The sequence below is a fragment of the Streptomyces sp. NPDC006335 genome (assembly GCF_040612795.1).
In the GTDB taxonomy this organism is placed as follows: domain Bacteria; phylum Actinomycetota; class Actinomycetes; order Streptomycetales; family Streptomycetaceae; genus Streptomyces.
Genome location: NZ_JBEXQX010000008.1, coordinates 343,236 through 398,365, shown reverse-complemented (window position 1 = coordinate 398,365; position 55,130 = coordinate 343,236). Strand labels below are relative to the sequence as shown.

Below are 55,130 nucleotides of genomic sequence, written 5' to 3'. Positions count from 1 at the left end.
CGGTGATGGAACCACTCCGGATGCTTGTGCACCCACGGATGGTCCGGGGAGCACTGCAGGGCGAAGTCCAGCGCGATCTCCAGACCCAGCCCCTTCGCTTCCCGCACGAACCAGTCGAAGTCCTCGATCGTGCCCAGATCCGGGTGGACCGCGTCATGGCCGCCCTCCGGCGAGCCGATCGCCCACGGCACGCCCACGTCGTCCGGCCCGGCGGACAGCGTGTTGTTGCGGCCCTTGCGGAACGTGGTCCCGATCGGGTGGATCGGCGGCAGGTACACCACGTCGAAACCCATCGCGGCGATCGCCGGCAGCCGGCGCGCCGCCGTGCGGAACGTGCCGTGCGGCTGCTCCGGGGTGCCCTCCGAGCGCGGGAAGAACTCGTACCACGAGCCGAACAGCGCCCGCTCCCGCTCCACCAGCAGCGGCAACGACTCCGACGCCGTGATCAACTCCCGCAGCGGGAACTGCGCCAGCACCGCGTCCACCTCGGGCGTCAGCGCGGCGGCGAGGCGGGAGGCGGCCGGCCGGGTCTCGTCGCGGAGGGCGCGGATGGCCGCCAGGATCACGCCGTTGCGCCCGTCGTCGGGGACTCCGGCCGCGGCCCGTTCGTAGAGCCGGGCGCCCTCCTCCAGGACCAGTTCGGTGTCCATGCCGGCGGGGATCTTGATCTGAGCGTGGTGGCGCCAGGTGGTGATCGGATCACCCCAGGCCTCGACGGTGAAGGTCCACAGGCCGGGGGTGCCGGCGGTGACGGTGGCGCCCCAGCGGTCGGTGCCCGGGGCCAGTTCCCGCAGGGGGGTCCAGGGTCCGGCGCGGCCTTCCGGATCCTTCAGTACGACATTGGCGGCGACCGCGTCATGACCCTCACGGAACACGGTGGCCGAGATCTCGAACGTCTCGCCGGTGACCGCCTTGGCGGGCCGGCGTCCGCGCTGGACGACCGGGCGGACGTCGAGGACGGGTATGCGCCCGACGGCCGGAGCCGGTACCGCTTCCGTGGAGGGTCGCTCCCGGGGCGGTGGTCCGGGGTCGGCGGGGCGCGTGGTGGTTGCTTCGGTGCTGGACGTCAGGGGTGCTGACGAGTGGTGCGTGGCGGGCATGACCGCTCCTGTCCGCGTCAACTTCGGGTGGGCGGATGGATGTGGGGAGGGGGTCCTGCGTGGCGTCCCAGTGAACCTACCTGAGCCGTGTACCGGAGGAGCCTTCCCACCCTATTCGGGTGGGCAATCCGGCACTTTGCTAACTACTCACGCGTATGTCTTTACACAAATCCGGCCCCGTTCTGGCCGAACGGGGCCGGACAGCGGACGCTCACCCCTGGGAACCGGGCACCTGGAGGAGCTTGTCCGGTGAACCGGCCCCCCGACCGGACACCTTCCCGGTGGCCGCCAGTTTCACCAGCGCTTTGCCGACCTGTGCCGGAGTGGCCCTCGGATGGTCGGCCAGGTACAGCGCGGCCGCGCCCGCCGCGTGCGGGGTCGCCATCGACGTGCCCGAGGAGGTAGCCCTGGCGGTGTCGCCGGTGATCCCCGCCGAGGTGACCGAGACTCCCGGCGCGAACAGGTCGACGGCCGAGCCGTAGTTCGAGAAGCCCGCCCGCCTGTCGCTCCTGTCGGTCGCGCCGACCGTGATCGCCTGGGGCACCCCGGCGGGCGAGTAGAGCCCGGCCGGCAGTCCGTCGTTGCCCGCGGCAACCGTGTACGTCACCCCGGAGGCGATGGAGGTGCGCACGGCGGCGTCCAGCGGGGCACTGTGGGCGCCGCCCAGGCTGAGGTTGGCGACGGCCGGCTTCCGCGCGTGCCTCGTCACCCAGTCGACACCGGCGATGACCTGGGCGGTCGTGCCCGCTCCGGCGTTGTCGAGGACGCGTACGGCAACCACCTCGGCCTTCTTGGCGACGCCGTAACCGGTGCCTGCGACAGTGGCCGCCACGTGGGTGCCGTGGCCGTTGCCGTCCCCCGCCGACCGGTCGTCCCCGACGAAGTCCCAGCCGTAACGCGCCCGGCCCCCGAAGTCCTTGTGGGAGATGCGGATGCCGGTGTCGATCACGTACACCGTCGTCCCGGCGCCCGCGGACCGCGGCCAGGAGTAGGTCCTGTCCAGCGCCGGCTTCGGCTGGTCCACGCGGTCGAGACCCCACGACGGCGGGTTCTTCTGGGTGCCCTCCAGGGTCACCCGGAAATCCTGGACGACCGAGGCGACCCGGGTGTCCGCCGCGAGCCGCCGGGCCTGTCTCTCGTCGGCCCGGATCGCGTACCCGTTGAGTACCGTGCCGTAGGTATGGCTGATTCTCGCCCCGTACTTCTCGGCGAGGTCTTTTCCGGCCGCCGACCGGGCCGTCGTTCCCCCCTTGAGTGTCACCAGGTAACTCCCGCTGACGGAACCGGCCTCTCCGGCGCCGAGTATCCGCCCCTCCGGTGCGGCGTGCGCGGGTGGGGAAATGGCCGAAAGCGCGGCGGCACAGCTCACCGCGGTCAGGCCCCCCACCCAGCGCAGACGCCGATCTCGCGTCCGTGCCATGACTTGGAATCCCCTCCTCGACGCGGCGTACGCCGGCCGGGACCCGCCGGGATGCACCCGGCGTCGGCGGGTACGCCATGGGGAAGCCTCTCGTGTGGTGTGAAGTACCACAAGGACGCCTACGGGGGTGTAATCGGCCATATCGGCCAGGGGAGACGTAGGGAGGTTGCGGCGATTTCCGGACTGTTCGATGCGGAACGGCTTGGCGGCGACACGGCCTTCTGCCGTGAACTGCGCCGTGGTGACGAGCCCTCCGCCCGGATACCTTCGAGGCTGAAACCGGGACGCACACCGCCGTGCGTCCCACTCCGCACGCTCGCCGAGGTGGAATGTGAAGGCGATTCGTCGATTCACCGTCCGACCCGTACTCCCCGATGCCCTGCGGCCCCTGAGCGATCTGGCGCGCAATCTGCGCTGGTCCTGGCACGCGGAGACCCGTGATCTGTTCCAGTCCGTCGACCCCGAGCACTGGGCCGCCTCGGGCGGTGATCCCGTACGGCTGCTCGGCAGCGTGCGCCCCGCCCGGCTCGCCGAACTCGCCGAGGACCAACCCTTCCTGCGCCGGCTCACCGCGGTCGCCGACGATCTCCACGACTACGTCACCGGTGAGCGCTGGTACCAGGCCCACACCGGTGAACTCCCCGCCGCCGTCGCCTACTTCTCGCCCGAGTTCGGCGTCACGGCCGCCCTGCCGCAGTACTCCGGCGGGCTGGGCATCCTGGCGGGCGACCATCTGAAAGCCGCCAGCGACCTGGGCGTCCCGCTGATCGGTGTGGGCCTGCTGTACCGCCACGGCTACTTCCGCCAGTCCCTGTCCCGGGACGGCTGGCAGCAGGAGCACTATCCGGTCCTGGACCCCAACGAGCTGCCGGTGGCGCTGCTGAGGGAGGCCGACGGCACCCCGGCCCAGGTGTCGCTGGCCCTGCCCGGCGGCAGGCAGCTGCACGCCCGGATCTGGCTCGCCCAGGTCGGCCGGGTGCCCCTGCTGATGCTGGACTCCGACGTCGAGGAGAACGACCTCGGCGAACGCGGGGTGACCGACCGGTTGTACGGCGGCGGCAGCGAGCACCGGCTCCTCCAGGAGATGCTCCTCGGCATAGGGGGCGTCCGGGCCGTACGGACGTACTGCCGGCTCAGCGGCCACGCCGAGCCCGAGGTCTTCCACACCAACGAGGGGCACGCCGGGTTCCTCGGTCTGGAGCGCATCGCCGAACTCTGCGACCAGGGGCTGGACTTCGACTCGGGCCTGGAGGCGGTCCGCGCCGGGACCGTGTTCACCACCCACACCCCCGTCCCGGCCGGCATCGACCGCTTCGACCGCGAACTGGTCGCCCGGCACTTCGGCCCCGACGCCGAGCTCCCGCGCATGGACGTGGGCCGCATCCTCGCCCTCGGCATGGAGACCTACCCGGGGGGCGAGCCCAACCTCTTCAACATGGCCGTGATGGGCCTGCGCCTGGCCCAACGCGCCAACGGGGTCTCGCTGTTGCACGGGCAGGTCAGCCGGGAGATGTTCTCCGGACTCTGGCCGGGATTCGACCCGGAGGAGGTGCCGATCACCTCCGTGACCAACGGGGTGCACGCCCCGACCTGGGTGGCGCCCGAGGTGTTCCGGCTAGGCGCCCGGCAGATCGGCGCCCAGCGCACCGAGGACGCATTGACCGTCGGCGGCTCGGACCGCTGGGACGCCGTGGGGGACATCCCCGACCAGGACATCTGGGACCTGCGCCGCTCCCTGCGCGAGCAGCTGGTGGAGGAGGTGCGGGACCGGCTGCGCGCCTCCTGGCGGCAACGCGGGGCCGGTACGGCGGAGTTGGGCTGGATCGACGGCGTCCTCGACCCCGACGTCCTCACGATCGGATTCGCGCGCCGCGTCCCGTCGTACAAGCGCCTCACCCTCATGCTGCGGGACCGCGACCGTCTGATGGACCTGCTCCTGCACCCCGAGCGTCCGATCCAGATCGTGGTGGCGGGCAAGGCGCACCCGGCGGACGACGGCGGCAAGCGGCTGGTCCAGGAGCTGGTGCGGTTCGCGGACGACCCGCGGGTCCGGCACCGGATCGTCTTCCTGCCCGACTACGGCATGGCGATGGCGCAGAAGCTGTACCCGGGCTGCGACATCTGGCTCAACAACCCGCTGCGGCCGCTGGAGGCGTGCGGGACGAGCGGGATGAAGGCGGCCCTGAACGGCTGCCTCAACCTCTCCGTCCTGGACGGCTGGTGGGACGAGTGGTTCCAGCCGGACTTCGGCTGGGCGATCCCGACGGCCGACGGCGTGGGGACCGACCCCGACCGCCGTGACGACATAGAGGCCGACGCCCTCTACGACCTCCTCGAACAGCGGGTGACCCCCCGCTTCTACGAGCGCGGCCAGGGCGGCCTGCCCGACCGCTGGATCGAGATGGTCCGCCAGACCCTGACCCTCCTCGGTCCGAAGGTCCTGGCCGGCCGGATGGTCCGCGAGTACGTCGAGCGCCTGTACGCCCCCGCGGCCCATGCCCACCGCACGATGGCCCCGGACGCGGCACGTGAACTGGCGGAGTGGAAGGCCAGGGTGCGGGACGAGTGGCACGGTGTGACGGTCGACCACGTGGAGACCACGGCCGCGACGACCACGGCCGAACTCGGCACCACGCTCGGTCTCCGGGTCCATGTCGGCCTCGGCGCCCTCGGCCCCGACGACGTGGAGGTCCAGGCGGTCTCCGGCCGCGTGGACGAGGAGGACCGCATCGCGGACGCGTCGACGGTCCCGCTGAAGCCGGTCGGCGGCCCGGACCCGGAGGGCCGCTGGGTCTACGAGGGCCCGCTGTCCCTGGACCGCACAGGGCCCTTCGGCTACACGGTCCGCATCCTGCCGTCCCATCGACTGCTGGCTTCGGGCGCGGAGTTGGGGGTGGTGGCGGTGCCTTCGGAGGACGTGGCGGAGGGGGCGGGGGTGTTGATGCGGTGAACGACGGGGGCGCGGGCCGAGGCCTCGTGGCTCAGCCCGCGTCCTCTTCGCCGGTCAGTTTGCGCAGGACGGCCCCGCATCGGCGTGCGTACGCGTGCTGGAGTCCCCGGGTCGCCGGGCCCCCCGCCCGGGAGTACCACTTGGCGCCGCGGCTGAAGGCCGACACCGTCAGCCATACCGTGCCGTCGCCGGTGCGGTCGACGACGAAGGACTCCTCGCCGCATTCGGGGTGGCCGGTCAGGGTGCCGTAGGCCCAGCCGGCGCGGCGGTGTTCCTCGACCGTCCAGACCACCCGGCAGGGGGCCTTGATGACTCCGGCGAGAGTGACGGTGACATCCACGTCGGGGGCCGCGCGGTCCGCGGTGGCGTCTATGCCCACGCCGAGCGCGCGGTGCATCTCCCAGGTCAGGACCGCCTCGGAGGCCTTCCTGAAGACGTCGTGGCCCTCGCCGATGCGCGTGCGGACGTGCAGGGGGTGGAAGCCGGGCGGGCAGAATCCGCTCCGCCGGGTGGCGCCGACGTCGTCGTACGTGAAGGACATGGGACCCAAGAGTAGGGCGGCACCCGGAAATGCCTTCGTTCCGGGTACCGCCCGTCAGACCCTGGGGACCGCTAGCTGACGTTGACCGCCGACCAGGCCGCCGCCACCGCCTTGTACTCGGCGCTGGTGGAGCCGTACAGGGCCGACGCCGCCGAGAGCGTGCCGGTGCGGGCCGCCTTGTAGTTGGTCGTCGACGTGAAGTACGTCGTCAGCGCCTTGTACCAGATCTGGAGCGCCTTGGCGCGGCCGATGCCGGTGACCGTGGAGCCGTTGGACGTGGGCGAGTTGTAGGACACGCCGTTGATCGTCTTCGCGCCGCTGCCCTCCGCGAGGAGGTAGAAGAAGTGGTTCGCGACGCCGGACGAGTAGTGGACGTCCTTGCTGCCGACGGAGGAGGACCAGGAGTCCGCCGAGCCGCCGTCCTTGCTGGGCTTGTCCATGTAGCGCAGCGGGGTGCCGTCGCCGTTGATGTCGATCTCCTCGCCGATGAGGTAGTCACCGACGTCGTTGGAGTTGGCCGCGTAGAACTCCACACCCGTGCCGAAGATGTCCGAGGTCGCCTCGTTGAGGCCGCCGGACTCGCCCGAGTAGTTCAGGCCCGCCGTGTTCGAGGTGACGCCGTGGCTCATCTCGTGGCCGGCCACGTCCAGCGAGGTGAGCGGGTTGACGTTGCCCTCGCCGTCGCCGTACGTCATGCAGAAGCAGCTGTCGTCCCAGAACGCGTTGACGTACGCGTTGCCGTAGTGGACCCGGGAGTAGGCCGCGACACCGTTGTTCTTGATGCCGCTGCGGCCGAACGTGGACTTGTAGAAGTCCCAGGTCTCCGCCGCGCCGTAGGCCGCGTCCACGGCCGCCGTCTGGTCGGTCGTGGAGCTGGAGGCGGCCCCGGTGCCCCAGACGTTGTCGGCGTCCGTGAACAGGGTGCCCGCGGAGGAGCTGGTCCCGTGCGCCTTGTTGTACGTCTTGTGGTTGCCGCGCGTGGCGTCGGTGAGGTTGTACGTCGAGCCGGACTGCGTGGTGCTGAGGCTGACCGTGCCCGAGTACAGGCTCTTGCCGGTACCCGTCGCGTTCTCGATGCCCTGGTACTCGTAGAGCTTCTTGCCGGTGGCCGCGTCGGTGATGACGTGCAGCTGGTTCGGGGTGCCGTCGTCCTGGAAGCCGCCGACGATCGTCTCGTAGGCGAGGACGGGGGTGCCCGAGCCGGCCCAGATCACCTTGCGCGCGCCGTCGGCGGCGGCTCTGTCCGAGCCCGCGGCCTTGGCGGCGGTGAGCGCCTGCGTCTCGGCCTTGGCGACCGAGAGCTTCGGGGTCAGGGAGGCGACCTTGATGGTCTTGTTCGTCGCCTTGGAGACGCCCTCGGTCGCACCGGACTTCGACTCGTGGACGATCAGGTCGCCGCCGAGGACGGGCAGGCCGTCGTAGGTGCGCTCGTAGCGGGTGTGGACGGTGCCGTCGGCGTCCTTGACGACGTCCTTGACGACCAGCTTCTCCTTGGCGCCGAGGCCTATCTGCTCGGCCGTGGTGCCGGCGTCGGCCTGCTGCTCCTTGATGAGGGAGGTGCGCGCGGCCGCGGAGAGCTGGACCGGGGCGCCCGCGGGGGTGACCTTTCCGGTGCCTTCGGCCGGGGTCACGGCGGCGGCACTTCCGGTGGTCAGACCGGTGGTGAGAAGGGCCCCGGCCGCGACGGCGGTGGCGATGGCCAGGGTGGTGCGCTTGTGACGCGCGTAGAGGGGGGTCACACAAGCTCCTTCGTGGGGGAGCCCGGACGGCGTGGGGTGCCTTCCGGGGTGGTTGTGAAGTTGTGCGGCGGTTGTGAGGAAGCGTGGCATCAAGGCGCGTACATGTCATGACCCTCAAGTGATGTTGGCCGAAAGTCGACGAGCAGGTGAATATTGCCGCCGTGTAAAGCGAGTTGAGCTGGGCAAAGGCCCAACAAGGCATCGGTCATGGGCTGGCAAAAAGAGGGCGCCGCCCCGGGGAGTCGAACCACCGGGACGGCGCCCTGACCGAGCGGAAGCGACCTACGGGAAGGTCAGCTTCCAGCTGTTGATGTAGCCGGTGTCCTGGGCCGCGTTGTCCTGGACCCGCAACTGCCAGGTCCCGTTGGCGACCTCGGACGAGGCGTTCACCGTGTACGTGGTGTTGAGGTTGTCCGTGCTGCCGCCGGTGCCGTAGGCCTTCAGCGTGTACGCCGTGCCGTCGGGGGCGATCAGCTGCACCCGGAGGTCACCGATGTAGGTGTGCACGATGTCGACCGCGACCGCGAGGTTCGAGGGCGCGTTGCCGGTACGCCCGGTCACGGTGATCGGCGAGTTGACCGCCGCCCCGTTGTCCGGAATCGATACGTCGGTGGTCGACTCGAACGAGGTGCCGCCACCGCCGCCACCGCCGGGACGCGAGCCGACCGCCACGCCCGCCCAGGCGTTCGCCACGGCCGTGTACTCGGCGCTCGTCGTGCCGTACAGCTCACCCGCCGCCGCGAGGGTGCCGGTGCGGGCGCCCGCGTAGTTCGTCGTCGACGTGAACTTCGTGGTCAGCGCGCGGAACCAGATCTTCTCCGCCTTGTCCCGGCCGATGCCGGTGACCGGAAGACCGTCCGAGGTCGAGGAGTTGTAGGTGACACCGTTGATGGTCTTGGTGCCGCTGCCCTCCGACAGGAGGTAGAAGAAGTGGTTCGCCGGGCCGGACGAGTAGTGGACGTCCACCGACCCGATCCCCGAGTACCAACTGTCCTTGGACGAACCGTCCTTGCTCGGCTTGTCCATGTAGCGCAGCGGCGTGCCGTCGCCGTTGATGTCGATCTCCTCGCCGATGAGGTAGTCACCGACGTCGGAGGAGTTGTTGGCGTAGAACTCGACGGCCGTGCCGAAGATGTCGGAGGTCGCCTCGTTCAGACCGCCGGACTCGCCCGAGTAGTTGAGCCCCGCGGTGTTCGACGTGACGCCGTGGGTCATCTCGTGACCGGCCACGTCGATCGACGTCAGCGGGTGGGTGTTGCCCGACCCGTCGCCGTACGTCATGCAGAAGCAGCTGTCCGACCAGAACGCGTTGACGTAGTTGTTGCCGTAGTGGACCCGGGAGTACGCCCCGACCCCGTCACCGCGGATGCCCGAACGCCCCTGCACGTTCTTGTAGTAGTCCCACGTGAGCGCGGCACCGTAGTGCGCGTCCGCGCCGGCCGTCTCCGTGTTGGAGGCGCTGCCGTTGCCCCAGATGTCGTCCGCGCCCGAGAAGAGGGTGCCGGTGCCGGAGGTGCCGCGGTTGAGGTTGTACGTCTTGTGGCCGCCGCGTGCCCCATCGGTCAGGTTGTACGTCGACCCGGACTGGGTGGTGCCGAGGGTGACCGTTCCGCTGTACATGGTGTTGCCGGTGCCGGTCTCGATGCCCTGGTACTCGTAGAGCTTCGCGCCGGTCGCCGCGTCGGTGATGACGTGCAGCTCGTTCGGCGTGCCGTCCTCCTGGAGACCGCCCACGACCGTCTCGTACGCCAGGGTCGGGGTGCCGTTGCCGGCCCAGATCACCTTGCGGGGGGCGCGGTTGGTGTCGGCCTTGTCAGCGCCCGCCGCCTTTGCGGCCTTCAGCGCCTGCGCCGACGCCTTGGCCGCGGTGACCTTCGGTGTCACCGAGGCGACCTTGATGGTCTTGTTCGTCGCCTTGACGACGCCCTCGGTCGCGCCGGACTTCGTGGTCTCCACGACGAGGTCGCCGCCGAGGACGGGCAGGCCGTCGTAGGTGCGCTCGTAGCGGGTGTGGACCGTGCCGTTGCCGTCCTTGACGACGTCACGGACGACCAGCTTCTCCTTGGCGCCGAGGCCGAGCTTGTCGGCGGTGTCCGCCTTGGTGGCGTTCGCCTCGCGGATCAGCTCGGCGCGCTGGGCGGGGGTGAGCTTGAGGGACTCGGCGCCCGGGATCGCCTTGCTCGCGGCCGACGGTGCCTTCTCCGGGGCTGCGGTGGCGGCGCCCGACTGGACGGCCGCGGCGATCAGGGCCGAGACACCGACGAGGGCCACGGCGGCGGCCTTGCGGTGCAGGGTGTGGGGGGTGCGTCTGTGGGAGGAACTGTCTCTCAACACTGACTCCTTCTGCGCGGCCGCGGATCACGCGGCCAGGGGAGACCGGACGGTGGGTCGACCGTCCGGGCGGTACGCGGAACGAGGTGCAGGTGGCCGCGGATCAGAACACAGCGAGAGATCTGTGAGGTTGCTGTGAAGCGGCCGTGGGAAGAGTGGCACCGGAAAGCCCGTACTGTCAGGAGCGCGTCAGAAAGTTGGCCGGAAATCGTTCGTTGTCCGGGAGTTCATGTTCGTTATACGGACTTTCCACCTGGGTCGGACACCCGGGGGCCGGTCCCCGTGCCACGAGCCCCACAGCGCCGCGTACGCCCCGTCCGCCGCCACCAGCTCCTCGTGCGTGCCGAGTTCGGTCAGCAGGCCGTTCTCCATCACCGCCACCCGGTCGGCGTCGTGCGCGGTGTGCAGCCGGTGCGCGATCGCGATGACCGTGCGTCCTTCGAGCACGGCACCCAGGGCGCGCTCGGTGTGCCGGGCGGTCGTGGGATCGAGGAGCGCGGTCGCCTCGTCGAGGATCAGCGTGTGCGGGTCCGCCAACACCACGCGCGCCAGGGCGAGTTGCTGCGCCTGAGAACCGTCCGTGCGGCAACCGTCCTCGCCGAGCGGGGTGTCGAGTCCCTCGGGCAGCTCCCGCACCCACCCGTCGGCCCCTACGGCGGTCAAGGCGGACCACAACTCTTCGTCCCCGGCGCCGGGTGCGGCGATGAGGAGGTTGTCGCGGACCGTCCCCAGGAACACGTGGTGCTCCTGGGTGACCAGGACGACCTGGCGGCGCAGCTGCTCGGGGTCCAGGCCGACGACCGGCACGCCCCCGACGGTCACCGAGCCCGACGTGGGCGCGTCGACCCCGGCCAGCAGCCTGCTGAGCGTGGTCTTCCCCGCGCCCGACGGGCCGACCACCGCGAGCCGTTCGCCGGGGCGCACGGTCAGGTCGACGCCGTGCAGGACCTCGCCGCCGCGGCCGTAGGAGTAGCGCACGCCGGTCACGTCGATGCGGTCTCCGGCGGGGACGGGCGAGGCCTTGGAGTCGGCCCGCGGTGCCGCGGCGAGGCCCTCGACCCGGGCGAACGAGGCGCTACTGGACTGGAGTTGTTCGACCCGCACGAGGATCTGGTCGAGCGGGTTGACCAGTTGCTGGAGGTACAGGGCGGCCGCCACGACCGAACCCAGGCTCATCACGCCCCGCGCGTGCAGCATTCCGCCGACCAGGAGCACGCCGGCCACCGGCAGGATGTACGCCACCTCCACCACCGGGAAGAACACACTGCGCAGGTAGAGGGTGTACAGGCGGGTGCGGCGGGCCGTGTCGAGGGCGTCCCGGCTCGCCCTCACGCGCCGCTCCTGGAGCCGCAGCGCCTCGACCGTGCGGGCGCCGGACGCGGTGGCCGCGAGGATCTCGGCGACGTCGGAGGTGGCCTCGCCCTCGGCCAGATAGCCGTCCCGCGCCCGGCGCAGGTACCAGCGCAGGACGAACCAGATCGGCAGCAGACCGAACACGCCGACCGCGCCCAGCAGCGGGTCCAGGAAGAACACCGCGCCGAGCAGGAACAGGAACTGCACGGAGTTGATGAGCAGTTCGGGTCCGGCGTCACGGAGCGTGGTGCCGACGGTGGCGACATCGGCGGTGCCGCGGGCGGTGAGGTCACCGGTCCCGGCGCGTTCCACGACGGAGGCGGGCAGGGCGAGCGTGCGGTCCACGAACTCCTCGCGGACCCGGGCCAGGGTGCGTTCGCCGAAGCGGTGGCCGACATAGCGGGCCCAGCGGGCGAGGAGGAGCTGGGTGCACGCGCACACCACGAGGACGGCCGCGAGCCGGTCCACAGCGGTGACACCGCTCCCGGCGCGCACCTCGTCGATGATCCGGCCCAGCAGCCAGGGGCCGGCCAGTCCGGTGAGGGCGGCGAGCGCGTTCAGGGCGAGGACGGCGGTGAAGGCGCGGGTGTCCTTGCGGATCAGCCGGACGGAGGCGCGCCGTACGGCGGCCTGGTCGGCCACCGGGAGATGGCTCCTGCTCACTTCATGACCTCCGCGTCTCGGGCGACAAGGGCGCGGTATCCCGGTTCCGTGGTGAGGAGTTCCTGATGGGTTCCGGTCGCCGCGAGCTTGCCGTCGACCAGGTAGAGGACCGTGTCGGCGTGGTCCAGGACGAGGGGGGAGGTGGTGGTGACGGCTGTTGTACGGCCGTCTCTTGCCTCACGCAGGCGTTCGGCCACGAGGGCTTCTGTGTGGGCGTCCAGGGCGGAGGTGGGTTCTACGGCGAGGAGGACTTCCGGGTTCGCGAGGAGGGCCCGTACCAGTCGGATGCGTTGGCGTTGGCCGCCGGAGAGGTTGCGGGCCTGGGCGTCGATGGGGGAGTCGAGGCCGTCCGGGAGACCCTGCGCGATGTCGTCTGCCACGGCTGCGTGCAGGGCGGCTGCGAGTTCGTCGTGGCTGATCGCGCAGTTCCCCGCGCCCCTGAAGGGCGCGATTACCTCACGTAGGTTTCCCGCGAACAGGTCCGCCTCGTGGTCCGCCAGCAGGATGTGCTCCCTGACCTGCGGCAGCCTGATCTCGTCCAGGGGGACTCCGGCCCAGGTCGCCCGTGACGGGGTGTAGCGGGCCAGGCGGTCCAGGATCGTCGCCGCGTCCGCCGGGTGTGCCGAGGCCAGTGCCGTCAGGCGGCCCGGGAGAATGCTCACCCCCGACTCCGGGTCGTGCAGCACCGAGGGCTCCGCGGGAGCGTCTCGTGTGCCCCGGTCCTCCAAGGGCTCCAGACGCAGGAACCGTACGACCCGCCTCGCCGCGACCACACCCCGGCTGAGCTGGTACCCGCACTCCACCCAGAACGCCACCGGGCCCACCAGGACCGCGACATAGCCGTACACCGCGACCAACTCGCCCACGCTGATGTCCCCCTGGGCGGCCAGGCGGGCCGCGAGCCAGGTGACCACGGCGAGGAACAGGGTGGGCAGGCCCACGCCGAGGGCCTGGACCCAGCTGGTGACCGCGCCGACCCGGTAGCCCTGGGCCCGCAGGTGCCGGCTGTCGCGGTGGAAGGCGTCGGCGACCAGGCTCTTGCCGCCCAGGCCGTTGAGGACGCGCAGGCCGCCCGCGAGGTCGGCGATGCGGGCGGTGAGGACGCCCTGCCGGTCGCGGTACTCCGTCTCGGCGCCCTGGAGGCGGGACAAAAAGGGGCCGACGAGGAGGACGATCGCCGGGATGCCGAGGAGGACCACGGTCGCGAGGACCGGGGAGACCGACACCAGCAGGGCGGCCACCGTCAGATAGGCGACGCACGCGCCGACGCCCGGGCCGACGACGGTCAGGGCCTGGGCGATCGTCTGCACGTCGCCCACGCCGATCGTGACGACCTCCCCGGCCCCGGTCCGGCGCGAGAGCGCGGCACCGAGACGGACCGCCTGCCCGACGACCACCTTGACCGTGCGGAAGTTGGCGTCCATCCGCACCCGGGTCATCGTGCGGTGCCGCATGATGCTCAGCCAGGCGTTGAACGAACCGACCGCGAACAGCGCGAAGCTCCAGCCGGCCAGCGCCGCCCAGTCGCCCGGCTCCAGACCCTCGTCGATCGCCTTCGCCATCAGGTACGGCGTCGCCGCCAGCAGCACCATCCAGGAGCTGCCCAGCAGCGCACCGGCCACGGACCGCCCCGGCTGGCAGCGCACCAGCCACCACAGATAACGCCAGCCACCGCGGACGTCCGGCGTGCCGGGATCCTCGTACGCGTCGATCACACGTCCCCCCGCTCGTTCACGCGAGACTGTCCCGCCACGCCCGGTGCAGATCCGCGAACCGGCCCGTGCCCGCGACGAGTTCGGCCGGTGTGCCGTCCTCGACGATCCTGCCGTGCTCCATGACGAGGACCCGGTCGGCGATCTCCACGGTCGACAGGCGGTGCGCGATCACCACGGCCGTACGGCCCTTCAGGACCGTCGCCATCGCGCGCTGCACGGCCCGCTCGCCCGGGACGTCGAGCGAACTGGTCGCCTCGTCCAGGATCAGCACCGCCGGATCGGCGAGCAACGCCCGTGCGAAGGCGACCAGTTGACGCTGGCCCGCCGAGATGCGGCCGCCGCGTTTGCGTACGTCCGTGTCGTAGCCGTCGGGCAGCGCGCTGATGAAGTCGTGCGCCCCGATCGCCTTCGCGGCCCGCTCGATCTCCTCGCGGCCGGCGTCCGGGCGGCCGATCGCGATGTTCTCGGCGACCGTGCCGGAGAACAGGAACGCCTCCTGCGTCACCATGACCACCCCGCGCCGCAGTTCGGGCATCGCGAGCTCGCGCAGGTCGACGCCGTCGAGCAGGACCCGGCCGCCGGAGGGGTCGTAGAAGCGGGCCAGCAGCTTGGCCAGGGTGGACTTCCCGGCGCCGGTCGAGCCGACCACCGCGACCGTCTGCCCGGCGGGCAGGGTGAGGTCGAAACGGGGGAGCACCTCGCCGCCGGTGCGGTAGCCGAACGAGACACCCTCGAAGACGACCTCGCGGCCGGGACGGTCCGAGGACCCGAGCGCCGGGAGTTGCCGTGGAACCGACGGCTCCGGCACGGTCGGGGTCTGGGCGAGCAGGCCCGCGATCTTCTCCAGGGAGGCCGCCGCCGACTGGTAGGAGTTCAGGAACATCCCGAGCCGGTCGATCGGGTCGTACAGCCGCCGCAGGTACAGCACCGCGGCCGCCAGCACCCCCAACTCCAGCGAGCCCTCAGCCACCCGGTAGGCGCCCCACAGCACGATCCCCGCGACGGCCGTGTTGGCGACCAGCCGGGACCCGACGACATAGCGGGCCATCTCCAGGAGCGCGTCGCCGTTGACCCGCTCGTGCCGCTTGTTCAGCACGGCGAAGTCGGCGTCGTTGGCGGCCTCGCGGCGGAACGCGCGCACCGGGCGGATGCCGTTCATCGTCTCCACGAACTTGACGATCACGGCGGCGATCGCGGTCGACCGCTTCCGGTAGACCCGGCCCGCGCGCCGCCGGTAGACCCGCACGAGCAGGTACAGCGGGACCAGGGACGCCACCGCGACCGCGCCGAGCCCGAGGTCCAGCCAGAGCAGCAGGGCGGAGATGTAGAGGAACGACAGGATGACGGTGACGAGTTCCTGCAGGCCCTCGTCGAGCAGTTCGCGCAGCGACTCCACGTCCGTCGTCGAACGCGAGATCAGCCGGCCCGAGGTGTAGCGCTCGTGGAAGTCGATGCTCAGCGCCTGCGCGTGGCGGAAGATCCGGCCGCGCAGGTCGAGCAGCACGTCCTGGTTGACGCGCGCGGAGGCCAGGATGAACGCGTACTGGAGCCCGCCGGAGGCCAGCGCGCACAGCAGGTAGCCGGCACCCACCGCGATCAGCGGGCCGTGGTCGTGGTCCCGGAACGCGGGCACCGCGTGGTCGATGGCGTACGCCACCAGCAGCGGACCCGCCTGCACGGCCGCCTGCTGGAGCAGCAGCAGAAGGGTCGTCACCGTGACCCGTGCCTTCATGGGGGCGAGCAGGGAGCGCAGCAGGAGGGCGGTGGCGCCCGGGGGAGCGGGCAGGCGGTCGTGGTCGAAGGCGTCGTCGGTGCCCTGCGGCCCGGGCCGGCCGGGTTCCTCGTCCGCGGTGGGCGCGGACGTCGTGGGGGCCGTCATCGGGCGTCCTCCCCTTCCCCGGAGTCCCCTGAATTCCCGGACCCGGACATCAGATGGGCGTACTCGGCGTTCGTGCGCAGGAGTTCGTGGTGGGTACCGACCGCCGTGATGCGGCCGTCCGACAGCAGGGCGACCCGGTCGGCGAGCTGCACGGTGGAGGGGCGGTGGGCGACGATCAGGGCGGTGGTGTCCGCCAGGACGTCCCGCAGCGCCGCCTCCACCGCGGCCTCCGTGTGGACGTCCAGGGCGGACAGCGGGTCGTCCAGGACGAGGAACCTCGGCTTGCCCACGACGGCCCGCGCGAGAGCGATGCGCTGGCGCTGGCCGCCGGAGAGGCTGAGGCCCTGTTCGCCGACCTGGGTCCCGGTGCCCTGGGGGAGGGCGTGCACGAAGTCGGCCTGGGCGACGGAGAGGGCGCGGTCGAGCTCCTGTTCGTCGGCGCCCATGAGGACGTTGTCGGCGACGCTGGTGGAGAAGAGGGTGGGGTCCTCGAAGGCGACGGCGACTTTCGAGCGCAGCTCTTTTCGGGACATCGCGGTGATGTCCTCGCCGTCGAGCGTGATCCGGCCCGATGTCAGTTCGTGCAGGCGGGGGATGAGGGCGGTGAGGGTGGTCTTGCCGCTGCCGGTCGCGCCGACCAGGGCCATGGATTCGCCCGGGCGGATGTGGAGGTCGATCAGGTCGAGGATGGGTGGGGAGCCTTCGGGGGCGTCGGGGTAGCGGAACCGGACGTCGTGGAACCGGAGGCCGTCTGCGGGCCGGTGGGGGCTGGTCGCGCCGTTCTCCGCGCCCCTGAAGGGCGCGTTCTCCTGCTCCGGTACCTCGTCCATCGCCTCGAAATAGCGCTCCGTGGCCGTCGCCGCCTCCTGGCTCATCGCCAGCAGGAAGCCGATCGAGTCCACCGGCCACCTGAGCGCGAGGGCCGTCGACAGGAAGGCCACGAGCGTTCCCGCCGACAACTCCCCGTCCGCCACCTGCACGCAGCCCAGGACCAGCGCCGCTCCGATGGCCACCTCCGGGAGGGTGGTGATCACGCCCCAGATCGTGGCCAGCAGCCGCGCCTTGTGCAGCTCGGTTCCGCGCAGCTTCCCGGACAGGTCGCGAAAGGCCCTCGCCTGCGACCGGTGCCGGCCGAACCCCTTGATGATGCGGATGCCGAGCACGCTCTCCTCGACGACCGTCGTGAGGTCGCCGACCTGGTCCTGGGCGAGTCGCGCCACATGGTGGTACCGCTTCTCGAAGATCACGCAGGTCACGACGACGGGGATCGCGGGGCCGAGGATCACCAGGCCCAAGGTCCAGTCCTGGAGCAGCATGATGATCACGCCGACCAGGATCGTCACGCTGTTGACCAGCAGGAAGGTCAGCGGGAAGGCGAGGAACATGCGCAGCAGCATGAGGTCCGTGGTGGCCCGGGACAGCAACTGGCCGGACGCCCAGCGGTCGTGGAAGGCCACCGGGAGCCGCTGGAGGTGCTGGTACAGGCCCGCCCGCATCTCCGCCTCGACATGGGAGAGCGGCCGCGCCACCAGCCACCGCCGCAGCCCGAACAGCAGCGCTTCCGCGAACCCGAGCAGCAGCAGGTACAGCGCCCCGAGCCACACGCCCGCCGTGTCCCCGTCGGCGATCGGGCCGTCCACCATCCACTTCAGCACGAGTGGGATCACCAGCCCCGTACAGGAGGCCAGGATCGCCACGAACGCGGCGGTGAACAGCCGCGCGCGGACCGGCCGGACATACGGCCACAGGCGCAGCAGGGTCTTGACGGCCGATCGGTCCTTGGTGGTTGCACGTGTCGTGGACATCAGCAGCGAGCCTACGGATCGGCACTGACAACGCCCACCGAGTTTTGGCCGGACCGGAATCGGCCGATGGACCTACGACCTGCGTGTTCGAGGGGTCGTACAGCAGGAAGCGGTGGCCGTTCCGGGGCGGGCGGCGGGGTCGTACGGCCGCATCCACCGATCGGTTGATGCCGGGTCGAGCGCGACGGGCGATGCGGCGGCGGGGCCCGGCCCGGGACGCTGAGGCCATGTCCGTCATCGAAGTCAGCGAACTGCGCAAGTCCTACGGCGGCCGGGCCGTCGTCGACGGTGTCTCCTTCGCCGTCGAGGAGGGCGAGATCTTCGGGATCCTCGGCCCGAACGGCGCCGGCAAGACCACCACCGTCGAGTGCGTCGAGGGTCTGCGGATTCCCGACGCGGGCCGCGTCCGGGTCACCGGCCTCGACCCCGTCGCCGACCACGCGCGCGTGGCCCGGGTCCTGGGCGCCCAGCTCCAGGAGAGCGAACTCCAGGCCAAGCTCACCGTCCGGGAGGCCCTGGAGCTCTACTCCACGTTCTACGACAGGCCCCTCGACTGGCGCCCGCTCGCCGAGCGGCTGGGGCTGGCCCAGAAGCTCACCACCCGGTTCGGCAAGCTCTCCGGTGGCCAGAAACAGCGCCTGTTCATCGCGCTCGCCCTCGTCGGCAACCCCCGGATCGTGGTCCTGGACGAGCTGACCACCGGCCTCGATCCGCGCGCCCGCCGCGACACCTGGGAGCTGATCGAGGACGTCCGCGCGAACGGCGTGACCGTCCTGCTCGTCACCCACTTCATGGAGGAGGCGCAGCGGCTCTGCGACCGGATCGCCGTGATCGACCAGGGCCGGGTCGCCGCCCTGGACACCCCGGCCGGGCTCATCCGGCGCTCGGCGGGCGCCACCGTCATCAGCTTCACCCCGTCCGCCCCGCTCGACGCGCACGAGCTCAACACCCTGCCCGCGCTCGCCTCGATCGAGGACCGGGACGGCCGTCTCACCCTGTCCGGCACCGACGAGACCGTGAACGCCGTGATCACCCTGCTCGCCCGCCGGCACCTCACCGCCCACCAGCTCCGCGTGGTCGACGCCACCCTCGACGACGCGTTCCTCGACCTCACGAGGACCGACACCCAGGAGGCCACGGCATGAACACCGCCGTACTGCGGACCGAGGTCCGGCTCTTCCGCCGCGAACCCGGCGCCCTGTTCTGGATCCTGCTGTTCCCGACCCTGCTCCTGGTGATCCTCGGCTCGATCCCGTCCTTCCGGAACCACGACCCCGACCTCGGCGGCCTCAGGACGATCGACGTCTACGTCCCCGTCGCCGTGCTCCTCGGCCTGATCGTCGGCGGCCTCCAGTCGATGCCGCAGACCCTCACCGGCTACCGCGAACGCGGCATCCTGCGCCGCATGTCCACCAACCCGGTGCGCCCGACCGCCCTGCTCACCGCGCAGATGACCGTCTACGGCGGTGCCGCCCTGGCGTCCGCGCTGCTCGCCCTCGCCGTCGGCAGGTTCGCCTTCGCCGTACGACTGCCCGAGCAGGTCCTCGGATACCTGCTCGCGCTGGTCCTGGCCGTACTGGCCGCCCTCGCGCTGGGCGCGGTGGTCTCCGCGCTGTCCCGGACCACGAAGATGGCGGGCGCGATCGGATCCGCGGTGTTCTTCCCGGCGATGTTCTGCGCGGGCGTGTGGGCGCCGGTGCAGACCATGCCGGACGTCCTCGCCCGGATCGTCGGGTACACGCCGTTCGGCGCGGCCGCCGAGGCTCTGAACCGGGCCGCGGCCGGGCACTGGCCGGGCTGGACCCACCTGGGCGTGCTGGTCGCCTGGACGGTGCTGCTCACCGCGGCCGCGTCGCGCTGGTTCCGCTGGGAGTGAGGAAGGCGCCGTGCAGACTGGGGAGATGAACGCGTCGGACGCCAGGATCGACAGGTACTGGGAGCGGCTGCACGTCTGGGGGCCGTACGGACTGCTCGGCACCGGTCTCGTCCTCGCGGTCGTCTCCGCGGGCATCATGGACGGCCCCGTCGACTGGTACCTCGTCGGAGCGCTGGTCGGCGCCGCGATCCTGCTCCAGTCGTGGTGGCACGGCACCCGGCACCGCCGCCCCCGCCGGGGCCGTGTCCCCACCCGGACCGGGACCGTGTACTACGCCGTCCGCTGGGCCATCGCCTTCGTCCTCACCTGGCTCAACCCGTTCTTCGCGTTCTACGCCGCCAGCGGCTACATGGACGCCGACGAGCTGATCCCGGGCCGGTGGCGGCGGCTCGGACTGTTCGCCAGCGCGGTCACCGTGGCGGGCGCGCAGGCCGGCGGGCTGATGCCGGCGAGCACGGCCCAGTGGCTCGGGTTCGCCGCGCTCCTGGCCGCGAACTTCGGCCTCCAGTCGGTGGTCGCCCACATCACCGAGCAGGAGGAGCAGCGCTCCCGCGAGCGCGCCTCGACCATCGAGGCCCTCCAGCAGGCGCTCGACGAGAACGCCGCCCTGCACGCCCAACTCCTCGTCCAGGCAAGGGAAGCGGGCGTCGCCGACGAGCGCCGACGGCTCGCCGCCGAGATCCACGACACCCTCGCCCAGGGCCTGACCGGCATCATCGCCCAGCTCCAGGTCGTCGCGAACACGCCCGACGAGAACCAGGCCCGCGAGCATGTCCACCGGGCCATGGACCTCGCCCGCCACAGCCTGGGCGAGGCGCGCCGCTCGGTGCACAACCTGGCCCCCGTCGCGCTGGCCGACGCGGGGCTCCCCGAGGCCCTGAAGCAGACCGTCACCGACTGGGGCGAACGCACCGGTGTGCGCGCCGAGTTCACCGCCACCGGCACCGCGCAGCAGCTCCACGAGGAGATCGCGGCCACCCTCCTGCGCATCGCCCAGGAAGCCCTCTCCAACGCCTCCCGGCACGCCCGGGCCGGCCGCCTCGGTGTCACCCTGACCTTCCTGGGCGACGAGGTCATCCTCGACATCCGCGACGACGGCGTCGGCTTCGACCCCCTCGCCCTCCCGGCCCGCACCCGCACCGGCGGTTTCGGCCTCGACGGCATGCGGGCCCGCGCCGAACGCGTCGCGGGCTCCCTCACCGTCGAGTCCGAACCGGGCCACGGCACCGCCCTGTCGGCTCGCGTACCGTTGGTCCGCCATGAGCGGTGACATCTCGGTGCTGATCGTCGACGACCATCCCGTCGTACGGGACGGTCTGCGCGGCATGTTCGAGTCCGCGCCCGGATTCGCCGTCCTCGGCGAGGCGTCCGACGGCGTCGAGGCCGTCGAGCGGGCCGCCGCGCTCGACCCCGACGTGATCCTGATGGACCTGCGGATGCCGGGCGGGGGAGGGGTGGACGCCATCCGCGCGCTGACCCGCGCCGGTGCACGGGCGAAGGTCCTCGTGCTGACGACGTACGACACGGACTCCGACACCCTGCCGGCCATCGAGGCGGGAGCCACCGGCTACCTCCTCAAGGACGCCCCCCGCGACGAGTTGTTCACGGCCGTGCGGGCCGCCGCGGAGGGCCGTACGGTCCTGTCCCCGGCCGTCGCCTCCCGCCTGGTCTCCGCGGTCCGCACTCCCGGTGCGCACGGCAACGAACCCCTCTCCGCCCGCGAGCGCGAGGTGCTGGCCCTGGTCGCCAAGGGCACGTCCAACCGGGAGATCGCCCGCGAGCTGTTCATCAGCGAGGCGACCGTGAAGACCCATCTCACCCATCTCTACGGCAAGTTGGGCGTCAAGGACCGCGCGGCCGCGGTCGCCACGGCGTACCAGCGGGGGATCCTCGGTTAGGACCTTCGGGGAGGCCTGACCGCCTCAGCCGACCTTCAGCAGCAGCACGGCCCGTGCCGGTACGGTGATCGACCCCCCTGCCCGGTGCACCACCCCGGGCGCCTCCCCCTGTTCCTCCCTCGACGTGTCGACGACCACCTCGTACCGCTCCGCCCACGGCGGCCCCGGCAGCACGAAGGCCGCCGGGCGGTCCCCGGCGTGCAGGACGGCGAGGAAGCTGTCGTCGACGATCGGCGCCCCGCGTTCGTCGCGGCCGGGGATGTCCCGTCCCGAGAGGTACATGCCGAGCGTGCCGGCCGGCGCGTACCAGTCCCGTTCCGTCATCTCCGTGCCGCGGGAGGTGAACCAGGCCAGGTCGCGCAGCCCGTCCGCCGAGTGCGCCCGCCCCGAGAAGAACGCCCGCCGCCTGAGCACCGGATGCCGGTGACGCAGGTCGATCAGCCGGGAGGTCAGGTCGAACAGGGCCTTCCAGCCGGGGTCCTCAAGCAGCCCCCAGTCCACCCAGCTGATCTCGTTGTCCTGGCAGTAGGCGTTGTTGTTGCCGCGCTGGGTGCGGCCCAGCTCGTCCCCCGCGACCAGCATGGGCACGCCCGTCGACAGCAGCAGCGTGGTGAGCAGGTTCCTGAGCTGCCGCCGCCTGAGCGCCCGTACCCGCTCGTCGTCCGTCTCCCCCTCCGCCCCGCAGTTCCAGGCCCGGTTGTCGTCCGTGCCGTCCCGGTTGCCCTCGCCGTTCGCCTCGTTGTGCTTCCTCTCGTACGACACCAGGTCCCGCAGGGTGAAACCGTCGTGCGCGGTGATGAAGTTGACCGAGGCGTACGGCCGCCGCCCGCCCCACGCGTACAGGTCGCTGGAGCCGGACAGGCGGTAACCGAGGTCCCGTACGTCCGGCAGCGCGCCCCGCCAGAAGTCCCGAACGGCGTTGCGGTAGCGGTCGTTCCACTCGGTCCACAGGGGCGGGAAGGCGCCCACCTGGTAGCCCCCGGAGCCCACGTCCCACGGCTCGGCGATCAGCTTCACGCGCCGGAGCACCGGGTCCTGGGCGATGACCGCGAGGAACGGCGACAGCATGTCGACGTCGTGCATGGAACGCGCCAGCGCGGCGGCCAGGTCGAAGCGGAAGCCGTCCACGCCCATCTCCGTCACCCAGTAGCGCAGCGAGTCGGTGATGAGCCGCAGGACGTGCGGCTGGACCACGTGCAGGGTGTTCCCGCAGCCGGTGTAGTCCGCGTACCTGCGCGCGTCCGACTGGAGGCGGTAGTAACCCCGGTTGTCGATGCCCTTCAGCGACAGCGTGGGGCCCAACTCACCCGCTTCGGCCGTGTGGTTGTAGACCACGTCGAGGATCACCTCGATCCCCGCGGCGTGCAGCGCGCGCACCATGCGCTTGAACTCGCCGACCTGCTGGCCCGTCGTACCGGAGGCGGCGTAGGCCGCGTGCGGCGCGAAGTAGCCGATGGAGTTGTAGCCCCAGTAGTTCTTCAGGCCGCGGCGCAGCAGGTGGTCCTCGTGCGCGAACTGGTGGACCGGCAGCAACTCCACGGCCGTGACGCCGAGTCGCACGAGGTGCTCGATCGCGGCCGGGTGCGCCAACCCGGCGTAGGTGCCCCGCAGTTCCTCCGGAATGTCCGGGTGCAGGGCCGTGAACCCCCGCACATGCACCTCGTAGATCACCGAGTCCGCCCACGGGGTCTTCGGCCTGCGGTCCTCCGCCCAGTCGTCGTCATCGTGGACGACCACGCCCTTCGGGACGTACGGCGCCGAGTCGCGGTCGTCCCGCACGGTGTCCGCCACCTGCTGCTGGGGCCAGTCGCGGACATGGCCGTACACCTCGGGCGGCAGGCTGAAGTCGCCGTCCACGGCGCGGGCGTACGGGTCGAGGAGCAGCTTCGCCGGGTTCCAGCGGCCGCCGGTCCACGGGTCCCAGCGGCCGTGCACCCGGAAGCCGTAGCGCTGGCCGGGCATGACGCCGGGGACGAAGCCGTGCCAGATCTCGTGCGTGAGCTCGGTGAGCCGGGCCCGGGTCTCCTTGCCGTCCGCGTCGAACAGACACAGCTCGATGGCCTCGGCACCGCCCGCCCACAGCGCGAAGTTGGTCCCCGCGACCCCGTCCGGGCCGACCCGGAACCGGGCGCCCAGCGGCGTCGGCGCACCGGGCCACACCGGCACCGGGGGTACCGCCCGCGCCGCCCCGTTCACCAGCGCGGCGGGGCGCTCCTCGGCGGCTTCCGTCACCGCCTCCTGCTCGGCTGCGCTGGACACCGGTCGGCCTCCCACGGCTCGTGGAACGAGGTGGAAAAGAGCGCACGGCGTCCCTGCCGCGGCACCCCTGCACGTCGTTCTCCCCACTGTTCTGCCCACCGCTCGCCTCGCACTCACGGGTTCGTTCCGGCGGGTTGGGCGGGGCACCCGAAGAAGAAATGGCGGTATGTCCCCCTTGTTGTAGATCCACAGGTCACGTTTCCCCCTGGCGGGGCGCGTCGTTGAGCTCCTCGTGAGGCATGGACATGGGCGCGCTCGGCGCGTGGGGGCCGCTTTGGCCGCCGTAGTGACATGGGCAGGACTGCTGGCCGGGGCCGTCGGCTGCACGGCGGACGGGGGTGGCGGGATCGGGGGCGTCGGCGGGTTCGGGAAGCCTCCCGCTCCCGAGGACGTCATCCGGGTCGCTCCCGACGACGGCACCAAGGGCGTGCCGCCCGAGGAGAAGCTGCGGGTCCGGGTGCCCAGCGGGCGCCTGGAGTCGGTCACCGTCGTCAAGTCCCAGGACGCGCAGGAGTTCGCGGTGCCCGGGCACATCTCCGACGACGGACTGCGCTGGGAGCCCGACGAGGCACGGCTCGCGCTGGCCGCCGAGTACACCGTCGACGCGGTCGCGCTCGACGCCCACGGCCGCCGCTCGGCCCGGCACACCACCTTCACCACCTACGTCCCCGAGGAGCGCTTCATCGGGTACGTCAGCCCGGAGAACCGCTCCACCGTCGGCACCGGGATGATCGTGTCCCTGGAGTTCAACCGGGAGATCGAGGACCGCGCCGCCGTCGAACGCGCCGTGCGCGTCACCGCGAAGCCGCCCGTCGAGATCCGCCCGCACTGGTTCGGCAAGGGCCGCCTCGACTTCCGCCCCGAGCACTACTGGACGCCGGGCACCCGCGTGACGGTCGCCCTGCGGCTGCGTGACGTCGAAGGCGCGCCCGGCGTCTACGGCCTCCAGTACAAGACCTTCTCCTTCACCGTCGGCCGCAGCCAGGTCTCCCTCGTCGACGCGGCACAGCACACCATGCAGGTCAGACGGGACGGCGCACTGCTCGCCACCGTGCCGGTCACCGCCGGCGCCCCGAAGACCACCACGTACAACGGCAAGATGGTCATCACCGAGATGCTCGAAGTGACCCGCATGAACAGCCGCACGGTCGGCTTCGGCGGTGAGTACGACATCCCTGACGTCCCGCACGCCCTGCGGCTGACCGACTCCGGCACCTTTCTGCACGGCAACTACTGGGCGCCCACCGCCCCCGGCAGGGTCAATGTCAGCCACGGCTGCGTGGGCCTCAGGGACGTGAAGGGCGGCAGTTCGGACACGCCCGCGGGCTGGTTCTTCGACCGCAGCCTTGTCGGGGACGTCGTCGAGGTCGTCCACAGCGATGACAAAAAGGTCGCTCCCGACAATGGCCTCGGGGGCTGGAACATGGGATGGAAGGAGTGGAAAGCGGGCAGTGCGGTGAAGTAACCCGACAGGGGGGTGGGTCGGCCCAACTTTCCGTCGAAGTTGGGACGGAATGGTGACCTTGGACTGACACGTTGCTCAAAAGTCTGCGGTTAATATTCGCCGACGTGTTCGTGGAACGCGTCGGGGAGCGGGCCTGACCAGGCCCTTCGAGGGGAGAACAGACTTGAACGTGCGACCGATATCGGGGGCGTCGGTTGACGCGCGGGGGCGCGGGACCAAGGGGCTGCTGGCGCTGATACTCGGCGTCCTGCTGCTGGCCGTCACCGCCTGCGGCGGGGGAGATTCCGGATCCGGCGACGCCAAGGCGGAGAAGGGCGACTCGTCCGCCTCCGACACCAAGCAGTCCGAGGCGGTCGTCTCGATCACCCCGAAGGACGGGGCCAAGTCCGTCGACACCAGCGGCGCCCTCAAGGTCGCCGCCAGCAAGGGCAAGTTGACCGAGGTCCAGGTCAAGGACGCCAAGGGCACCGCGATAGCCGGCAAGATAGCCGCCGACGGTGCCTCCTGGACGCCGTCCACCCACCTCGCCTCCGGCACCAAGTACTCGGTGCACGCGATCGCCAAGGACTCCGAGGGCCGCACGGCGGCCGAGGACTCCAGCTTCACCACCCTGACCCCGAAGAACACCTTCATCGGCACCTTCACGCCCGAGGACGGCTCGACGGTCGGCGTCGGAATGCCGTTCTCCATCCGCTTCACCCGGGGCATCACCAGCCCCGAGGACGTCGAGAAGGCCATCACCGTCAAGACCACGCCGGCGGTCGACGTCCAGGGCCACTGGTTCGGCAACGACCGCCTGGACTTCCGTCCCGAGCAGTACTGGAAGGAAGGCACCAAGGTCACCGTCGACCTCAACCTGAACGGGGTCGAGGGCCGCGACGGCGTCTACGGCAAGCAGAACAAGACCGTCTCCTTCACCATCGGCCGCAACCAGGTCTCCGTCGTGGACGCCAAGAAGCACACGATGAAGATCACCCAGGACGGCAAGACCATCAAGACCCTCAAGGTCACCACCGGCAAGCCCGGCTACGAGACCTGGAACGGCCAGATGGTCATCAGCGAGATGCTCCCGGTGACCCGGATGAACGGCGAAACGGTCGGCTACGGCGGCGAGTACGACATCAAGGACGTCCCGCACGCCTCCCGCCTCACCGACTCCGGCACGTTCATCCACGGCAACTACTGGGGCGGCGACGCCTTCGGCAACTACAACGCCAGCCACGGCTGCGTGGGCCTGCGGGACGTCAAGGGCGGTTACGACAGCGGGGTACCGGCCGCCTGGTTCTTCAACCACTCGATGATCGGCGACGTGGTCGTGGTCAAGAACTCCGACGACGCGACGGTCGCGCCGGAGAACGGCCTCAACGGCTGGAACATGTCGTGGGAGAAGTGGAAGGCGTGACGCTTCGCTGATCGACGGCCCCTGGTGCGAGGTACGGCACCAGGGGCCGTCGTCGTCCGTCGCCGCCTGGGCCGGATGTGAGCGAGCGCACCGGTCCCGCACCGTTAGTGCCCGTTAACCTGCCTGCATGACCGTGAATCTCGAAGTCGCCGAAGGTGTCGGCACCATCCGTCTCGACCGCCCGCCCATGAACGCGCTGGACGTGGCCACCCAGGACCGGCTGAAGGAGCTCGCCGAGGAGGCGACCCGGCGCGAGGACGTGCGCGCGGTGGTCGTGTACGGCGGGGAGAAGGTGTTCGCGGCCGGCGCGGACATCAAGGAGATGCAGGCCATGGACCACACCGCGATGGTCCTGCGCGCCCGCGCCCTTCAGGACTCCTTCACGGCGGTGGCCCGCATCCCCAAGCCGGTCGTCGCGGCCGTCACCGGGTACGCCCTGGGCGGCGGTTGCGAACTCGCACTGTGCGCGGACTTCCGGATCGCCGCGGAGAACGCCAAGCTGGGGCAGCCGGAGATCCTGCTCGGCCTGATCCCCGGCGCCGGCGGGACCCAGCGGCTGGCCCGGCTGGTCGGCCCGTCCAAGGCGAAGGACCTGATCTTCACGGGCCGTATGGTCAAGGCCGACGAGGCGCTGACGCTGGGCCTCGTGGACCGGGTCGTGCCCGCCGACGAGGTGTACGCCGAGGCGCACGCCTGGGCGGCGAGGCTCGCGCAGGGGCCGGCGCTCGCGCTGCGCGCCGCGAAGGAGTCGATCGACACGGGTCTGGAGACCGACATCGAGACGGGGCTCGCGGTGGAACGGAACTGGTTCGCGGGTCTGTTCGCCACGGAGGACCGTGAGCGGGGGATGAAGAGCTTCGTCGAGGAGGGCCCCGGCAAGGCGAAATTCCTCTGAACCACTTGCAATTGACGCGATGTCTGATCCGGGTCCCTCGATGGGGCGGTTTATGGGAGCCTTAACGCAACCTTAAGCCTGCCTTGTCGAGGGAGTCCGTCGATTGCCTCCCAGTGAGCCTCCGCCGCAGCTCAGAAGGGTTGCCACAGGCGCCGAAGTGCCTGGGGCATATGCCGATCGCCTCCCTCGGAACGACGCATTCCGGGGGGCGTATTCGTCAGGAACGGCCCCGGAGGCCGCTGTGGGCGGCCATGATGGGGGCATGGCGGGGCTGGAGGGTTTCGAACAGCCGCGGGGAGACGGCCGTACGACGGCGGCGCGCTGGTCTCCGGCGGTCGAGGACGAGCACGCACAGAAGGCGCTCGAACTGTTCGGAAATCCCACGGAGGCCGAAGTCCCGCTGCCCTCCCGGCCGGAGTCCGCGGCGGCCGCGCGGCGCCTGACCCAGGTGATCGTCCTCCGCCACTGGGGGCTCACCCCGAAGATGACCGAGGACGCGGTGTTACTCGTGTCCGAACTGGTCGGCAACGCCGTGCGGCACACCGGCGCGCGGGTGTTCGGTCTGCGGATGCGGCGCCGGCGGGGATGGATCCGCATAGAGGTCCGTGACCCGTCGCGCGGACTGCCCTGTCTGATGCCGGTGCAGGAGATGGACGTCAGCGGACGGGGGCTGTTCCTCGTGGACAAGCTGTCGGACCGGTGGGGCGTCGATCTGCTGCCCCGCGGGAAGACGACTTGGTTCGAGATGCGGGTGGCTGACCGGTAAGAGCCGACGAACCCCCTTAAATGGGGCGGGTGACTACGACCGATCGTCGGGCCCTGCTGCTCGCCACCGCCGGTCTCGCGCTGACCGCCGGATGTGGCACCACCGGGGCCGTCGCCCACCCCGCCCGCGCCACCGCAAGCTCCCGTCCCGATCCCCTCCCCGCCCAGCTCGCCCACGGCCCCCGCGACCGTCCCCGCCTCGCCCTCACCTTCCACGGCGGCGGCGATCCCGCCACCGCGCGCACCCTCCTCACCGAAGCCGAACGGCACGGCGCGCGCGTGACCGTGCTCGCCGTCGGGACCTGGCTCGACGAGCACCCCGACATCGCCCGCCGCGTCCTCGACGGCGGACACGAACTCGGCAACCACACCCTGCGCCACCTCGACATCAACGCGATGTCCGAGGCCGAGGCCCGGCAGGAGATCGCCGGCTGCGCGCAGCGGCTGAGGCGGCTGACCGGGTCGATCGGAGGCTGGTTCCGTCCCTCCAGAGCCCCCCGGGCCTCCCCGCTCGTCGAGCGCCTCGCCCGCGAGAGCGGCTACCCGCACGTCCTGTCCTACGACGTCGACTCCCTCGACTTCACCTCGCCCGGTGCCGCGGCCGTCACCCGCACGGTGCTCGGTGAAGCCCGCGCCGGGTCCGTGGTCAGCCTGCACTTCGGCTACGACGACACGGTCGCCGCCCTCCCCGCCGTACTGGAAGAACTCGACCGCCGCGGCCTGGCCGCCGTGACCACCACGGAGCTGTTCAGCTGATGCACCGCACCCTTGCCCAGCGCGCCCTGATCGCGGGCGCCGCGTTCGTCGCCCTCGCCGCCTGCGGTACCGGGCACCACGACCCGTCCGCCTCCGCGCACCGCGGTACCGAGGCGGCCGCCCCCGCCCCCGTGAAGCCGGTGAAACCGGTGCACAAGCCGGTCGACGGGCTGCCCGGGATGCCGCCGGTCCTCGACCCGCGGGACGTCTACGCCGCCGACCGGCCCAACCGGCTGTCCCCGGTGGTCAAGGACTTCCCGTCACGGGTCTACGTGCCCAACACCGAGTCCGACACCGTCTCCGTGATCGACCCGAAGACGTACGGGATCATCGAGACGATCCGGGTCGGACGGCAGCCCCAGCACGTCGTGCCCTCCTGGGACCTGAAGACCCTCTGGGTCAACAACAACCGGGGACACACCCTCACCCCGATCGACCCGAGGACCGGCAAGGCCGGCAAACCCGTCGAGGTGCACGACCCGTACAACCTCTATTTCACGCCGAACGGCAGGTACGCCGTCGTGATGGCCTCCCTCGACCGCGAACTCGTCTTCCGCGACCCGCACACCATGGAGCGCAGGAAGACGGTCCCGGTGAGCTGCTACGGCGTCAACCACGCCGACTTCTCCCTGGACGGCCGGTACTTCATCGTGTCCTGCGAGTTCAGCGGAGAGCTGCTGAAGGTCGACACCGAGAAGATGAAGGTGATCGGACAGCAGAAGCTCCCCTTCCGCGGGGCCATGCCGCAGGACGTCAAGGTCTCGCCCGACGGGAAGCGCTTCTACGTCGCGGACATGATGGCCGACGGGATGTGGGTCCTGGACGGCGACACCTTCGGCAAGCCGACCCTGCTGCCCACCGGCAAGGGCACCCACGGCCTCTACGTCAGCCGCGACTCCCGCGAGATGTACGTCTCCAACCGAGGTGAGGGGACCGTCTCCGTCTTCGACTTCACCCAGAACCGGCTCACCAAGAAGTGGCGGCTCCCTCAGGGCGGCAGCCCCGACATGGGCGGTGTCTCCGCCGACGGCAAGGTCCTGTGGCTGTCCGGCCGCTACAACTCCGAGGTCTACGCCATCGACACCCGCACCGGCGCCCAGCTCGCCCGGATCAAGGTCGGCAGCGGACCGCACGGGCTCGCGGTGTACCCCCAGCCGGGGCGGTACTCACTCGGTCACACCGGCATCTTCCGCTGAGCCGCCGACGATCCGCGGGACCGTGGCGAGCAGCACCGCCTCCGCGCCCACCGGACGGTAACCGGCCGCCTGGAACGCCCGCATGCTGCGGGCGTTCCCCGGGGACACCTGGGCCCACAGCGGCTCCGCGACGAGATGCCTCGCCGCGGTCACCAGCGCCCGCCCCAGACCACGGTGCCGTACATCCTCGTCCACCTCGACCGAGACCTCCAGGCGGCCGCCGACCCCGCGCCCCGTCACCAGCACCCCGCCCTCCGTAGTCCAGGCGCGGATGTCGTCGCGCCGCCTGCGGGCGTACGTGATGCGCGGGTGGTTCGCGTCCTCGATCTCCGCGAGCGCGAGCGGCGGTTCGCCGGGCAGCGGGTCGCCGACCAGCATCACGTCGATGGTCTCGGACCTGCGCCCGGTCCGGTCCAGGAGGGCGGTCAGGAACCGCGGGTTCATGGTCGCGGCCAGCGCGTCGCAGTCCAGGCGGCGCAGGGTGGCGTGGACCCACTCGGGGTCCTCGTCGGTGAAGACGACCGAGTGCGCGGTGAAGGACAGCACGCCCGCGTCCCGGTGGCACGCCTGCGGTACGACCGTCGTGCCGCCGTCCGCGGGCGGGAACACCCCGCGGGCCGCCGCGTCGAGAATGTCCCGCAAGGTCTCCATCACACCGCTCCTTCGGTCCGCGCCCACCGGGAAGGCCCTGGAAGCCCCCGGAAGGCCCACACTCGCAGACATGATCGAGGACGGCACCGGGGTTTTCCCCGGGTGGCCGCCGCACTGCGGGCCTGGGCGGGCCGCTAATCTGACCTGCGGCAGCAAGCCAGCAGGACACGACAAAGGCAAGAAAAGGGGCGGACCGGTGGCGCACATCGACATCGAGGAAGCACGCAAGCAGTTCGAGCGGATCGATGCGGACGGTGACGGCACCATCACCGCCGCCGAGTTCAAGTCCGCCCTCGCCCAGGGCGGCGACTGGAACGTGACCGAGTCGGTCGCCGAGGCGATCATCAAGAGCCGCGACCTGAACGGCGACAAGCTCCTGTCGTTCGACGAGTTCTGGGCCTACCTGAACAAGTAGGACCGACGGTGAAGGGGGCGCCCCGACGGGCGCCCCCTTCGTCATGCCCGGCCCCGGCCCCGGATCCGTACCGTCCAGCGGCCTTCGTCGCGGTTCAGGACCAGCGGGAGGTCGAAGCACTTGCCGACCTGGTCAGCGGTGAGGACGTCCGACGCCGGGCCCTGCGCGAGGACCCGGCCCTCGCGCAGCAGCAGCGCGTGCGTGGTGCCGGGCGGCAGCTCCTCCAGGTGGTGGGTGACCAGGACCGTCGCCAGCGCCGGATGCCCGCGGCGCAGCGCGTCCAGGGCGTCGATGAGCTGCTCACGGCCCGGGAGGTCCAGGCCGGTCGCCGGTTCGTCGAGCAGCAGGAGCCGCGGCTCGGGCATCAGTGCGCGAGCGATGAGCGTACGGCCGCGCTGCCCCTGCGAGAGGGTCGGCCAGCGGGCGTCGGCGAGGTCGGCGAGGCCGAGGGTGTCGATGAGCCGGTCGGCTCTGTCCACTTGCGCCCGTGTCGGCCGGCGACGGGGGAGCGGGGCGACGGAGTTGGTCAGCCCGGTCAGGACGACGTCCCGGACCCGCAGCGGCGCGGTGAGCGGATGGCGCGGGTCCACGTGACCGACGTGGGCGCGCAGCTCCCGCAGATCGACCCGGCCGAGCCGGTGGCCCAGCACCTCGACCGTGCCCCCGGTGGGGTGGATCAGGGCGCCCAGCAGGCCGAGCAGCGTCGACTTGCCCGCGCCGTTGGCGCCCAGGAGGGCCCAGTGCTCTCCCGCCCGGACGGTCAGGGAGACCTCCTGGAGGATCACCCTCCCGTCGCGGACGACCCGCACGTCCTCGGCGCGCAGGACCTCCCTCACCGCATCGCCCGGTTCATCGCGGACAGTACGGCCTGGACGGCGGCGGCCGGGCCCACGCCGGCGCCCCAGGCCGTCGTACCGCCGTTGACGCGGCACTCGGCGTAGGCCGCCGTGCCGTCCTCGGTGAAGTCGACGACCTCGACGGCGTACCCGGCACCGGCGAGCGCGTCCACGAAGGCCGAGAGCGCACCGCTGCCCGTGCCCTCGTGGTCACCGACGCGTTCGTCGCACTCCAGTGTGCCGACGAAACGGTGGACACCCGGCGCCTCCTCGTACGCCGTCCCCTCGTGCAGCCGCACCTCGCCCTCCGTGAGATAGCGGGCCCGGAACAGTTCGTACAGCTCCTTCGGGCTCATCTCCCGGCCGCTGGTGTCGGTGGCCTCCTGGACGGCCCGGGAGAAGTCGGGGCGCATGCGGGGCGGCAGGTCGAGGCCGTGGTGCGTGCGCAGCAGATACGCGGCCCCGCCCTTGCCCGACTGGGAGTTGACGCGGATGACCGCCTCGTAGGTCCGCCCGATGTCGGCCGGGTCGATCGGCAGGTACGGGACCTGCCAGGGTTCGTCCGGGTGCTCGTCCCGGTGGGCGAGGCCCTTGCTGATGGCGTCCTGGTGGGTGCCGGAGAAGGCGGTGTGGACGAGGTCGCCCGCGTACGGGTGGCGGGGGTGCACCGGCAGCCGGTTGCAGTGCTCGACGGTCTCGCGGACGGCGTCGATGTCACCGAAGTCGACCATGGGGTCCACGCCTTGGGCGTACAGGTTCATCGCGAGGGTCACCAGGTCGACGTTGCCGGTGCGCTCGCCGTTGCCGAACAGGCAGCCCTCCACCCGCTGGGCGCCGGCCAGCACGGCGAGTTCGGCGCAGGCGACGCCGGTGCCGCGGTCGTTGTGCGGGTGGACGGAGAGGATCACCGAGTCGCGGCGGGCCAGATGGCGGTGGACGTACTCGATCTGGTCGGCGTAGACGTTCGGGGTGGCGATCTCGACCGTCGCGGGCAGGTTGTGGGTGACCGGCCGGTCCGGGCTCGCGTCCCACAACTCCGTCAGCCGGTCGCACAGTTCCAGGACGAAGTCCGGCTCGGTGAGGTTGAAGGTCTCGGGGGAGAACTGGAAGCGGACGGCCGTGCCCTGGAGGGCCTCGGCCCGCCGTGCCATGTGCTCGGCCGCCTCCCGCACGGTCCGCCACACCTGCCCCCGGTCCCGGCCCAGGACGACGTCCCGCCACACCGGTGAGGTCGCGATGTACAGGTGGACGACGGCACGCGGCAGACCGGCGATCGAGTCGAAGGTCCGGTCGATCAGATCGGTGCGGGCCGGGGTGAAGACGACGGGGGTGACGTCGTCGGGGACGGTGCCGCCCGTCACCAGGTGCCGTACGAAGTCGAAGTCGGTGCGGCTCGCGGAGGGATAGCCGACCTCGATCTCCTTGAAGCCGGTGCGCACCAGCAGGTCGAAGAAGCGGCTCTTGCGGGCGGTGTCCATCGGTTCGGCGAGGGCCTGGTTGCCGTCACGCAGGTCGACGGGGACCCACAGCGGGGCGCGCTCGATGCGGGCGGCGGGCCAGGCGCGGTCGACGGCGGGGACATGGACGCGGTCCTGGAAGGGGCGGTAGCGGTGGAACGGCATGGGGCTCGGCCGCTGGGTGTTCCAGACGGTGGTCACGGTGTTTCCTTCGGCTCGGTCGACGGGGACCGGCAGCACGGCGTCCCGCGGCGGGGTGCCGGTCGCGTCAGGCCCCGCCGCGGCAGCCGAGAAGAAGGAGACCGCGGAAGATCACGGGAGGTAGGCTAGTCACTCCTCAGCTCCTCAGACAAGTGAGAATCGGCTGAGAACCCCTCGTCCCCGCCTTCGTCCCCGCTTTCGTCCCCCGTACGAGTTGGTGAACCGCAGATGCCGCTAGGCCCCGTCCGCCCCAGCCCCCTGGTCGAACAGGCCGCCGAACGGCTGCGCGAGCAGATCACCGCGGGGCACTGGCCCGTCGGCACGAAACTGCCTGGTGAGACCACGCTCGCGAGGGAACTCGGCGTCGGCCGCTCCACGGTCCGCGAGGCCCTGCGGGCACTGGCCGGGGCGGGGCTGGTGCGGGCGCGACAGGGGGCCGGGGTCTTCGTCACCGCGACGCAGGAGGTGCGGGACTGGCCCACACGTCTGCGCCGGGCCGCGGTCACGGACGTCTACGAGGTCCGCATGGCGGTGGAGGTCCACGCGGCCCGCCTCGCCGCGCGCCGCCGTACTCCCGAGGACGTGGCGGCCATCGAACGGGCGCTGGAGGGCCGTCGGGCCGCCGCCACGTCCTCCGACACGGCCTTCGTCGACGCGGACATCACCTTCCACGCGGCGGTGGTGGAGGCCGCGCACAACCCCGTACTCGCCGATCTGTTCAGGGAGTTCACCCCCGTTCTGCGCGAGGGCCTGGTCGAACTGCTGGCCCTGACCGGCCTGCGCGAGGACGACCCCAACACCGCGGACGAGGCGCACGCGGCACTGGTCCGGGCGGTGGCGGACGGGGACGCGGAGGGGGCGGCGGAGATCCTGCGGGAGGAACTGGAGGATCCGTTCCGCGGCTGACCGCCGGGCGCGCCGCCCGCCCCGGCGGTCACACGATGTCGAGCGGGCGGTGCGGTCCCTCAGGCGGCTGTATCCCGACCGTGTCCCCGGGACGCACCACGCCTCCCGCCACGACGACGCCCATGATCCCGGACTTGAACCGGGCGCCCCCGTCGGGACCCCGCCCGACGACCTCCTTCAGCAGGCCCTTGCGGAAGCCGTCGATCTGCGCACACGGGTTCCGCAGCCCGGTCACCTTCACGACGGCCTCGTCGCCCAGGCGCAGCAGGGTTCCCACGGACAGCCCGAGCAGGTCGACCCCACGCGTCGTCACGTTCTCGCCGAGCTGCCCGGCGCCGACCTCGAAACCGGCCTCCCGCAGCTCCTCGAAGAGCTCCTCGTGCATCAGGTGCACCTGCCGGAGGTTCGGCTGCGAGGGGTCCTTCCGCATCCGGAAACGGTGCTTGACGGTCGCCCCGCCGTGGACGTCGCCCTCCACCCCGAACCCGGCGAGCAGCGTGATGCTCTCCCGGTTCGGCTTGGTGAAGGAGTACGTCCCGTTGCTGCTGACCGCAGTGATGTTCCCGCCCATGGGGCAAGCCTACGAGCCGGGCCGGGTCAGGCGTCGTTCGCCCACTCCCGCAGGGCCGCCTTGCTCGCGAAGTCGGCGACGTTCTTGTCCACGGGGTCGTCGGTGTACTGGTGGAAGCGCCACTTCGCCTTGATGCGCGGCTTGCCGGCCGTGACGTAGTCGGCGATCCAGAGGCCGTCACCGGCGTACGACGTGGTGTCGACGTTCAGCCAGTAGTGCCTGTTCGTGTAGAGGACGACCCGGTTGTTCGGGCGGAGCTGTCTCACCTTGCGGATGAAGGAGTCCTTCTCCGCGTTGCTCGCGTGGGTGCCGTCGCCCGTGGTCTCCCAGTCGACCGCGAGGATGTCGCCGCCCTTCTCGGGGGCGTGTTTGACGAAGTACTCGGCCTGGGCGGTGAGGTTGCCGGGCCAGAGGAAGTGGTAGAAGCCGACGACCAGCCCGGCGTCCCGGGCGTGCTTGGTCTGCGCCGAGAGCTTCGGGTTGGTGTAGGAGCGGCCCTCCGTCGCCTTGACGAAGACGAAGGACAGCCCCTCCGTGCTGTAGGCGGCGGACTGGTAGGCGCTGACATCGATGCCGCGGAGCATGTGGGGGCTCCCTGAAGTGAGAGTGGGGGAACGGGAGTTGATGATGCCCCACAAGCCCCGCGGGAGAACCTCGCCCACAGTCCGCCCCGCACCCCACCGACGCCCCGCCCGCTCCGACCTCCCCCTCCGTGCGGACGACCGTACGGAATGCGGGGAACACGCCGGACAGGTCTGTCATGCCCCGAGCGGAGTGAAATGCCGGAGTCGGCCGGGCGGGAGCCCCGGCGAGCTCGGCGCTCTCGGCAGGCAGCCCGGATCGCGTCGAGTCCATCGCGTCGGGCGATGAGAACGCCGAGTTCGTGACGGCTGAGGGTGTCCGCTCCGGCAAGGTGGAACCTTCCGGCCTGGTCGGACAAGTTCCCGCAAAGTGGGGGCGAGGTCTTCGGCACATGTCGGCACGTCGCCCTGTACTCGCTGAACGAAGTGACATCGCCAGGTGTCCTTCCGCCACCACATCGGCCTCCGAGAACCAGCCTCGGGGGCCGACAAGATCACGTGCAGGAGACTTCTCCAGCAGGCTCGAGAATCCGACGGACCGTCACGAATCGAGGCCGGGAAACGAACCAGCTCAGGAGCGATCCGACGACATCACCGCCGTACCTCCACCGAGGGTCCGGGCTGAGTCCCGCGAACCCATTCGCCGTCATCCAGTTCCAGCAGGTCGCCGGTGGACAGCAGCCGAGTCGCGCCCGGCTGGACCACTGCGGGGACGCCGGCCTCGCGCAGGATGATCGACAGGTGACAGAGCAGGGGCGCTTCGTCGAAGACGAATCCGGCAACGTGCCCGAGGAGCAGCGACAGAGCCATTCTCGGTTGTGGCGCAACCACGATGGGCCGTGCGCGGCCGCCGAGCAGACGGGCGCGCAGCTGATCCGCTTCCCCACTGGAATGGCGCTCCAGATAGGCCGGCTCAGGGATGACGTTGCGCTGGTCCAGCAGGGACTCGAGAGGTCCCAGATCGGTCATCACCACCGCCTCCCCAACCGCTGTTCCCGGGGAGAGCGCGCCGGGCCCGCCGTTCTCGTCCACACCCAGCGCCGAATGCTCGATGGACAGATCCCACAGCAGCACGGATCCGTCAGCCAGCCGCATCCACTCGATACGGACCTCACCGAAGCGGTCGGACATCGCGCCGGTGATTCGACGCAGCTCGGCCACTGCTGCCGTATCCAGGGGCTGGGGTGTGCGCGGCTCGGCCACCGGGCGGAATTCGAGAGGGGCACCGCACAGATCCCACCAGTTGCTCGTAGGTCTGCACTCGTTGGTAATGATTTCCCCATCAACGCCCGCGACCAGGACCGAGAACGGACCGGCACCGAACTTCAGGCCGCCGATCCCGCCCGCGACGTATTCCACGAGCAGCGAGCCGTCGGTGCGCAAAGCGGCGTAGCCGCTCGTGGTGCCGACGTGGACGGCAGATGCGTAAACGGTCTCGCCTTGCTCCATGTGCTCACTCAGCAAAGGCTCCAGGTCGGTGGCGAACAGCAGCGTTGCCGGTAGCCGAGGAAGCGCGACCGTCACGCAGCTCGTGGAGGTCTTCTCGCGGATCGTGTCGGCCAGTTCGCGAATCCCCTGTGGCGTCGACCGAGCACCGGTCAGCAGCCACTCGCCAGTGACGGGAATCCGCTCCTGTTGTGCGGCCTGGCGGACGTACTGATGTTTGTCCGCGCGCCGGGCCAAGATGCGGGAGATGAAACCGGAGGCATGCGGAGTGGCTTCGTCGATGCGGTCGGGAGAGATGATGTGCAGCCCTTGGCCCACCGAGGGCGCGGTTCGGGGGGCAAGCGCCGCGGTGACCGGCCTGACCTGCACGATGTGGAGACGTCCGGTTGACTGTTCAACGGCGAACTCCACGTCCACCGGGTGGCCGTAGAGGTCCTCCACGGCCAGCACCTGCTGGTGCAGCGTGGTCAGGTCCCGGGCGCGCATCGGGCCGTCGGGGGGTGCCTGCCGCACCGCACCGCTGTCGTGGTCCAGCACATAGCGGTGACCACGGGTGGTTCCGTCGAGCAGGTGCTGTGCGGTGCCGGTGGTGCACTCCAGGACCATGGCGTCTTCGTGGCCGGGCGCGCGGCTGAAGCAGACTCCGGCCGTTTCGGCGCGGACCTCGGGCTGGATCAGTACTGACAGGTGGTCCACCGGGACCCGACCGCGCTGGGTCAGCAAGAGCGGGGAGAAGCCCGAGAGCCAGACCGTGCGGACCGCGGAGGGACACTCTCGCGGAGCAACGCCGAGCAGAGAGACCATCAACCCCGCGGACGAGCCGTCGGAGCGGTCCTCCAAGGTACTGGAGCTGCGCACTGCGAGCGGCTCGCCGAGTGCTCCGCTCTGCGGCAGGGACAGCAGGTCGCCGAGGTCCACCTGCCACAGCAGTGAGCAGATCCGACTGCTGTTCGTGGCCCCGGCAACGGCCAACGCGTCGATGTCCTGCCGGTGTCCGCCGCGTACTGCCGCAGCCCACAGTTGCGCGGCCGGCAGGACCACTCCCGGTGGGACAGTGAAGCCCGCCTGCAGCAGCCGTGCCAGGTTGGCCGCTTTGTACCCCACGAGATCGGGTCGCTCGGGGTCAACCGCGTCGAGCGTGATCAGTTGGCTCACAGTGGCTCCGCAACGGCCTCGAAGAGGTCTGCGCGGTTGGCACGGCAGAGCCGCTCGTTCATCGTGCCCGACCACCGCATGGGGTGGCCTCCTGGGGCGACTGCGCCCGCCAGGAAGTCCTCGGAGACGGCACCGGACAGCCCTGTGCCGGCAGCGAGGTCCGAACCGAACGTCCGGTCCGTGTGCTCGAGCACCCAGGCCACGGGCCGCTGCAACCCGTACCGCCCGACCAGCTCGGGAACCATGGTGGAAAGCACTGAGCGGTCACGGCGCCACAGTCCGAGGAGATCGGCGTACTTGTAGAGCATGTCCTTGCCCGCCTGCGCGGTCTCGACGAACCAAGCCTCCCGGAAGAGGTGCAGGGCGGTGAAGAGGAACTGCCACGGAGGCGTCAGCACGGGCAGCGGCGCTCCGCTGCCAGGGGACTCGGCCTGCTCGAGGTCCTCGAGGACTGCGTCCATGGGCACTTGCCACTCGCTGTGCGTCCACGTGACCGAGTTCGCCACATCGATCACCAGCGTGCCACCGCGATACGGCTCCAATCGCATGAAGTGCGGCAGGTGATCCGGACTGAGGCGGTACACCGCACGGCGCCGCGCGGGGAGTTCGGTGATCTGGTGTCGCTTCCAGTCGTACAACCCCTGCTGGAAACCCAGTTCCTCCAGGACTCGGGACACCGTCGCCCGGTCCTGGGGATGGATCATCAGGTCCGCGTCCATCATCTTGCGCACGCCGTGGCCGCCGTACACGGTTGACGCCAGGGCGATGCCCTTGGTGACCGCAACCCGGACACCCTCCCTTTGCAGCGCACCCACCGCTTCGGCTGCCGCGTCGCCCAGTCGACCGACTCGCGCGCGGTTGGTCAGGAGCGCTCCCAACAGCTCTCCACGCAACTGCGCCGGCAGAGGCAGGTCGTCCTCGTCCATCACCAGATGCGCGAGCATCGGAATCATCCGGTGCCGCATCGCGTGCTCGACAAGGGTCGGCACATGTATCTCTTCTCGCCGGAGCAGCGTCAGCGCGGCATCCCTGTGCTCCGGTTCGAGTACTCCCCGGCATAGCCGGATGAGTATCTTCCATTCCGGTGTCCCTGTCTCCACAGACCACTCCCCAAGTACATGACGACTATGGCATGGTGTCAGAGTTGTACTTGAGACCATGGGGGTTTCGCCAGGAATGGCTGACAGCGACATACTCTCGGGCTTAGTCGAGTTGATACGACGAAACGCAGCTGAGGCCGATCGGACCGGGACCTTCCCTGTCGAAAACCTCACCGCACTCAAGAACAGCGGGCTGATGGGGCTGCTCGTGCCCAAAGAGCAGGGCGGTCGAGAGGCCAGTCTCGCGGAATTCACCGACATTGCCCAACAATTGGCCGGCGCATGCCTTTCCACGGCAATGATTTGGGCAATGCATTGCCAACAGGTGGATATACTCCGGCGGCACGCCCACAGAGAACTGGCTGCCCGGCTTCTGCCTCGGATCGCCGCAGGAGAGGTGTATCTGGCCTCGGTCACCACCGAGAACGGCAAGGGTGGGCTGCTCACCGCCGCCCAGGACCCGCTCCGCACCGACGGGACACGCTCGCTCAGCTTCGAGCGTGACGCGCCCGTGGTCACGGGCGGGCGCCACGCCGACGGCTTTCTGATCACCCTGCGCGCCCGGCCGGACGCCAACGCGCGCGAGGTCAGTCTCGTCTATGCCGACCGCTCGGAGCTGAAGGCCGAGGAGACGGGCGACTGGGAAGCCCTGGGCATGCGAGCCACGGAGAGCATCGGTCTGCGCCTGTCCGGGCAGGTTCCCCGCACCAACCTGATAGGTGACCCTGGCCAGTTCACCGAGGTCGCGGTCGACAGCATGATCCCGCTGGCCCACCTGGGGTGGTCCGCCTGCTGGTTGGGGGCTGCGCGCGGTGTGTTCGCGCAGCTGGTGTCCTGGTTGCGGGAGCCGACGCGACGTGGCGGCCCCGACCTCCACTCCGACCTCGTCAAGGAGCGACTCGCCCGGGTCCGCTTCGACCTTGAGCTGGTCCATGCCTATCTGCAGCGGGCTACCGAAGAGGTGACCGCCGTACGAGCGAGCGGGCAGAGCGTCACCGCCACTCCAGTACAACTCCACCTCAACACTCTCAAGCTTGCGGCCTCCGAGCTGTGCTTCGCAGCCGTCGACCGCATGGTGCAGCTGGCGGGTCTGAGCGGCGGATACAGCAGCCGTGCTCCGCTTCCCCTGGAACGAGTCTTTCGAGACCTGCGCTCGGCAGCCCTCAACTACGCCAACGACCGGCTGTGGACGGTCAACGGCGGGCTCCTCATGCTCGACCGTGATGTGACGCTGCTGTGAAGCTCGATGTCGCAAGGAGGTGGCCGCGGTGAGAGCCCCGCGAAGCCGTCGAATCGTCGTCCTCGTGCGACAGCGCTGGAGGCTCCTTCACCTGTCGGTCCAAGAGCGACGCACGGGCGGTCTGCTGGTCATGACCCATGTGTGGACCTCCTCGGTCCCCACGCTCACCGCGCTCGCCACCGGCGCGCTGATCGCCGGCCTGGTGCGCACGGCGGACGGCAAGGCAGGAGCAGCTGATCTCGCCTGGCCACTGACCCTGATGGCCGCACTCCTGGTGGCCGACGAGGTGTTCACCGCGCTGGGCCGCGCCGTCGAGCAGTACACGGCAGGCCGGATCGATGCTCGGGTGCGCGGCATGGTGCGCCGGATCGCACTCGCTCCCGACGGCATCGCACACCTGGGCGATCCGGAATTCGCGGACGACGCAGCCCGCGCCTCGGATGTCGGCGAAGGCCGCGTGCGCTCACCGGGAACCGCCGCGGTGGGTCAACTCCGCCTGGTGTTCCGCGTGATCGCGGCACTCGGCGCAGCGGGCGTTGTCGCCTCCTTCTCCCCACTGCTGGCTGCCTGGCTGCTCGTCACCTCATTGATCATGCGGGCACTGATCCGGCGCCAGTGGATCCACCTCGCGGAAGTCCGGGACAGCAGAGAATCCCTCAAACGGCGCGGCGAGTACTGGACGGAGCTGGTGGCAGGTCCGGACGCGGCCAAAGAGATTCGGCTGTTCGGCCTGCACGACTGGGCGGTACGTCGTCGTACGGCGGAGGTGCGGGAGTGGGCCGGCGCGATCTGGTCCACGCGACGCCACATCCTCCGGCAGCAGGGATGGACCGCCGGGCTGGCACTGGCCTCCTCCGGCGCGGCTCTCCTGTATCCGGGACTCGCGGCCGCGCACGGACAGATCTCACTCAGCACACTCGGCATGGTCCTGGTCTCCGCCTGGGGAGTCTTCGGGATCAGCACGATGGGTCATGAGGCGTTCGACATCGAGTACGGCATGGGAGCCGTCCAGGCCCTGGACCGCCTCACTCATGCCCACTCACCGGATCACGACACCCAGGCCATGGAGGCCGTAACGCCGCCGCCCGCCCCCGGTGACCGCTCGCCCGCACAGATCCGGCTCGAATCGGTCGTCTTTCGCTATCCCGGCCGGTCCGACCCGGTTCTCGACGGCCTCGACCTGCACATCGGCTCGGGAGAAGTACTTGCTCTGGTGGGCCGCAACGGCGCCGGCAAGACCACCCTCATCAAAATGATCGGCGGCCTCTACCGGCCCAGTGAGGGGCGCGTGGTGATCGACGGCGTCGACTCCGCTGACATCCCGCTCCGGGAACTGCGGCGCCGAGTGGCCGTCGTCTTCCAGGACTTCAACCAGTACCCCATGTCCGCCGCCGACAACATCGCCCTGGCCGCTCCCGAGCACCGCGACGACCTGGAGGGCATCCGCGACGCCGCGCGCCGCGCCGGAGCCGACGACCTGATCGCCAACCTGCCCGACGGTTACGCCACTCCGCTGGCACGCTACAGAGCACGCGGCACCGAGCTCTCCGGCGGACAGTGGCAGCGCATCGCTCTGGCCCGCGCTCTCTTCGCCGTCGACCACGGACGGGACATCCTCATCATGGACGAGCCGACCGCCCACCTCGATGTCGAGGCCGAGGCAAGCTTCTACCGGCAGGTCGTCGCCGAGGTGCCCGGTGCCACCGTGCTTCTCATCTCCCACCGGCTCTCCACTGTCAGACACGCCGACCGCATTGCCTTCCTCGACGGAGGACAGGTGCGGGAGCAGGGCAGCCACGCGGAACTTCTCGACAGCCAAGGCGCCTACGCCCAACTGTTCAAGCTCCAGGCAGCCAGTTTCTCCGACCCGCGACCGAACCCGGCGCCATCGCTCGAACAGGAGTCATCCGCATGACCGCGACACTTCGCCTGGCGCGAGACATGTTGGCCATGTCCTGGCGTGCCGATCGCGGCATCGTGTACGTCGTCGGCCTCCTGATGGTCCTGCAATCGGTCGCCCTCGCTCTCATCGGTGCGGGCCAACGCTGGTTGGTGGACGCGGCAGCCCGGCACTCCGTCGGCGCCCTGATCGCCGCCGCTGCGGCCGGAGCACTGGCTCACACCGTCTTTGCGGCGGGCAACCGTGCCAAAGCCAACTACGAGAGTGACCTCGCCGACCGAATAGACGTGGAACTCAACCGCGAGATCCTGGGAATCACCGCTTCCCTGCCCACTCTCGAACATCTGGAGCGCCCGGACTATCTGAACCGGCTGGCTCTGTTGCGCCGCCACACCCCAGCCCTCGCCCGTTCCTGCTGGGCCGCTTCCGAAGGCATTTCGTCCCTGGTCGCGGTGGTGTTGTCACTCTGGCTGCTGATGGAGGTACACCCGGCTCTCGGCGCGCTCGCGCTCCTTGCACTGCCTCCCCTTTGGGCCGCCAAACAAGCACAGCGAAAAGTCGCGGTCGCCAACCGGGCCACCGCGGAGGACCAGCGGTACGAGGAACGACTGCACCGTATGTGCGTCGAGCAGGCGACCGGCAAGGAGATCTACATCGCCGGCGCCGGACCGGTGCTGGACGCGGAAGCCGATGCCGCGCGAAGGCGAGTGCTCACCACGGTCTTCCGCGCACGACTCGAAGCGATGGGCTGGCAGCTGGCCGGCTGGCTGTGCTACGCGGCCGGCTATATCGGTGCCATCGTGCTGGTCTCTTCCCTGGTGCACGACGGCGAGGCCTCCTTGGGCGATGTGATGCTGCTGATCACCATCGGCACGCGGCTGCGCATCCAGGTACATGTGACGGTGGAGAGCTTCTCGGAACTCGCTGATGCCGGTCACGCCGCCGAGCACTATCTGTGGCTGCGGGAGTTCGCCGCCCGGCATGGCGCCACGGGCAGTGCGGCCGCACCCGAGCAGCTTCGCGACGGCATCGAACTGCGCAATGTCTCTTTCCACTACCCCCGAACCGAGGGCGAGGGACATCGCGAGGTACTTCACGGTATCGACCTGAAGTTGCGGGCAGGGTCCACCGTGGCGCTTGTCGGCGCCAATGGGGCGGGGAAGACCACCTTGGTGAAGCTGCTGGCAGGGATGTACCGGCCCACCGAGGGTTCCATCGCCGTAGACGGAACGCCGTTGGCCGACCTCGACCCGCAGGCGTGGCGCAAGCAACTCAGTGGCGTCTTCCAGGACTTTGTGCCGTTCCAGCTCACTTCCGGTCAGACAGTGGGTATCGGCTCACTGCCTTCCGTCGACGATCGCGACGAGATCCTCCGGGCCCTTGGTGCCGCCGAGTCCCAGGCGATGGTCGACTCCCTCCCGAACGGACTGGATACCCAACTGGGCCCGGTGTACAACGGCGTGGACCTGTCCCGGGGCCAGTGGCAGCGACTTGCCCTCGCGCGCGGATTGATGCGTCGCTCGCCGCTACTGCTGGTGCTCGACGAACCCACCGCCGCCCTGGACCCCCACGCGGAGCATCAGCTGTACGACATGTTCCTCCGCCAAGCGGCCGTGGATCGCGACGGTCGTATCACCCTGCTCGTCTCCCACCGCTTCTCCACCGTGCGCAACGCCGATCAGATCGTGGTGCTCATGGACGGCCGGATCACGGAACAAGGCACGCACGAAGAACTCATGGCTCTCGGGGGGCGCTATGCGAAGCTGTACACCACCCAGGCCGCCTCATACAGCTGATGTCAGAGGCGCAAGCAGTCACCAGGGGTGAGCGAGCCGCCGCGGCACCGTCACTTTCGGCAGACCAGCACACCACTGCGGGTGCCGATCCGTATCTCTCCCCGGCTTTCAATGCGCTCGACGACCATGGCCCGGAGTGTCGCCAACAGCAGATCCTCTTGGAACGATTCTTCGGGTGTGAGGCTCGGCATGTAGGAACGGAAGTAATTCAGCACCGGATCTGGCTGGGTGACGCGGATGGCAGCCGTGAGGGACCGTGATCGCACCACGGTGAAATCCTTTCCGAGCACGGCTGGCGCATCTTCCAACGTGAAGCCTCGGCTGAATGACAGTCGCTCGTCCCCGGCTCGTCCGAAGACCTTTCCGTACGCTGCCTGCCACAAATTCCCAAGCTCGGCCTTGTCTCGTCGCGAGTTGGTCGAAACAATGAGAATTCCCCCTGGCCTGAGCACTCGATGGAACTGACGTATCGCCGCCGGGATGTCGGGAAGGTGATACAGCATGTGCATGGCCAAGAGCGCGTTCGCCGAGGCGTCTCGCAACGGAAGGCGCATCGCGTCTCCGACCACCACCGGCGCGGCGACGCTCCGGAGCATCGCCAACGAGGCATCGAGCCCGATGGTGGTACGCCTCACGCCGGGACGCACCTGGCGCAGCCGCTGGAGGTACGCGCCGTTGCCGCAGCCGACGTCGACCACGACTCCTTCGACCTTTTCCAGCTCCTCGACGGCGATTTCCGGCAGGTCAATGTAAGGCTGTTGGTACTGATAGAGGGATTGCCTTGCTCGGAGATATTTGGCATCACCGTATGCGGATTCCGACAGCCGCTTCCGGTCGACGTAATTCTCCATTCGCTGTCCTTCTGTGGTCAACTTCCGGCCTTGGCCATGGCTTCGGCCACCATGCTCCATATGGTGCCCGGAGTCGCAAAAGCCCCGAGAGTCAGCGAGTCGTCCGGAATGGAGACAGAGAAGGTCGTCTCCAGTTCCAGGAGTAGCTGGACCGCGCCGAGGGAGTCGAGTCCAGCGGCGTTGAGGTTAGTGTCCGGCAGAATCTGATCCCTGTCGAGTCCTGGAACCGCGGAACAGAGCAGCGCTTCAAACGCTTCGTCCCAGGGGCGCGTGATCATATTGGCAACTCCATTTCGTCCACCTTCATACGGGCTTTATGGCGCGATGGTCCATGTGCTGCTTGCTGATACGCATTCGCCGTACGGTCTCGGGCAGATCAAGTGGGTGGCTGTCCTCCCAGGCAATCATATCCTCCATAAGTTTCCGGACGGTCGGTTTCATGGTCGGAAGGAATCCCTCCTTGCGAATGTACTTCCATGATCCGTGCCCGCCGGTGGGTTCGTCATACGGCTGCAACGCAATGTGGAGGGTGCGTCGTATTTCGGTCGCCGGGCACGAGCCACGGTGAAAGGCGTGGCCGTTCATCAGGAGCACATCACCGGCCTCGCAGACCACTACCTTTTCCCCGGGGAGGCTGCCGAATCCGTTTGCCAGCTGCTCTGCGCGTTCCGCGTCGGTGAGGGGCCTGCGGTTGGATCCCGGGATTATATGGAAGAAGCGGTCCTCCACCAGCGCCAGGTTGATGTAGCAGTGGGTGGCGCCACCGGCAGGGTCGTAGCGTTCATCGTCACCGAAGTCGCGATGCCAGTTGAGGTCGTAGTCGAAAAGCTCAGGCGACCACAGTGCATGTGCAGCCCAGAACCGGAGTCTTTCACCGAGAATCTCCCGGATCAGGTCCATGAGTGGCTGCTTCTCGAACACCTCTCCGTAGCTGGGGTGATAGAGGTCGGGCCGAAGGATGTCGTTGACTCCCCAGGTGTCGGCGTGCTGCTCATCCTTGACCGTATAGCGAGTCAGGTAGTTTTCGGGATCCGCGTTGACCTTGCTGATGGTGCCTTCCAGGGCGTTGAGCAGCTCGGCGATCTCCGCACCTGAGAAGAGTCCTTTCACGACGGTATAACCGTCACGAGCGAATTGCTCCGCGTAGGTATTCACGTTGCTGTCCTTCCGTCCAGTTCAACGGACAGGTGTGTGCCGTCTGAATACAGCCGGGCGCCGGCACCGTCCGGTCCGGGCCGCCAACCTGACGGGAGCTGGCCTATGAACAGCTCCGGGTGGCGTTCCATGAGACGTCGTGCGAGGTGATTGCGGAAGCCCGCGCCGTGAGCGATGGCTCCTGTGTCCTCGATCAGGAGAGAGCCGGTGAGAGTGCCGCTCCACACGAGAGTGAAACAATCGAGGCCGGCCGAGGACTCCCGGGGCAGTACAAGGACTTCGTCGCTCTGCCCGAGTTGTGAACAAGTGTCACGGGCCACGTCGTGCAGGTCTCGGAGCCGACCTTGCGCATGGCCGATGGTGTGAAAAGGGCCGGAGCGCTCCCCCGCCCAACACCGGGCCTGGACCAGATACAACCGGCTGTCGTCCAAGCCGAAACCGAACTCGACTTCGACCAGGCCCTGGTCGTCATACCAATGCCTTATCTCCTGGCATGCAAGGGCGAGCGCTTTCAGATCCTCTTCGGCAAGCGATCGCCCCGTCACGGCTCCCTTGGCGGCCCCGTCGGGGTCACAGTGATACCGCTCCCGACGGGGGGGATACTTGCCGTCGGCTTCCACGACGAGCTGCTCGCCGTCCATCCAAGCCGCTCCGAGCGCTTTGAAGGGGTGTGCCGCCATGACGATCAACCCCCCGGTGCGCTCTGACCATTGCAGCATCGGGTCCAGGCTCCAGGTGGTATATGCCTTCGTGAACGAAGCGAGCAGCTCTGGAACCAATGGCGAGTTCGTGAGATCGGCGCCTTCTGCCAAGCGCGTCGAGTTGCATCCGCACCCGATGTCCTCTCTGCCGCCGACAGCGGGAGGCAGGACGAGACTGGTCCGCAGGATCAGCGGGTGTGGAATCCGGGCGGCACACGACTCGAGCAAATCACGAGCGAACGATGTAAAGGGTCGAAAATAGTCGACAGTTCCCTCAGGCACGTCGCCGGGCGACGGAAACTCCGGGTAGGACAATCGTGGTGCGGGGCCATGGAGCTGATGGAACTCACCGAGGAGCGCGGCCGGCAGCACACAGAACTCCGGAACCACGAAACTGCAGTCACGGGCAAGGTGGTAGAGATCCATCAGCGCAGAAGCCTTGTGTCCGACCAGCTCGGGGCTCACCGCGGTTCCCAGTTCGTCGCAATGGATCACCGCGTGGCCTCACTGAGCTTCAGCAGGCCCTCCAGGTCTGTATCGCGGCGCAGCGCACCTGCCCAGAGTTGCAGCGCCTCGTCGGAGTACAACTCCTCATACGCCAATGAGTCGTTGGCGGGCAGTACACCGAGGGCGGGTATGCCGCACGATGCTTCGACCTGCCGTAGGGAGCGTTCCACGATGGGCGAGGCCGGGGTGTTGGCGATGACGAATCCACCGACAAGGTCCCGTATGTCATCCGGCAGGCACTGATAAGTGCCGATCAGCGCGGCGGCGGCGGTGCCGTGCGAGAACTGGCCGGTCAGCACCACAGGCGCGCCGAGCCGACGAGCCACGGCGACATTGGGAAGATCTTCGGCCGGATCGAGTACCACGGGACTCCCAGCACCCTCGACGACTACGTGCGCGTGCTCGCCCACCACGCGGTCGATCGCGTCGTTCACCGAGGAGACCAGTGCCTGACGCATTCCGTCTCGGAGCTGCGACAGCGGCACGGTGTCCCGGCAGGGCAGATCGACATCGACCGGAAGGTGGCCTTGCAGTTCCAGCCGCCCCGAGGTGGGACCGGTCTGCACGACAGCGGCCGGACAGTAATCGGGATGGGGAGCGAGACGAGCTGCGGCCAGGTGATGCGGCAGGTAGCTGCCGACGTTCCGAGACGGTTCCTCGTCCCGCCCGCGCAGTACGACCAGCGCCTTGAAGGGGGCTGCCTTCGCGCCGCGATTGCTCAGTGAGCGCAACAGGGCGGCAGAGAGCAGGGTCTTGGACGAATACGCCCCGGTGCCGAGAATCGTGATCACACCCAAGGTGCCGCACCTTCCCTGGTGTTGAGGGGCACGCACGCAAGGGGCGGCTGTGCACGACGAGAGCGGAACATCGCGACGTAGGCCGCCGCCAGCAAACGCACGGACAACAGATGGCTCTTCAGCTGCAGTTCTTCGGGCGCGGAGGCCCGCAACCACTCCAGAAAGAGCGTTCGCTTGCCCACGACCGAAAGACGTTCCGCAGACTTCGGCGGCGGCTCGAATTCATGCCGCGACACTGCATCACCGCCGATCAGACGCCGGTTGCGCAGTATCTCCACCACGAAACTCTTGCCGCCGTCTGGACCATGTTCGTCCTGCGCCCGCACCGACAACAGGTGGCCCATGTGGGCCGTGATGCGGTCCTGGGCGAACTTCCCGTTTCCCTTGTACGTGTCGACAGGCAGGTCGCGCCAAGCACGGTGGGAGAGACCGGTCTCCAGCACGGACAGGTTGCCGAGAGAGATCGTCCGCGCGCCACGTCGGGCGGACCAGCTCAGCTGCACATCCGTTTCACCGCATGCGGATGCTGCGGTGCCTGATATCTCTTCGTTTCCTCTCCTTCCCATTCCGACGTCTCGAAGGAACTCCTCCGGCTCCTGCGCAAATATGTCCTCCGGGGTGGTGTGTTGGACGGCGAGCTCAAGCCGGTCTGCCCAGGGCACACGCCACGCTCTCTCGTTGATGCACAACATCCACGCCGTGAGGTCGACGAAGTGGTACCCGCTGTGCAGCAACGCCCCGTACCCGTGCCTGTAAGGGTGGTTCTCCCGCCCCAGGAACTCCTCTGGCATGTTCCAGTAGCCAGAGGAGTGGTACAGGTCGAGGTAGGTGACAGGAAGGCCGGTCTCTTCCACCGCTTCCCGAAGTGTCCTGTGCACGAGGGCGATGCCCGGATGCCGTCGTCGCGGCACCATCACGGTAGCGTCGCCTGCCGAGTCGTCGAAGCGCTTGACGAGCGCCTCAAAGTCACGAACGAGGCGCTCTGCCGATTCATCGTCGAAATTCATCGAATGGGCACTGATCGGTTTGTCCACAAGAACGCGTAAACCGTGGCCTGCGGCCCACTCCAGGTAACGCAGGTGCAGCCGCGGATCTGTGGAGATCACGGCAGCTTGTATCGCTCCCGTGTGTACGAGGGCGTCCAGACGCCTCAGTTCACCCGCCGCAGCTTCGGCATCACCCAGAAGGATCACGTGTGACGGTGTCAGGCCGGCCCGTCGAAGGCGAGCGTTCACCTCTCCGCGTCGTGCCTCCAGATCGACCACGACTGCCAGCTGCGCTTCCCCACTGCGTTCGAGCTCCCTGACCAAGGGCAAGTAAGCGTGTTCCGCGTGGAGGCCAAGCCCGATGATCGCCAGTTTCGTGCTCATCCGACGGCGACCCGTTCCGGCCACAGCAGACGCGCCACCTGCCCACTCAACTCGATTCCTCCGCTGAGGGCTTGGGCCCGATGAGCCCTGGCCTGTTCACCCGGCATCCGGAAGGGACCGGCCGCGCGAGCGTGCCCCAGAAAGCGCTCCATATCTTTGAGGAACTGCTTTCGGGACGTCGCCGCATCGAGACGCATCACCAAGAAGACATCCGTCTTCTCGGGCGGGTTCTCGCTGCGCCGAGTGCCCTTGACACTGTGGGCCGGCGGGCCGCCCATCACGGGACCGGCGAGAAATGCGGCGAGCAGAGAGATCAGCATGCCTTTGTGGCCTCCGCCGAGCGGGAGCAGCCCGCCTTTCAGCGCAACATGCGGATCGCGGGTCGGCTCGCCGTCCGGCCCGACCGCTGTTCCAGGCGGAAGGGCGTGACCTTGCTCAGCGCGTCGTAACAACTCGCTGCGAGTCACCGCCGCAGTGGAGAAATCGGCAGTCAAGTGTCCCTCTCCCGTGGGCCAGCAATAGGCGATCGGGTTGGTACCGAATACTGGATCTCCGCCTCCCGGCAACACGACACCGGGCTCGGACGCACTCATCACCAGCGCGAACGAGTCCTCTCCGGCTGCCTGCTCAGCCCATGGACCGAGGGTGCCCAGGTGCCCCGCGTTGTGGACGCCGACCAGGCCCAGTCCCGTCGACTCCGCAAGCTCCCTGGCCAGTGCGATCGCCATGGAGGCTGCCGGAGGCCCCAGACCGTGGGCTCCGTCGACCACGGCGGTGGCGTCCGTCTTCCGTGTGCGCCGTCTGCTCGCGGCGGGCTCCAGGGTGCCTCTACGAATCATCTCGTCCATCTGCAAAAGGCGTTGCAGACCATGCATCGGGTAGCCGCGTAGATCGCCTTCCACGAGATGCCGGGCGGTGCATTGTGCATCGCCTTCGGGGACGCCGAGCCCCCGCAGCATGTTCACAGCGGCATGCTGCGCGGACTCGGCGTCCACTCTCACGATGGTGTCGGAGTCCGTGCTCCACCAGCCGTCCGACTTCATCATGTCGAAGCCGAACCTGGTCGAACGGAGCCGAACGACTCCACCATGTCCAGGAGCTCGGGCATCGGAGCCAGGGGTGATCCAGCCTCGGCGTCGCAGAGCCGGTCGGCCTTGAGCAGTTGCCGAATGTGCTCGTCGGTCGCGCGATGAGCCGCTCGCAACGCCTGGTTGGCGCAGATCACGCCCGAGATACCCGCCTGGTCGGCACGAGTGAAGGACAGCTGTGGATAGGTGGTCGGGATGACGATGAGCGGACAGTCACGCAGAGGCCACTCGCGAGCGAAGTCGATCACCTCGTCGGGAAGGCCCGACTTGGAGTGGACTATCAAGGCGTCCGCGCCTGCCTCGACATACCGCTTCCCGCGCTCACGCACCTCTGGTGGTGTCTCGCCGGCGATCAGCCCTTCCGTGCGTGCCACGATCAGAAAGTCCGGATCGCGGCGCGCCAGACACGCCTGACGAAGTCGCGCGGCAACGATCTCGGGGTGCTCGAGCGACTCAGGACGGTCGGCGTCACGGTCGAAACTGTTGCGCCGCGGAAACGCCTTGTCCTCGATGGAGATGCCGGCGGCTCCGCGCAACTCCAGCTCCTGCACCACGTGACCGATGACCTGCTCCCCACCGAAGCCGGTGTTGCCGTCCACCAACAGTGGGAGGCCGCTGCCTCTGCGGATGTCAGCGGTACGCCTCAGCAGGGTCTCGTAGGTGACACTCTCGTTGTCAGGGAGCCCCTTCGACGCGGCGATGCACAGCCCGCTGATCCACAACGCCCGCGCTCCGGCGCGCTCCGCGAGCCTGGCGGACAGGGCGTCATGAACGCCGATCAACCTCAGCGGGCCGGGCCGTTCCGCGAGTAGGTGACTCAGTGCTCCGCGCAGCCGCATGAGGCATCCGACTTTCCACACGAGCAGGCACCGGGAGCGGGGTTCGCCTCGACGCCCATACCGGCGCTGACGATGTTCTGCGCCGTGCAGTTCTGATCCTTTGCCGCCGACCGGAAGTCGCGGTACGCATCCGGATCGGACCACATGTCCACGAAGTTCTTGTCGAGGATGTTCCCCAGTACGTAACGGCGGTCGTCCGGGGCGCCGACCAGGTAACTGCAAGGGAATACATCGCCGTTGGTCGACAGATAGCCCGCGGCATCACCACAGGCACACTTGATGACGTAGGCGTTGTGTCCTGAAGGGAACTCGTCCTCCAACACGTACACGGGTTCCGGAAGGCCGAGCCTGGTGGTGTTTCCTATGCTGCGCTCCAGCAGAGCCTGCTGCACCTCACGCACCTGATTCTTCGCACGCAGCAGAAGTGCCTCGTTCTCCCGCGCGGTTCCGGCCGCGAACATCGGCTTGGCCATGAAGGAACGGGCGCTGTGCTCGCTCACCAGGTCATAGGTGGCGACGGTGTCGTCCCTGTTGTCCTCGGTGATGGTCAACCGAGCCTCCACCGCAATGCCCAGCTCTTCTGCTTCGCGCAGGCTTCGCAGAGCGCCCTTCATCGCGCCTTTGCGACCGCGGAAGGCGTCCACGCGCTCCTCGTCCACACCGTCCAGGCTCAGATGCAGGACCACCTGGTCGAGACGGTCCCCAGCGGCCTGAGCCAGCTGCTTCATACGGACCTGGCCCGAACCGCTCGTGTTGAGTTGTACCTCGAGGCCACGGTCGAGGGCGTGTACCAGGAGAGCGCGGGTACGGGGCCATACGAGGTTGAGCATCGCTTCGCCGCCGGTGATGGTGACCTTCTTCAGCCCCATCTCGTCGACACAGAGGTCCACGAAACCGGTCAGCTGCTCCATCGACAGCTGGGAATCTTCCAGCCTTTGCCGGTACTTCGTCCGGTTGAGTTCCGGGACATAGCAATGCTGACAGTGCAAGTTGCAGTAGTAGGACACCGCGATCCGCATATGGTCAATGCGGCGTTTGCGTGGAGTGGTTCGTACTGCGGCCGAGTCGCCTAATGTCTGTGTCAAACTACAGCCTCCGCATTCCTGTAAGTGTGCCCTCCACGGTCACACTTGATGCCGTACGACGGGTTCACACTTCCGCGAGGAACAGGGCGCCAAGTCGCGTCGCCATCACGCCGGTCTGCCGACCAATTCCGCGTAGCGTCCTGTTGGTTCGAGTGGCGTTCTGTTGGTCAGAGTAGCCTTCTGTTGCAGCCTGGATCAACGATGCTTCAGAGAGATTTGTTGAAACAACCACTAGTTGGTAATTCGATGGAACAGTGTTTACCAAGTGAGGCCCGGGAGGGGTGAATGACCATGGAGAACAGGGAGCGTCACCTGGATGATCTTCCTCTGCGTGGTGGTGCGGTCGTGGTGGTCGGACAAGAGATGCTGCTGATCCGCTACGCCCCCGAGGACGGCGAGAAGTATTTCATTCCTGGCGGAGGAGTCGAAGCGGGCGAAACCCCTCGTAGTGCGGCAGAGAGGGAGCTGACCGAAGAAACAAACCTCACGGGAGTTGCGGAGCGGGAGCTCGCCGTCGTGCGCAACCATGACCGGCTGGAGCACTACTTCTTGATGCGGCTCGAAGATCCGGAAAGCGCCAAGGAACGGGCAACCGCAGGCGACCTGGCTCGCGGGCAGAAGTTGCAGTGGGTCAACGTGGCCGACCTGCCGGACACCCCGGTCTGGCCCAAACGGCTGGCCTGGCGGATCGCCCATTGGCACGACACCGGTTGGCCGCAACAGCCGGCGGTCTTCAGCGACTCCATCCGCGACCTGCACGCACCATGCCGGTGGTAGTGAGGCCCAACGAACTCCAGAGGGCCTGAGCCCGCAACTGGGCGACGGTCAGCCGCCGTCAGGTGAAGCACACTTGGCGGTGGGCGACCGGCACCCCCTCCAGCAACGAGGCCGAGCCGACGGGCAGACATGATGACTGGGCGTCGGACGGGTCCGCCGGGGCCGGGGCGGTCGGGGCGCGGACAGCACCCGGCGGGTGCACCTGACCGCCACTGACGAGGCCGCACCGGCCTGGCCCTCCTGCGGTGTGTTCGCCGTACGCGTCAAGGGCTTCCTGTAGATCCGGCCACGGCATCTGCCCTACAGCGAGCGGTGGTTGGAGCTGGTGCGGCACAAGCGGTGCCGGTACGGCACCGACCCGGCCGGCCCACGCCGACCCTTCACCGGGCAGGTACGCCAGGTCCCGGCCGGAGCACGGATCACGACCCGGGTGCGGGTGACGGCTGGGCGGCGAGTGCGGGACGCGGGTCCACGGTCGTCCAGGCGGCCCGGGACTTGCGCCTGTCCCGGCTCACGGTGATGACGCCTTCCGCACCGCCGGACAGGAAGGGACTGCGGCGGCTCTCGAACCGGTGGCGGTCGACGAGACCCGGCAGGGCCCCCTCGACCTGGCGAGCAGGCCCCGGTCACGCTTCCTCGGGCGCCCCGCACGGCCGGCGCGGACGGCCCGCGACCCGGGGTGGAACAGCACGATGTGGAACGCGCTGATCAACCCCGGGCCATCGGGATGACATTGCTGACCGCGTGTCTAGGTTTAACGAACTACCGATGATCGGACGGAGGCCGCGTTCTCTGCAACATCTTGTAGTCGGTCTTGCCACTGCGCGTCACCGGGATTTCGGAAACCATATTCCAGTACCTCGGCACCATTGCAGAAGGAATCTGCTTGTGCAGAAAATTCCTCAACTCCTCGCTGGGGACCTGCTCCTTGGCCAAGACATAAGCCCGCAGCTCCATTGACTCACCCTGCGTCTCGACCGTTATCGCGCACTGAGTCACATGGGGATGCCGTTCCAGCGCGCGTTCCACCTCATCCAGCTCGACTCTTACACCTCGGACCTTGACCTGCCGGTCCATGCGACCGAGACAGTAGACAACCCCGGATTCGATGCATGCCATGTCACCTGTGCGATACAGCCGCCTGGTCGGGGAGAACGGGTCGAACGGGTCAAGAAAAAAGGGATCCCCAGCAGACTCGTCCGATCCGACGTAACCAGCGCCTACGGGCCTTCCTCCGACGAACAGTTCTCCCGTTTCCCCCTCCGCCGCCGGTCGCCAGCCGTCACGATCGGGCACGAGTACATATAGCGCCGAGTTTGCGATGGGCAGGCCTATCGGGATGCGCCGGAGCTTGAGATCATCGGATTCCACCACGTGTTGTGCGACGTCATCGGAGCACTCACTCATGCCATACGCGTTCATGAGCCGAGCCGTGGGCAAAATATCAAATACGCGGGCCGCAAGTTTTGGGCTCAGTTCTTCACCGGTGGAAATCATCCATCTGACACGGGGAATTCGATCTGCGGATGCGTGCCTACCCAGTTCCTCCAGGAAAAGACCTAGAATCGTAGGCACCATCTGCACTATCGATACGTCGAGCCGCTGTAGAGCACGGGAGTGCCCCCGGGGGAAGTTCGCGTCCCGCTCCGATATGACCGCTACACGGCCGCCGGCCAGCAGGCCGGCAAGCATCTGCC

General features: G+C 69.2%; 44 protein-coding genes and 1 pseudogene (1 of these 45 only partly in view). 17 read left to right on the top strand and 28 right to left on the bottom strand.

Annotated elements, in window-relative coordinates; genetic code table 11:
* The coding region (locus ABZ098_RS24280; RefSeq protein ID WP_356594392.1) for a maltotransferase domain-containing protein at positions 1-1,100 on the bottom strand (1,100 nt) is incomplete at its 3' end.
* Positions 1,101-1,311: 211 nt separating this feature from the next.
* A complete protein-coding gene (locus tag ABZ098_RS24275; protein WP_356594390.1) occupies positions 1,312-2,520 on the bottom strand; it encodes a S8 family peptidase in 1,209 nt (402 codons plus the stop codon).
* A gap of 331 nt (positions 2,521-2,851) precedes the next feature.
* Between ABZ098_RS24275 and ABZ098_RS24270 the strand changes: the two genes are divergently transcribed.
* Entirely contained in the window at positions 2,852-5,470 is a 2,619-nt protein-coding gene (locus ABZ098_RS24270; protein ID WP_356594388.1) for a glycosyltransferase family 1 protein, read from the top strand.
* A gap of 31 nt (positions 5,471-5,501) precedes the next feature.
* Here the strand turns inward: ABZ098_RS24270 and ABZ098_RS24265 are convergent, their stop codons facing one another.
* The 7 genes from ABZ098_RS24265 to ABZ098_RS24235 form a co-directional block, all read right to left on the bottom strand.
* Positions 5,502-6,011, bottom strand: coding sequence for a DUF1990 domain-containing protein (locus ABZ098_RS24265; protein ID WP_356594386.1), 510 nt, complete (start codon positions 6,009-6,011; stop codon positions 5,502-5,504).
* Between the two features lie 71 nt (positions 6,012-6,082).
* A complete protein-coding gene (locus tag ABZ098_RS24260) occupies positions 6,083-7,750 on the bottom strand; it encodes a M4 family metallopeptidase (protein WP_356594384.1) in 1,668 nt (555 codons plus the stop codon).
* 282 nt (positions 7,751-8,032) lie between these two features.
* Positions 8,033-10,081, bottom strand: coding sequence for a M4 family metallopeptidase (locus tag ABZ098_RS24255; protein WP_356594382.1), 2,049 nt, complete (start codon positions 10,079-10,081; stop codon positions 8,033-8,035).
* Between the two features lie 189 nt (positions 10,082-10,270).
* Entirely contained in the window at positions 10,271-12,097 is a 1,827-nt protein-coding gene (locus tag ABZ098_RS24250) for an ABC transporter ATP-binding protein (protein WP_356594380.1), read from the bottom strand.
* On the bottom strand, positions 12,094-13,812 hold the full coding sequence (locus ABZ098_RS24245; RefSeq protein WP_356594378.1) for an ABC transporter ATP-binding protein: 1,719 nt from the start codon (positions 13,810-13,812) through the stop codon (positions 12,094-12,096). Before ABZ098_RS24245 ends, ABZ098_RS24250 begins: the two co-directional genes overlap by 4 nt.
* Positions 13,813-13,828: 16 nt before the next feature.
* On the bottom strand, positions 13,829-15,691 hold the full coding sequence (locus ABZ098_RS24240; RefSeq protein WP_356594376.1) for an ABC transporter ATP-binding protein: 1,863 nt from the start codon (positions 15,689-15,691) through the stop codon (positions 13,829-13,831).
* A complete protein-coding gene (locus ABZ098_RS24235) occupies positions 15,688-17,496 on the bottom strand; it encodes an ABC transporter ATP-binding protein (RefSeq protein ID WP_356594374.1) in 1,809 nt (602 codons plus the stop codon). Before ABZ098_RS24235 ends, ABZ098_RS24240 begins: the two co-directional genes overlap by 4 nt.
* A 227-nt stretch (positions 17,497-17,723) precedes the next feature.
* On the opposite strand from ABZ098_RS24235, the gene ABZ098_RS24230 reads away from it, so the two are divergent.
* From ABZ098_RS24230 to ABZ098_RS24215, 4 genes are read left to right on the top strand one after another with little or no spacing between them, the layout of a single operon-like run.
* Complete coding sequence (locus ABZ098_RS24230) at positions 17,724-18,641, top strand: ABC transporter ATP-binding protein (protein ID WP_356594372.1); 918 nt, start codon at positions 17,724-17,726, stop codon at positions 18,639-18,641.
* Positions 18,638-19,372 (top strand): ABC transporter permease, encoded by a 735-nt coding sequence (locus ABZ098_RS24225; RefSeq protein ID WP_356594370.1) that lies wholly within the window; start codon positions 18,638-18,640, stop codon positions 19,370-19,372. Before ABZ098_RS24230 ends, ABZ098_RS24225 begins: the two co-directional genes overlap by 4 nt.
* 25 nt (positions 19,373-19,397) lie before the next feature.
* Positions 19,398-20,642: a sensor histidine kinase gene (locus tag ABZ098_RS24220; RefSeq protein WP_356594408.1), complete on the top strand. Its 1,245-nt coding sequence runs from the start codon at positions 19,398-19,400 to the stop codon at positions 20,640-20,642.
* Complete coding sequence (locus ABZ098_RS24215) at positions 20,632-21,270, top strand: response regulator transcription factor (RefSeq protein WP_356594368.1); 639 nt, start codon at positions 20,632-20,634, stop codon at positions 21,268-21,270. Before ABZ098_RS24220 ends, ABZ098_RS24215 begins: the two co-directional genes overlap by 11 nt.
* 24 nt (positions 21,271-21,294) lie before the next feature.
* Here the strand turns inward: ABZ098_RS24215 and glgX are convergent, their stop codons facing one another.
* Entirely contained in the window at positions 21,295-23,529 is a 2,235-nt protein-coding gene (gene glgX, locus ABZ098_RS24210; RefSeq protein WP_356594366.1) for a glycogen debranching protein GlgX, read from the bottom strand.
* Between the two features lie 232 nt (positions 23,530-23,761).
* Here glgX and ABZ098_RS24205 point away from each other — a divergent pair, with 232 nt between their 5' ends.
* From ABZ098_RS24205 to ABZ098_RS24180, 6 genes are all read left to right on the top strand, one after another.
* Entirely contained in the window at positions 23,762-24,994 is a 1,233-nt protein-coding gene (locus ABZ098_RS24205) for an Ig-like domain-containing protein (RefSeq protein WP_356594364.1), read from the top strand.
* Between the two features lie 163 nt (positions 24,995-25,157).
* Positions 25,158-26,396 carry an Ig-like domain-containing protein gene (locus ABZ098_RS24200; RefSeq protein WP_356594362.1) on the top strand — a complete coding sequence of 413 codons (1,239 nt, stop codon included), beginning with the start codon at positions 25,158-25,160 and terminating at the stop codon, positions 26,394-26,396.
* 127 nt (positions 26,397-26,523) lie between these two features.
* Positions 26,524-27,291, top strand: coding sequence for an enoyl-CoA hydratase-related protein (locus ABZ098_RS24195; RefSeq protein ID WP_356594360.1), 768 nt, complete (start codon positions 26,524-26,526; stop codon positions 27,289-27,291).
* 262 nt (positions 27,292-27,553) lie between these two features.
* Positions 27,554-28,057 carry an ATP-binding protein gene (locus ABZ098_RS24190; RefSeq protein WP_356594358.1) on the top strand — a complete coding sequence of 168 codons (504 nt, stop codon included), beginning with the start codon at positions 27,554-27,556 and terminating at the stop codon, positions 28,055-28,057.
* Positions 28,058-28,077: 20 nt separating this feature from the next.
* On the top strand, positions 28,078-28,812 hold the full coding sequence (locus tag ABZ098_RS24185; RefSeq protein WP_356594356.1) for a polysaccharide deacetylase family protein: 735 nt from the start codon (positions 28,078-28,080) through the stop codon (positions 28,810-28,812).
* The gene (locus ABZ098_RS24180) at positions 28,812-30,008 is read left to right on the top strand and encodes a hypothetical protein (protein ID WP_356594354.1); all 1,197 of its coding nucleotides are present in this window, start codon (positions 28,812-28,814) and stop codon (positions 30,006-30,008) included. The genes ABZ098_RS24185 and ABZ098_RS24180 overlap by 1 nt, the downstream gene beginning before the upstream one ends.
* Here the strand turns inward: ABZ098_RS24180 and ABZ098_RS24175 are convergent.
* Positions 29,979-30,659, bottom strand: coding sequence for a GNAT family N-acetyltransferase (locus tag ABZ098_RS24175; RefSeq protein WP_356594352.1), 681 nt, complete (start codon positions 30,657-30,659; stop codon positions 29,979-29,981). The genes ABZ098_RS24180 and ABZ098_RS24175 overlap by 30 nt on opposite strands.
* A 196-nt stretch (positions 30,660-30,855) precedes the next feature.
* Between ABZ098_RS24175 and ABZ098_RS24170 the strand changes: the two genes are divergently transcribed.
* On the top strand, positions 30,856-31,074 hold the full coding sequence (locus ABZ098_RS24170) for an EF-hand domain-containing protein (protein ID WP_007384825.1): 219 nt from the start codon (positions 30,856-30,858) through the stop codon (positions 31,072-31,074).
* A gap of 41 nt (positions 31,075-31,115) precedes the next feature.
* On the opposite strand, the gene ABZ098_RS24165 is transcribed toward ABZ098_RS24170, so the two are convergent.
* Both ABZ098_RS24165 and ABZ098_RS24160 read right to left on the bottom strand, forming a co-directional pair.
* Positions 31,116-31,910 carry an ATP-binding cassette domain-containing protein gene (locus ABZ098_RS24165; protein ID WP_356594350.1) on the bottom strand — a complete coding sequence of 265 codons (795 nt, stop codon included), beginning with the start codon at positions 31,908-31,910 and terminating at the stop codon, positions 31,116-31,118.
* Positions 31,907-33,532: a 2-isopropylmalate synthase gene (locus ABZ098_RS24160; RefSeq protein WP_356594406.1), complete on the bottom strand. Its 1,626-nt coding sequence runs from the start codon at positions 33,530-33,532 to the stop codon at positions 31,907-31,909. Before ABZ098_RS24160 ends, ABZ098_RS24165 begins: the two co-directional genes overlap by 4 nt.
* A gap of 264 nt (positions 33,533-33,796) precedes the next feature.
* Between ABZ098_RS24160 and ABZ098_RS24155 the strand changes: the two genes are divergently transcribed.
* On the top strand, positions 33,797-34,474 hold the full coding sequence (locus ABZ098_RS24155) for an FCD domain-containing protein (protein WP_356594348.1): 678 nt from the start codon (positions 33,797-33,799) through the stop codon (positions 34,472-34,474).
* 28 nt (positions 34,475-34,502) lie between these two features.
* On the opposite strand, the gene ABZ098_RS24150 is transcribed toward ABZ098_RS24155, so the two are convergent.
* The 5 genes and pseudogenes from ABZ098_RS24150 to ABZ098_RS24130 form a co-directional block, all read right to left on the bottom strand.
* Positions 34,503-35,045 (bottom strand): MOSC domain-containing protein, encoded by a 543-nt coding sequence (locus tag ABZ098_RS24150; protein WP_356594346.1) that lies wholly within the window; start codon positions 35,043-35,045, stop codon positions 34,503-34,505.
* A 26-nt stretch (positions 35,046-35,071) separates the two neighbouring features.
* Complete coding sequence (locus tag ABZ098_RS24145; protein WP_356594344.1) at positions 35,072-35,629, bottom strand: glycoside hydrolase family 25 protein; 558 nt, start codon at positions 35,627-35,629, stop codon at positions 35,072-35,074.
* Between the two features lie 260 nt (positions 35,630-35,889).
* A pseudogene (locus ABZ098_RS24140) lies at positions 35,890-35,982 on the bottom strand (dTDP-4-dehydrorhamnose reductase); the annotation flags it as partial.
* Between the two features lie 235 nt (positions 35,983-36,217).
* Positions 36,218-38,227, bottom strand: a complete 2,010-nt coding sequence (locus ABZ098_RS24135; RefSeq protein ID WP_356594342.1) for a PEP/pyruvate-binding domain-containing protein — start codon at positions 38,225-38,227, stop codon at positions 36,218-36,220.
* The gene (locus tag ABZ098_RS24130; protein WP_356594340.1) at positions 38,224-39,216 is read right to left on the bottom strand and encodes a nucleotidyltransferase family protein; all 993 of its coding nucleotides are present in this window, start codon (positions 39,214-39,216) and stop codon (positions 38,224-38,226) included. Before ABZ098_RS24130 ends, ABZ098_RS24135 begins: the two co-directional genes overlap by 4 nt.
* A 187-nt stretch (positions 39,217-39,403) precedes the next feature.
* Between ABZ098_RS24130 and ABZ098_RS24125 the strand changes: the two genes are divergently transcribed.
* Genes ABZ098_RS24125 through ABZ098_RS24115 form a run of 3 tightly spaced genes read left to right on the top strand, consistent with a single transcriptional unit; the run spans position 39,404 to position 44,263 of the window.
* Positions 39,404-40,567, top strand: coding sequence for an acyl-CoA dehydrogenase family protein (locus ABZ098_RS24125; protein ID WP_356594338.1), 1,164 nt, complete (start codon positions 39,404-39,406; stop codon positions 40,565-40,567).
* 28 nt (positions 40,568-40,595) lie between these two features.
* Entirely contained in the window at positions 40,596-42,482 is a 1,887-nt protein-coding gene (locus ABZ098_RS24120; protein ID WP_356594336.1) for an ABC transporter ATP-binding protein, read from the top strand.
* A complete protein-coding gene (locus ABZ098_RS24115; protein WP_356594334.1) occupies positions 42,479-44,263 on the top strand; it encodes an ABC transporter ATP-binding protein in 1,785 nt (594 codons plus the stop codon). Before ABZ098_RS24120 ends, ABZ098_RS24115 begins: the two co-directional genes overlap by 4 nt.
* 50 nt (positions 44,264-44,313) lie before the next feature.
* Here the strand turns inward: ABZ098_RS24115 and ABZ098_RS24110 are convergent, their stop codons facing one another.
* Genes ABZ098_RS24110 through ABZ098_RS24070 form a run of 9 tightly spaced genes read right to left on the bottom strand, consistent with a single transcriptional unit; the run spans position 44,314 to position 52,590 of the window.
* Entirely contained in the window at positions 44,314-45,114 is an 801-nt protein-coding gene (locus ABZ098_RS24110; protein ID WP_356594332.1) for a class I SAM-dependent methyltransferase, read from the bottom strand.
* 17 nt (positions 45,115-45,131) lie between these two features.
* Positions 45,132-45,392: a phosphopantetheine-binding protein gene (locus ABZ098_RS24105; RefSeq protein WP_356594330.1), complete on the bottom strand. Its 261-nt coding sequence runs from the start codon at positions 45,390-45,392 to the stop codon at positions 45,132-45,134.
* A gap of 25 nt (positions 45,393-45,417) precedes the next feature.
* The gene (locus ABZ098_RS24100) at positions 45,418-46,269 is read right to left on the bottom strand and encodes a phytanoyl-CoA dioxygenase family protein (RefSeq protein WP_356594328.1); all 852 of its coding nucleotides are present in this window, start codon (positions 46,267-46,269) and stop codon (positions 45,418-45,420) included.
* Entirely contained in the window at positions 46,266-47,435 is a 1,170-nt protein-coding gene (locus ABZ098_RS24095) for a hypothetical protein (RefSeq protein ID WP_356594326.1), read from the bottom strand. The genes ABZ098_RS24100 and ABZ098_RS24095 overlap by 4 nt, the downstream gene beginning before the upstream one ends.
* A gap of 26 nt (positions 47,436-47,461) precedes the next feature.
* Positions 47,462-48,268: an AAA family ATPase gene (locus ABZ098_RS24090; RefSeq protein WP_356594324.1), complete on the bottom strand. Its 807-nt coding sequence runs from the start codon at positions 48,266-48,268 to the stop codon at positions 47,462-47,464.
* Positions 48,265-49,644 carry a Gfo/Idh/MocA family oxidoreductase gene (locus ABZ098_RS24085; RefSeq protein WP_356594322.1) on the bottom strand — a complete coding sequence of 460 codons (1,380 nt, stop codon included), beginning with the start codon at positions 49,642-49,644 and terminating at the stop codon, positions 48,265-48,267. The genes ABZ098_RS24090 and ABZ098_RS24085 overlap by 4 nt, the downstream gene beginning before the upstream one ends.
* On the bottom strand, positions 49,641-50,690 hold the full coding sequence (locus ABZ098_RS24080) for an Ldh family oxidoreductase (RefSeq protein ID WP_356594320.1): 1,050 nt from the start codon (positions 50,688-50,690) through the stop codon (positions 49,641-49,643). Before ABZ098_RS24080 ends, ABZ098_RS24085 begins: the two co-directional genes overlap by 4 nt.
* Positions 50,687-51,571, bottom strand: coding sequence for an isocitrate lyase/phosphoenolpyruvate mutase family protein (locus tag ABZ098_RS24075; protein WP_356594318.1), 885 nt, complete (start codon positions 51,569-51,571; stop codon positions 50,687-50,689). The genes ABZ098_RS24080 and ABZ098_RS24075 overlap by 4 nt, the downstream gene beginning before the upstream one ends.
* The gene (locus ABZ098_RS24070; RefSeq protein ID WP_356594316.1) at positions 51,550-52,590 is read right to left on the bottom strand and encodes a radical SAM protein; all 1,041 of its coding nucleotides are present in this window, start codon (positions 52,588-52,590) and stop codon (positions 51,550-51,552) included. The genes ABZ098_RS24075 and ABZ098_RS24070 overlap by 22 nt, the downstream gene beginning before the upstream one ends.
* Before the next feature lie 351 nt (positions 52,591-52,941).
* Between ABZ098_RS24070 and ABZ098_RS24065 the strand changes: the two genes are divergently transcribed.
* Positions 52,942-53,433 (top strand): NUDIX domain-containing protein, encoded by a 492-nt coding sequence (locus ABZ098_RS24065; protein ID WP_356594314.1) that lies wholly within the window; start codon positions 52,942-52,944, stop codon positions 53,431-53,433.
* Between the two features lie 762 nt (positions 53,434-54,195).
* On the opposite strand, the gene ABZ098_RS24060 is transcribed toward ABZ098_RS24065, so the two are convergent.
* Positions 54,196-55,130: the 3' portion of an amino acid adenylation domain-containing protein gene (locus tag ABZ098_RS24060; protein ID WP_356594312.1), read on the bottom strand. The gene runs 745 nt beyond the window's last position; 935 of the gene's 1,680 nt are visible here — the last part of the coding sequence; its start codon lies off the right edge, out of view; its stop codon occupies positions 54,196-54,198.

Excerpts from the sequence above, each read along its gene's own strand:
- ABZ098_RS24065 (WP_356594314.1), top strand. The coding sequence starts at position 52,942 with ATGACCATGGAGAACAGGGAGCGTCACCTGGATGATCTTCCTCTGCGT.
- ABZ098_RS24265 (WP_356594386.1), bottom strand. The coding sequence starts at position 6,011 with ATGTCCTTCACGTACGACGACGTCGGCGCCACCCGGCGGAGCGGATTC.
- ABZ098_RS24075 (WP_356594318.1), bottom strand. The coding sequence starts at position 51,571 with ATGCGGCTGCGCGGAGCACTGAGTCACCTACTCGCGGAACGGCCCGGC.
- ABZ098_RS24070 (WP_356594316.1), bottom strand. The coding sequence starts at position 52,590 with ATGCGGATCGCGGTGTCCTACTACTGCAACTTGCACTGTCAGCATTGC.
- ABZ098_RS24180 (WP_356594354.1), top strand. The coding sequence starts at position 28,812 with ATGCACCGCACCCTTGCCCAGCGCGCCCTGATCGCGGGCGCCGCGTTC.
- ABZ098_RS24195 (WP_356594360.1), top strand. The coding sequence starts at position 26,524 with ATGACCGTGAATCTCGAAGTCGCCGAAGGTGTCGGCACCATCCGTCTC.
- ABZ098_RS24115 (WP_356594334.1), top strand. The coding sequence starts at position 42,479 with ATGACCGCGACACTTCGCCTGGCGCGAGACATGTTGGCCATGTCCTGG.
- ABZ098_RS24080 (WP_356594320.1), bottom strand. The coding sequence starts at position 50,690 with ATGATGAAGTCGGACGGCTGGTGGAGCACGGACTCCGACACCATCGTG.
- ABZ098_RS24175 (WP_356594352.1), bottom strand. The coding sequence starts at position 30,659 with ATGGAGACCTTGCGGGACATTCTCGACGCGGCGGCCCGCGGGGTGTTC.
- ABZ098_RS24275 (WP_356594390.1), bottom strand. The coding sequence starts at position 2,520 with ATGGCACGGACGCGAGATCGGCGTCTGCGCTGGGTGGGGGGCCTGACC.
- ABZ098_RS24225 (WP_356594370.1), top strand. The coding sequence starts at position 18,638 with ATGAACACCGCCGTACTGCGGACCGAGGTCCGGCTCTTCCGCCGCGAA.
- ABZ098_RS24235 (WP_356594374.1), bottom strand. The coding sequence starts at position 17,496 with ATGTCCACGACACGTGCAACCACCAAGGACCGATCGGCCGTCAAGACC.
- ABZ098_RS24110 (WP_356594332.1), bottom strand. The coding sequence starts at position 45,114 with ATGGAGAATTACGTCGACCGGAAGCGGCTGTCGGAATCCGCATACGGT.
- ABZ098_RS24215 (WP_356594368.1), top strand. The coding sequence starts at position 20,632 with ATGAGCGGTGACATCTCGGTGCTGATCGTCGACGACCATCCCGTCGTA.
- ABZ098_RS24125 (WP_356594338.1), top strand. The coding sequence starts at position 39,404 with ATGGCTGACAGCGACATACTCTCGGGCTTAGTCGAGTTGATACGACGA.
- ABZ098_RS24085 (WP_356594322.1), bottom strand. The coding sequence starts at position 49,644 with ATGAGCACGAAACTGGCGATCATCGGGCTTGGCCTCCACGCGGAACAC.
- ABZ098_RS24155 (WP_356594348.1), top strand. The coding sequence starts at position 33,797 with ATGCCGCTAGGCCCCGTCCGCCCCAGCCCCCTGGTCGAACAGGCCGCC.
- ABZ098_RS24185 (WP_356594356.1), top strand. The coding sequence starts at position 28,078 with ATGGGGCGGGTGACTACGACCGATCGTCGGGCCCTGCTGCTCGCCACC.
- ABZ098_RS24230 (WP_356594372.1), top strand. The coding sequence starts at position 17,724 with ATGTCCGTCATCGAAGTCAGCGAACTGCGCAAGTCCTACGGCGGCCGG.
- ABZ098_RS24105 (WP_356594330.1), bottom strand. The coding sequence starts at position 45,392 with ATGATCACGCGCCCCTGGGACGAAGCGTTTGAAGCGCTGCTCTGTTCC.
- ABZ098_RS24220 (WP_356594408.1), top strand. The coding sequence starts at position 19,398 with ATGAACGCGTCGGACGCCAGGATCGACAGGTACTGGGAGCGGCTGCAC.
- ABZ098_RS24240 (WP_356594376.1), bottom strand. The coding sequence starts at position 15,691 with ATGACGGCCCCCACGACGTCCGCGCCCACCGCGGACGAGGAACCCGGC.
- ABZ098_RS24190 (WP_356594358.1), top strand. The coding sequence starts at position 27,554 with ATGGCGGGGCTGGAGGGTTTCGAACAGCCGCGGGGAGACGGCCGTACG.
- ABZ098_RS24160 (WP_356594406.1), bottom strand. The coding sequence starts at position 33,532 with ATGCCGTTCCACCGCTACCGCCCCTTCCAGGACCGCGTCCATGTCCCC.
- ABZ098_RS24145 (WP_356594344.1), bottom strand. The coding sequence starts at position 35,629 with ATGCTCCGCGGCATCGATGTCAGCGCCTACCAGTCCGCCGCCTACAGC.
- ABZ098_RS24150 (WP_356594346.1), bottom strand. The coding sequence starts at position 35,045 with ATGGGCGGGAACATCACTGCGGTCAGCAGCAACGGGACGTACTCCTTC.